Source organism: Arthrobacter sp. WCS2018Hpa-7 (assembly GCF_031843805.1).
GTDB lineage: Bacteria > Actinomycetota > Actinomycetes > Actinomycetales > Micrococcaceae > Arthrobacter.
On record NZ_JAVTJB010000005.1, the window covers coordinates 115,344 to 173,014 of the forward strand.

47 protein-coding genes and 2 tRNA genes (2 of these 49 cut by a window edge) are annotated in these 57,671 nt (G+C 62.6%); 17 read left to right on the forward strand and 32 right to left on the reverse strand.

Features of this window, described 5'->3' with window-relative positions; all coding sequences use genetic code 11:
- Together RQH14_RS07790 and RQH14_RS07795 are read left to right on the forward strand one after the other, a co-directional pair.
- Positions 1 to 739, forward strand: the 3' portion of a protein-coding gene (locus RQH14_RS07790) for a hypothetical protein (protein ID WP_311212733.1). 29 nt of this gene lie to the left of the window's left edge; only the last 739 of its 768 coding nucleotides appear in the window; its start codon lies off the left edge, out of view; its stop codon occupies positions 737 to 739.
- Positions 740 to 885: 146 nt separating this feature from the next.
- Entirely contained in the window at positions 886 to 1,308 is a 423-nt protein-coding gene (locus tag RQH14_RS07795; RefSeq protein WP_311212734.1) for an Rv3235 family protein, read from the forward strand.
- A 135-nt stretch (positions 1,309 to 1,443) separates the two neighbouring features.
- Here RQH14_RS07795 and secA read toward each other — a convergent pair whose 3' ends face one another.
- The 7 genes from secA to mtrA all read right to left on the reverse strand — a co-directional run bounded on the left by secA (position 1,444) and on the right by mtrA (position 11,970).
- Positions 1,444 to 4,185 (reverse strand): preprotein translocase subunit SecA, encoded by a 2,742-nt coding sequence (gene secA / locus RQH14_RS07800; RefSeq protein ID WP_311212735.1) that lies wholly within the window; start codon positions 4,183 to 4,185, stop codon positions 1,444 to 1,446.
- A 42-nt stretch (positions 4,186 to 4,227) separates the two neighbouring features.
- A complete protein-coding gene (locus RQH14_RS07805) occupies positions 4,228 to 5,517 on the reverse strand; it encodes a DNA glycosylase AlkZ-like family protein (RefSeq protein WP_311212736.1) in 1,290 nt (429 codons plus the stop codon).
- Positions 5,518 to 5,546: 29 nt separating this feature from the next.
- Positions 5,547 to 6,275, reverse strand: coding sequence for a ribosome hibernation-promoting factor, HPF/YfiA family (hpf, locus tag RQH14_RS07810; protein WP_311212737.1), 729 nt, complete (start codon positions 6,273 to 6,275; stop codon positions 5,547 to 5,549).
- A 188-nt stretch (positions 6,276 to 6,463) separates the two neighbouring features.
- Positions 6,464 to 7,516: a phosphoribosyltransferase family protein gene (locus RQH14_RS07815; RefSeq protein ID WP_311212738.1), complete on the reverse strand. Its 1,053-nt coding sequence runs from the start codon at positions 7,514 to 7,516 to the stop codon at positions 6,464 to 6,466.
- Between the two features lie 83 nt (positions 7,517 to 7,599).
- The gene (locus RQH14_RS07820) at positions 7,600 to 9,312 is read right to left on the reverse strand and encodes an LpqB family beta-propeller domain-containing protein (RefSeq protein ID WP_311212739.1); all 1,713 of its coding nucleotides are present in this window, start codon (positions 9,310 to 9,312) and stop codon (positions 7,600 to 7,602) included.
- Positions 9,313 to 9,314: 2 nt separating this feature from the next.
- The gene (gene mtrB, locus RQH14_RS07825; RefSeq protein WP_396136296.1) at positions 9,315 to 11,156 is read right to left on the reverse strand and encodes an MtrAB system histidine kinase MtrB; all 1,842 of its coding nucleotides are present in this window, start codon (positions 11,154 to 11,156) and stop codon (positions 9,315 to 9,317) included.
- A gap of 139 nt (positions 11,157 to 11,295) precedes the next feature.
- Positions 11,296 to 11,970, reverse strand: coding sequence for an MtrAB system response regulator MtrA (gene mtrA / locus RQH14_RS07830; RefSeq protein ID WP_014922244.1), 675 nt, complete (start codon positions 11,968 to 11,970; stop codon positions 11,296 to 11,298).
- A gap of 224 nt (positions 11,971 to 12,194) precedes the next feature.
- On the opposite strand from mtrA, the gene RQH14_RS07835 reads away from it, so the two are divergent.
- From RQH14_RS07835 to RQH14_RS07860, 6 genes are all read left to right on the forward strand, one after another.
- Entirely contained in the window at positions 12,195 to 13,457 is a 1,263-nt protein-coding gene (locus tag RQH14_RS07835) for a glycerophosphoryl diester phosphodiesterase membrane domain-containing protein (protein WP_311212741.1), read from the forward strand.
- A gap of 11 nt (positions 13,458 to 13,468) precedes the next feature.
- Positions 13,469 to 14,146 carry a DUF4129 domain-containing protein gene (locus RQH14_RS07840; protein ID WP_311212742.1) on the forward strand — a complete coding sequence of 226 codons (678 nt, stop codon included), beginning with the start codon at positions 13,469 to 13,471 and terminating at the stop codon, positions 14,144 to 14,146.
- Positions 14,143 to 15,345, forward strand: a complete 1,203-nt coding sequence (locus RQH14_RS07845) for a DUF4350 domain-containing protein (RefSeq protein ID WP_311212743.1) — start codon at positions 14,143 to 14,145, stop codon at positions 15,343 to 15,345. Before RQH14_RS07840 ends, RQH14_RS07845 begins: the two co-directional genes overlap by 4 nt.
- Positions 15,342 to 16,457 (forward strand): MoxR family ATPase, encoded by a 1,116-nt coding sequence (locus tag RQH14_RS07850; protein WP_311212744.1) that lies wholly within the window; start codon positions 15,342 to 15,344, stop codon positions 16,455 to 16,457. The genes RQH14_RS07845 and RQH14_RS07850 overlap by 4 nt, the downstream gene beginning before the upstream one ends.
- 68 nt (positions 16,458 to 16,525) lie before the next feature.
- On the forward strand, positions 16,526 to 17,818 hold the full coding sequence (locus RQH14_RS07855) for a DUF58 domain-containing protein (RefSeq protein ID WP_311212745.1): 1,293 nt from the start codon (positions 16,526 to 16,528) through the stop codon (positions 17,816 to 17,818).
- Between the two features lie 24 nt (positions 17,819 to 17,842).
- Entirely contained in the window at positions 17,843 to 18,568 is a 726-nt protein-coding gene (locus RQH14_RS07860) for a DUF4166 domain-containing protein (RefSeq protein ID WP_311212746.1), read from the forward strand.
- 45 nt (positions 18,569 to 18,613) lie between these two features.
- Here RQH14_RS07860 and RQH14_RS07865 read toward each other — a convergent pair whose 3' ends face one another.
- The 6 genes from RQH14_RS07865 to RQH14_RS07890 form a co-directional block, all read right to left on the reverse strand.
- Complete coding sequence (locus RQH14_RS07865; protein WP_311212747.1) at positions 18,614 to 19,648, reverse strand: hypothetical protein; 1,035 nt, start codon at positions 19,646 to 19,648, stop codon at positions 18,614 to 18,616.
- A 3-nt stretch (positions 19,649 to 19,651) separates the two neighbouring features.
- The gene (locus RQH14_RS07870) at positions 19,652 to 20,041 is read right to left on the reverse strand and encodes a chorismate mutase (RefSeq protein WP_311212748.1); all 390 of its coding nucleotides are present in this window, start codon (positions 20,039 to 20,041) and stop codon (positions 19,652 to 19,654) included.
- A gap of 123 nt (positions 20,042 to 20,164) precedes the next feature.
- Entirely contained in the window at positions 20,165 to 21,871 is a 1,707-nt protein-coding gene (locus RQH14_RS07875) for an ABC transporter ATP-binding protein (RefSeq protein ID WP_311212749.1), read from the reverse strand.
- A complete protein-coding gene (locus RQH14_RS07880) occupies positions 21,868 to 22,890 on the reverse strand; it encodes an ABC transporter permease (protein ID WP_311212750.1) in 1,023 nt (340 codons plus the stop codon). The genes RQH14_RS07875 and RQH14_RS07880 overlap by 4 nt, the downstream gene beginning before the upstream one ends.
- Positions 22,891 to 22,892: 2 nt before the next feature.
- Positions 22,893 to 23,984 carry an ABC transporter permease gene (locus RQH14_RS07885; protein WP_311212751.1) on the reverse strand — a complete coding sequence of 364 codons (1,092 nt, stop codon included), beginning with the start codon at positions 23,982 to 23,984 and terminating at the stop codon, positions 22,893 to 22,895.
- A gap of 128 nt (positions 23,985 to 24,112) precedes the next feature.
- The gene (locus tag RQH14_RS07890) at positions 24,113 to 25,741 is read right to left on the reverse strand and encodes an ABC transporter substrate-binding protein (protein WP_311212752.1); all 1,629 of its coding nucleotides are present in this window, start codon (positions 25,739 to 25,741) and stop codon (positions 24,113 to 24,115) included.
- 247 nt (positions 25,742 to 25,988) lie between these two features.
- On the opposite strand from RQH14_RS07890, the gene RQH14_RS07895 reads away from it, so the two are divergent.
- Complete coding sequence (locus RQH14_RS07895; RefSeq protein ID WP_311212753.1) at positions 25,989 to 26,816, forward strand: caspase family protein; 828 nt, start codon at positions 25,989 to 25,991, stop codon at positions 26,814 to 26,816.
- A 65-nt stretch (positions 26,817 to 26,881) separates the two neighbouring features.
- Here the strand turns inward: RQH14_RS07895 and RQH14_RS07900 are convergent, their stop codons facing one another.
- The 5 genes from RQH14_RS07900 to RQH14_RS07920 all read right to left on the reverse strand — a co-directional run bounded on the left by RQH14_RS07900 (position 26,882) and on the right by RQH14_RS07920 (position 32,852).
- Positions 26,882 to 28,507, reverse strand: a complete 1,626-nt coding sequence (locus RQH14_RS07900; protein WP_311212754.1) for a hypothetical protein — start codon at positions 28,505 to 28,507, stop codon at positions 26,882 to 26,884.
- A 109-nt stretch (positions 28,508 to 28,616) separates the two neighbouring features.
- Positions 28,617 to 29,756 (reverse strand): tRNA 2-thiouridine(34) synthase MnmA, encoded by a 1,140-nt coding sequence (gene mnmA, locus RQH14_RS07905; protein ID WP_311212755.1) that lies wholly within the window; start codon positions 29,754 to 29,756, stop codon positions 28,617 to 28,619.
- A 124-nt stretch (positions 29,757 to 29,880) separates the two neighbouring features.
- A complete protein-coding gene (locus RQH14_RS07910; RefSeq protein WP_311212756.1) occupies positions 29,881 to 31,113 on the reverse strand; it encodes a cysteine desulfurase family protein in 1,233 nt (410 codons plus the stop codon).
- 61 nt (positions 31,114 to 31,174) lie between these two features.
- On the reverse strand, positions 31,175 to 31,852 hold the full coding sequence (locus RQH14_RS07915; RefSeq protein WP_311212757.1) for a hypothetical protein: 678 nt from the start codon (positions 31,850 to 31,852) through the stop codon (positions 31,175 to 31,177).
- A 70-nt stretch (positions 31,853 to 31,922) separates the two neighbouring features.
- On the reverse strand, positions 31,923 to 32,852 hold the full coding sequence (locus RQH14_RS07920) for a YegS/Rv2252/BmrU family lipid kinase (RefSeq protein WP_311212758.1): 930 nt from the start codon (positions 32,850 to 32,852) through the stop codon (positions 31,923 to 31,925).
- 121 nt (positions 32,853 to 32,973) lie between these two features.
- Between RQH14_RS07920 and RQH14_RS07925 the strand changes: the two genes are divergently transcribed.
- The 4 genes from RQH14_RS07925 to RQH14_RS07940 all read left to right on the forward strand — a co-directional run bounded on the left by RQH14_RS07925 (position 32,974) and on the right by RQH14_RS07940 (position 36,063).
- Positions 32,974 to 33,918 carry a J domain-containing protein gene (locus RQH14_RS07925; protein ID WP_311212759.1) on the forward strand — a complete coding sequence of 315 codons (945 nt, stop codon included), beginning with the start codon at positions 32,974 to 32,976 and terminating at the stop codon, positions 33,916 to 33,918.
- Between the two features lie 46 nt (positions 33,919 to 33,964).
- Positions 33,965 to 34,432 carry a tRNA (cytidine(34)-2'-O)-methyltransferase gene (locus RQH14_RS07930; protein WP_311212760.1) on the forward strand — a complete coding sequence of 156 codons (468 nt, stop codon included), beginning with the start codon at positions 33,965 to 33,967 and terminating at the stop codon, positions 34,430 to 34,432.
- A gap of 79 nt (positions 34,433 to 34,511) precedes the next feature.
- Positions 34,512 to 35,228, forward strand: coding sequence for an ECF RNA polymerase sigma factor SigK (sigK, locus tag RQH14_RS07935; protein ID WP_311212761.1), 717 nt, complete (start codon positions 34,512 to 34,514; stop codon positions 35,226 to 35,228).
- Between the two features lies 1 nt (position 35,229).
- The gene (locus RQH14_RS07940; RefSeq protein WP_311212762.1) at positions 35,230 to 36,063 is read left to right on the forward strand and encodes an anti-sigma factor; all 834 of its coding nucleotides are present in this window, start codon (positions 35,230 to 35,232) and stop codon (positions 36,061 to 36,063) included.
- 83 nt (positions 36,064 to 36,146) lie between these two features.
- Here the strand turns inward: RQH14_RS07940 and RQH14_RS07945 are convergent, their stop codons facing one another.
- The 6 genes from RQH14_RS07945 to RQH14_RS07970 form a co-directional block, all read right to left on the reverse strand.
- Positions 36,147 to 37,550 carry a gluconate:H+ symporter gene (locus RQH14_RS07945; RefSeq protein ID WP_311212763.1) on the reverse strand — a complete coding sequence of 468 codons (1,404 nt, stop codon included), beginning with the start codon at positions 37,548 to 37,550 and terminating at the stop codon, positions 36,147 to 36,149.
- The gene (locus RQH14_RS07950) at positions 37,547 to 38,092 is read right to left on the reverse strand and encodes a gluconokinase (RefSeq protein ID WP_311212764.1); all 546 of its coding nucleotides are present in this window, start codon (positions 38,090 to 38,092) and stop codon (positions 37,547 to 37,549) included. The genes RQH14_RS07945 and RQH14_RS07950 overlap by 4 nt, the downstream gene beginning before the upstream one ends.
- 74 nt (positions 38,093 to 38,166) lie before the next feature.
- Positions 38,167 to 38,946, reverse strand: a complete 780-nt coding sequence (locus RQH14_RS07955; protein ID WP_311212765.1) for a PIG-L deacetylase family protein — start codon at positions 38,944 to 38,946, stop codon at positions 38,167 to 38,169.
- 5 nt (positions 38,947 to 38,951) lie between these two features.
- Positions 38,952 to 39,905 (reverse strand): electron transfer flavoprotein subunit alpha/FixB family protein, encoded by a 954-nt coding sequence (locus RQH14_RS07960; protein ID WP_311212766.1) that lies wholly within the window; start codon positions 39,903 to 39,905, stop codon positions 38,952 to 38,954.
- A gap of 14 nt (positions 39,906 to 39,919) precedes the next feature.
- The gene (locus tag RQH14_RS07965) at positions 39,920 to 40,723 is read right to left on the reverse strand and encodes an electron transfer flavoprotein subunit beta/FixA family protein (protein ID WP_311212767.1); all 804 of its coding nucleotides are present in this window, start codon (positions 40,721 to 40,723) and stop codon (positions 39,920 to 39,922) included.
- Positions 40,724 to 40,969: 246 nt separating this feature from the next.
- A complete protein-coding gene (locus tag RQH14_RS07970) occupies positions 40,970 to 42,721 on the reverse strand; it encodes a trypsin-like peptidase domain-containing protein (RefSeq protein WP_311212768.1) in 1,752 nt (583 codons plus the stop codon).
- A 321-nt stretch (positions 42,722 to 43,042) separates the two neighbouring features.
- On the opposite strand from RQH14_RS07970, the gene RQH14_RS07975 reads away from it, so the two are divergent.
- Positions 43,043 to 45,103, forward strand: a complete 2,061-nt coding sequence (locus RQH14_RS07975; RefSeq protein WP_311212769.1) for a TPM domain-containing protein — start codon at positions 43,043 to 43,045, stop codon at positions 45,101 to 45,103.
- A gap of 98 nt (positions 45,104 to 45,201) precedes the next feature.
- Positions 45,202 to 45,990, forward strand: coding sequence for a PspA/IM30 family protein (locus RQH14_RS07980; protein ID WP_311212770.1), 789 nt, complete (start codon positions 45,202 to 45,204; stop codon positions 45,988 to 45,990).
- Positions 45,991 to 46,086: 96 nt separating this feature from the next.
- Here the strand turns inward: RQH14_RS07980 and RQH14_RS07985 are convergent, their stop codons facing one another.
- The 5 genes from RQH14_RS07985 to RQH14_RS08005 form a co-directional block, all read right to left on the reverse strand.
- Positions 46,087 to 46,887 (reverse strand): GntR family transcriptional regulator, encoded by an 801-nt coding sequence (locus tag RQH14_RS07985; protein ID WP_311212771.1) that lies wholly within the window; start codon positions 46,885 to 46,887, stop codon positions 46,087 to 46,089.
- A gap of 123 nt (positions 46,888 to 47,010) precedes the next feature.
- Positions 47,011 to 47,084, reverse strand: a tRNA-Met gene (locus RQH14_RS07990).
- Positions 47,085 to 47,297: 213 nt separating this feature from the next.
- Positions 47,298 to 47,371, reverse strand: a tRNA-Met gene (locus RQH14_RS07995).
- A 148-nt stretch (positions 47,372 to 47,519) separates the two neighbouring features.
- Complete coding sequence (locus RQH14_RS08000; RefSeq protein WP_311212772.1) at positions 47,520 to 50,516, reverse strand: UPF0182 family protein; 2,997 nt, start codon at positions 50,514 to 50,516, stop codon at positions 47,520 to 47,522.
- Positions 50,517 to 50,642: 126 nt separating this feature from the next.
- On the reverse strand, positions 50,643 to 51,779 hold the full coding sequence (locus RQH14_RS08005; protein ID WP_311212773.1) for a S16 family serine protease: 1,137 nt from the start codon (positions 51,777 to 51,779) through the stop codon (positions 50,643 to 50,645).
- 209 nt (positions 51,780 to 51,988) lie between these two features.
- Between RQH14_RS08005 and RQH14_RS08010 the strand changes: the two genes are divergently transcribed.
- Positions 51,989 to 53,452: a zinc-dependent metalloprotease gene (locus RQH14_RS08010; RefSeq protein ID WP_311212774.1), complete on the forward strand. Its 1,464-nt coding sequence runs from the start codon at positions 51,989 to 51,991 to the stop codon at positions 53,450 to 53,452.
- Between the two features lie 67 nt (positions 53,453 to 53,519).
- Here RQH14_RS08010 and RQH14_RS08015 read toward each other — a convergent pair whose 3' ends face one another.
- Genes RQH14_RS08015 through nudC form a run of 3 tightly spaced genes read right to left on the reverse strand, consistent with a single transcriptional unit; the run spans position 53,520 to position 57,246 of the window.
- Positions 53,520 to 54,128: a M48 family metallopeptidase gene (locus tag RQH14_RS08015; protein ID WP_311212775.1), complete on the reverse strand. Its 609-nt coding sequence runs from the start codon at positions 54,126 to 54,128 to the stop codon at positions 53,520 to 53,522.
- Entirely contained in the window at positions 54,128 to 56,260 is a 2,133-nt protein-coding gene (locus RQH14_RS08020; protein ID WP_311212776.1) for an ATP-dependent DNA helicase UvrD2, read from the reverse strand. Before RQH14_RS08020 ends, RQH14_RS08015 begins: the two co-directional genes overlap by 1 nt.
- Positions 56,257 to 57,246 (reverse strand): NAD(+) diphosphatase, encoded by a 990-nt coding sequence (gene nudC / locus RQH14_RS08025; protein ID WP_311212777.1) that lies wholly within the window; start codon positions 57,244 to 57,246, stop codon positions 56,257 to 56,259. Before nudC ends, RQH14_RS08020 begins: the two co-directional genes overlap by 4 nt.
- A 172-nt stretch (positions 57,247 to 57,418) precedes the next feature.
- Here nudC and RQH14_RS08030 point away from each other — a divergent pair, with 172 nt between their 5' ends.
- Positions 57,419 to 57,671, forward strand: the 5' portion of a protein-coding gene (locus RQH14_RS08030) for a macrolide 2'-phosphotransferase (protein WP_311212778.1). 1,031 nt of this gene lie beyond the right edge of the window; 253 of the gene's 1,284 nt are visible here — the first part of the coding sequence; the start codon lies at positions 57,419 to 57,421; its stop codon lies off the right edge, out of view.

Below are 57,671 nucleotides of genomic sequence, written 5' to 3' on the forward strand. Positions count from 1 at the left end.
CCTCGCTGCGACAATCCTGGGGCTTGGGCTGCTGCTCGTCTATGTGGGCGGCACGCTCTTGGACCAATGGCGGTCAGCAGATCATCGCCATCAGAACTTCTCTTTTGAGGACCTCCTCGGATTTGCAGCGAACGGTGCCGGCGTAGCGCTGGTAGCCTGGTGGGCCCTTTCCTTGCTGCTCGCCGTTTTCGCATCGCTGTTGCATGCGAGTGGACGGAAGAGGGGGGCGAACGCCCTTGCCAAGTTCAGCCCTGCTTTCATGCTGCGGATTGCTGCAGCGGTGGTGAGCCTTAATCTCCTGGGTATCACCATGGCGCAAGCATCGCCTTCACCCGATCCTGGTTGGGGACCGGCACCCGCGGGTGTGGGAACCTCTCCCCACCCGGCGTGGACGCCGGAACCCGTTGCGGGACCGGCACTTTCATCACAGAGGTCCGTGGCCGGAAGCCCGGCAGTCGCGGGTGATCCACGCTGGAAGCCCAAAACCCCTGCAACCGATCCCGGGCTTCTAAGCCGCCCTTCGTCCAGGCAACAGATCTCTCCTGACGAAGCCGGCGTCGTCGTGAAGGCAGGAGACTCCTTATGGTCGCTGGCAGCGTCCCGGCTGGGTCCCTATGCAACGGACGTGGAGGTCGCCCTCATGTGGCCTAAGTGGTATGCCGCAAACCTCACCATCATCGGCGGCGACCCTTCAGTGTTGACTCCGGGTCAGATCCTGCGGCCGCCCGTACCTGGCTGACAGCCCGGGTCGTCCGACCCACCCCATGGCCCGCTCAGGGGCCGTATTCGGTGTATCAAACCAAGTTCAGCGTCATCCCAGAAGAAGCCACCAGAACAGAGCGTCCCCACACTCTTGTTCATGTAGTGAATACCTGAGGTATGACCATGACCGTTGCGACCGCAAGCCGGCCCGCGGGCCGACAAAGCACCCAACGAACATTTTCCGGCTACGGGTCGAGCGGTTCGGATATCGACGTTCGGCTGGTTGCGCGCAGTATCGCGCAGGCAGCTTTGGAAGTCCTGGCCGGGACACGCGCCCTAAGCCAGCTTTCCCGTTCCTTGGACCCTGACTGCTATACCTCCCTCCAGCACAGGGCGGCCCTCACCCGCAAGCACGCCGCCAGGCAACGGGGAAATCTGCAGCCCCACCGCAGCCCCATGGTCCGCTCCGTTCGGACCTGCTCCATCTCCGAAGATATTTGCGAGGCGAGCATTGTAGTTGCCGAGGAACTCAGGTGCCGCGCTGTAGCCATGAGGTTGGAACGCTTGGACGGCGTGTGGCGCGTCACGGCCCTGGAGATCGGCTAGAACTGGCGAATCCATCTGCGGGCAACAAAACAGGGTGGGCTCCGGACATTGAGTCCGGAGCCCACCCTTTGGAGTGAGCGTTATCCGTCATCGGAACAGCCATCGAAACGCTGCTGGCCGCCGTACGGTATCGGGTCAGCGACGCTTCTTTTTAGCCGGTTTCCGCTGATCCTGGCCAGCTGCCTTGGCTGGATTGCCGGACCGACCGGATGCCCGGCCCTCGATGCGTGTTTGGGTGGCGCCATCTTCGCCTGGGGCCGTGTACTGCAACTGGGCCGGCTTCTCCGGGGCCTCCAACCCCGCTGCCCGGATCTGGGGCTCATGATGTTCGGTGTGCGCCCCAGCTGCAGTATCGTCGGCCACGACAACGTCTTCGGCAGGTGTTACCTCCACCTCCAGGTTGTAGAGGAACCCGATGCTCTCTTCACGGATGGCTTCCATCATGCTCTGGAACATCACGAAACCTTCGCGCTGGTATTCCACCAGGGGATCGCGCTGGGCCATCGCCCGGAGACCAATACCCTCCTTGAGGTAATCCATCTCGTAAAGATGTTCCTGCCACTTGCGACCCAGGACCGAAAGCACAACACGGCGCTCAAGCTCGCGCATGCTCTCAGAGCCAATGGCCTCTTCTCGGGCCTGGTACACCAGCCGGGCATCCGAGAGAATCTCCTCTTTCAGGAACTCCGCAGTGACACGGGCCCTTCCGCCCGCTTCCTCAATGATTTCGTCGGCAGTAACGGTTGCCGGGTACAACGTCTTCAGGTTGGCCCAGAGCTGGTTGAAGTCCCAATCGTCACCCGTTCCCTCAGCAGTGGCGGCCTCGATGAGGGCGTTGATGGTGTCTTCAAGGAAGAACTGGACCTTCTCGTGGAGGTCGTCGCCTTCAAGGATTCGACGGCGGTCGCCATAGATCGCTTCGCGCTGCCGGTTGAGGACGTCGTCGTACTTAAGAACGTTTTTACGCTGTTCGGCGTTACGTCCTTCCACCTGGCCCTGGGCCGATGCGATGGCGCGGGAGACGAGCTTGGATTCAAGGGCAACATCATCGGGGACCGAGCTGTTCATGAGGCGTTCGGCCGCACCTGAGTTGAACAGCCTCATGAGGTCGTCCGTCAGCGACAGATAGAAGCGCGACTCACCGGGGTCACCCTGTCGGCCTGAACGGCCACGCAGCTGGTTGTCGATCCGGCGGGACTCGTGGCGCTCGGTTCCCAGGACGTAGAGTCCGCCGAGGTCCAGGACCTCTTCGTGTTCATCCTTGACCGCCTGCTTGGATGCAGAAAGCGCTTCGGGCCAAGCGGCCTCGTACTCTTCCGAGTTCTCCTCGGGATCGAGCCCACGCTTTGCCAGCTCTGCAATAGCGGTAAATTCCGCGTTGCCGCCAAGCATGATGTCAGTACCGCGACCGGCCATGTTGGTGGCAACAGTGACGGCACCTTTTCGTCCGGCCTGCGCGACGATGGACGCTTCACGCGCGTGGTTCTTGGCGTTCAGTACTTCGTGTCGGATACCTTCCTTTGCCAGCAGCTTGGAGAGGTACTCGCTCTTCTCGACGCTGGTGGTGCCGACCAGCACAGGCTGGCCGTTCTCGTGCCTTTCGGCGATGTCCTGTACGACGGCGTCGAATTTCACGACTTCGTTCTTATAGACAAGGTCCGACTGGTCAATGCGCTGCATGTCGCGGTTGGTGGGGATGGGAACGACACCGAGCTTGTAGGTGCTCATGAATTCCGCGGCCTCAGTCTCAGCCGTGCCGGTCATGCCGGCAAGCTTCGAGTACATGCGGAAGTAGTTCTGCAGGGTCACGGTGGCGAGAGTCTGGTTCTCCGCCTTGATTTCGACATTTTCCTTGGCTTCGATGGCCTGGTGCATGCCTTCGTTGTAGCGGCGTCCGGCCAGGATACGGCCAGTGTGCTCGTCAACAATCAGGACCTCGCCGTCGAGGATGACGTAATCCTTATCCCGCTTGAACAGTTCCTTGGCCTTGATGGCGTTGTTGAGGAAGCCGATCAAGGGCGTGTTGGCTGATTCGTAGAGGTTTTGGATTCCGAGGTAGTCCTCCACCTTTTCGATACCGGCTTCGAGTACGCCTACGGTGCGTTTCTTTTCATCGACCTCGTAGTCGACTTCGGGCTGCAAGCGGAGTACGACTTTCGCGAATTCGCTGTACCAGCGGTTGGTGTCGCCCTGGGCAGGTCCGGAAATAATGAGCGGAGTACGGGCCTCATCGATCAGGATGGAGTCGACCTCATCCACGATCGCGAAATTGTGGCCGCGCTGAACCAGCTCGCTGGAATCCCAGGCCATGTTGTCACGCAGGTAGTCGAAGCCAAACTCGTTGTTGGTTCCGTAGGTGATGTCCGCGGCGTACTGCTGCCGGCGGACGGCAGGGTCCTGGTTGGACAGGATGCAGCCGCTGGTAAGTCCCAGGAACCTGTAAACGCGGCCCATGAGTTCGGACTGGTATTCGGCGAGGTAGTCGTTGACCGTGACGACGTGGACGCCCTTGCCCGCCAGCGCGTTCAGATACGCGGGGGCGGTAGCTACGAGGGTCTTGCCTTCACCGGTTTTCATTTCTGCGATGTTGCCCAGGTGAAGTGCGGCACCGCCCATCAGCTGGACATCGAAGTGGCGCATGCCCAAGGTGCGGGAAGAGGCCTCACGCACAGCGGCGAATGCTTCCGGCAGGAGGGCTTCCAGGGTCTCGCCGTCCTGGTGACGGGACCGGAGGTGGTCCGTCTCCTCGCGGAGTTCGGCGTCCGTGAAGGACTTGAAGGAGTCTTCCAGGGCATTGATGGAATCGGCATAGTTCCGCAATTGCTTGAGTGTCTTTTTGTCACCCGTGCGGAGAAGTTTTTCGATTAGTGATGCCACGTGAAATTGCTCCCAGTCTCATGCTGCCGAATTCTGGCTGTTTCAGTCTACGGGAGAGACCAGCGCCACGTTGCCGCGTTCCCCTCTGAGCGGACTGTCCGATTGCAGCAGTCCGCCCCGGCCATCAGCGCGGTCCGCCACAGCGTCGGCGAGAGCTGCGGCGAGGTCACCCACGGGCCACACCACTATGTCCTGCAGCCTGAGCCAGGCGGCCATGAGTTCCAGCTCGGCAGCAAGTTCGACGGCGGTATCCGCCGGAGCGCCCACCTCGGCAAACGCTGAGCGCACCAGGAGCTGGCCGGTCGCGCGGTCGGCTTTCAGGTCAACTCTTGCGACGACCCCGTCCCTGAGGAGGAACGGCAGAACGTAGTAGCCGAACTGGCGCTTCGCCGCGGGGGTGTAGATCTCAATTCGATAGTGAAAGCCGAACAGTTCCTCAAGACGCCGTCGCTCAAAGACCAGCGAGTCGAAGGGGCTCAACAGTGCACGGCCGGCCGCGCTGCGTGGAATCCTGGCACTGGAATGCTTGTAGGTTTCCCTGTCCCAACCACGCACTGAGACTGGGTGAAGGCGCCCTGCGCGCACCAATCGTTGGACCGAGTCAGCTCCAGCCTTCAGGGGCGTACGGAAGTAGTCGGAAAAGCAGCGGACAGTGCCGATGCCATGGGCCTGGGCGGCCGCATCCATCAGGCGGTCGAGCGATTCTTCGGAAGTGCCCCCGGACTGTGGCATGTCGGGAACAACCCTCGAGGTCAAGGTGTACTTGCGTTCGAATTGCTGTGTCCGTGAGGCGGCAGAAATCCGGCCCTGCTCAAACAGGTGTTCCAAGACCCGCTTGACGATATTCCAATTCCAGCCCCAGTTCCCACGGTCAGCTTCTTCGTTGTGTCCGAGTTCGGCCGTCAGTTCCGAGGCCGTCATGGGGCGTCCGGCAGTGAGAGCAGCGAGAATGCGGCCTTCCATATCCTGACGGACAAGGGGTTCAAGGTTATGGGCGCCCACCCAGGCCCGCTTTTGCCAGACCAAGAGGTCGTGAAAGTGCTCAGGGCGGATAAAGCTTGCTTCGTGTGCCCAATACTCCATCATCCTGCGGGGTTTCCGCCCGGCCATGACGTGGAGGATACGGGGGTCGTAGTCACCCAGCCGGGAGAAAAACGGAAGGTAGTGGCTTCGTGCCACGACGTTCACGGAATCGATCTGGACAAGCTGGATTTGGGCAAAGGTCCGGCCCACCGCCCGTGCTGTCACGGGGCCGGCGGGCCGGACCTTCGCCAATCCTTGAGCTGCCAACGCGATCCGCCGTGCCTGTGCCAGGCTCAGCGAAACGGTCACGGAAGTCCCTTCATTCAGGAAAAGTGGCCCTACTTGGCCGTGGACGCCTGATCATCGGAACGGTAGGCGTGGATCTTCTCTTCCACGGCTTCCTCGCCGGGTTCGCAGGTGGAGTCGAGGGTGATCACACCGTAAGTCCACCCACTGCGCCGGTAGACAACCGACGGTGCGTTGGTTTCCTTGTCCAGGAAGAGGTAGAAGTTGTGGCCAACGAGTTCCATATTGTCCACAGCGTCATCCAGTGTCAGGGAGGCTGCGGGGAAGACTTTCCGGCGGATCAGGACGGGTGAATCGCCTGCCGGAATGTCGTTCTCAATCTCGTAAGGCGAACGCTCGTCGGCCGTCGGAACGGGTTCTTGGTGGTTGCTCGCCTCGACGTAGAGCGGTTCGCTCGCGCTGGCTGGCTCAAGTGTTGCTGTGGCCTCCCGCACGGCTTTCGGCGTGTGGCGTCCGTGGTGCACCTTTTTCCGGTCCTTCGCACGGCGAAGCCTCTCAAGAAGCTTGTTGTACGCGAGATCGAAGGCAGCGAATTTGTCAGCGGCTGTGGCCTCGGCACGGATGACGGGGCCGCGGCCCAGGACTGTCACTTCTACGGTGAGCTGGCCCGGCGTCTGCCGCGGGTTGGTTTCCTTGGAAACTTTGGCGTCGACTCGCTGGACCTTGTCCCCCAGCGATTCAATCTTTGAGATTTTCTCGCCGGCGTATTCGCGAAAGCGGTCAGAAACTGTGAGATTTCGTCCGCTGATCATGAACTCCATGGTGCCCTCCAAATAACTCAGGTGACACGACAACGACGCTGTTAGGGGCTTGTCTGACGGACAGTCGAGCCCCTTTCCGAGCCGCTATCGACAGGTACATCTGTTCTTGGTACCCACAACCGACGTTAGTTCATCGCCACGCGTTATTCATCCTTTAGTCACTTATTTTTTGATTGAGTCTTAAGGACTTAACAGGGATCGCCCCTTGCTGTGTCGAGAGCATAGGCTGGTGGCCTCGTGGCCGCGAGGACAACAGCGCCGCAGACCACCCCACCCGCGGCTTCCACCGCCCGCATCGCTTCCGCAAGCGTGGCGCCGGTAGTGAGGACATCGTCCACGAGAATGCATTTCCTGCCCCTTATCTCCTTGTGGCATCGGCTTCGTACCCGCATGGATCCGCGGACCCTGCTGGCCCGCGCACCACGCCCCAGTCCTTTTTGGCCGGAACCGGAACCCCACGTCCCCTTGCCGGCCAACGAATCGGCGGCCCGGGCAAACAGAGTCCTGATCAAATCCCTGTTGATGTACGTTGCCGGCGGGTCGCTTCTCTTCACAAGCGCGTCAATGCTTGGGCATCCCGGCAGTATGCCTCGCATCCGCAAGCAGAACAACAAGAGGTGCAGCGGACTGAATCCCCGTTTGCGGTATGCCCGGCCTCTTGTAGGAATTGGTACAAGACAGAATCCGGATTCGCCTCCGACAGCTTGTTCCACCGCCTTGCCCAGACATGGCGCCAAGACCCCGGCCAAGCGCCACTGACCGAAGCGTTTAAAGGACAAGATGCACTGCGCCAGTTCATCCCGGTAGGGGCCTGCGGCCACCACCCCAAGCTTCACTGTGCCATCCATCTCAACCAACGCGGGCGATTCCTGTTCTGCGCGGAATGGTTGGCTGCAGAGTTGGCGGACGCGCTTTGCGCAGCCTCCACATAAGACTGTGTCCTCCACTGAACAGCAGACACAATCCACCGGGACCAGCAGTCCAAGCAGATCGACGGCGGTCCCCTGGAGTGCAGCCAGGAAGCGGCCCATGCCATGTTGGTCCGGACCACGACGACGAGCCCTGACGGGATCCACCGGGTGGAGGTCCGGGTCGCGTGCCCTCACGGGCTGCCGCACACGCTTACGGATACCAGGGCCGGAAGCAGCGCCTTGGACAGAGCCTGTCCCAACCACGGAGCCAGTCTCAATGACAGAGCCGGTCCCCATGCCTGCCGCGGTCCCCGTTTTTGGTGTGATCATGGTGCCAGCCTGCGCGGACGCAGGCCCGGCCGGAAGACGCGTGCCGCCCTATGTGGACATCCGGCATGACATTTTACGGCGGCCTAGCCGGGAAATGCGGGCTCCGTGGGTCCTTTAAGTTGGAGCTCCCACCCGTTGCCGACCCGTTGGAACACTCCGTCCTCGGATTGCCCATAAATCTGCTCGGAGCCGTTGCCGGCGCTGAGGCTGGTCAAGGCATCCCAAGGGGCCAATTGCTGCGGCTCACCCGATTCAAGCGAAAGCAGCTCAGGTACCACCGTTGCCGTGGCCGAGCCTGACATCACCGCCACCGTTGAACTGTTAACCCAGACTCCCTGATCAGCAGAGCCTGTACTGACCAACGTGATGGGCGCAGTGAGATCTTTGGGAACGCCGTCGGCATTCCGGACTATTCCCGTAATCTGCACCGTTGATTTACCGTTTGCTTCAGAAATGACCAGCGCTCTGGTCCCTTCCCGGGAAACCCTGAAGTCCCGAACGGTTCGTCCTGACAGCCAAGCAGGAGTGATGGTGACATTGGGAATGGCCATGCCCGGTGCAATGCCCGTGGGTTTGAAGGCCACCACTTCGGCGGCCCCGTTGGCACCCGGCCCTGCTGTCCATACCCAGTCGTGGGGGCTGAACGAGGGCCCCGTGAGCGTGCTCCTGGTAGTCAACTGGCGCGCGGGCTGACCTGGTTCGATGGCATACAGGGTCGTCTTGTCACCGTTGAGGAACGCGGCTGTTTGGGACACCGGGGACTCGGCCGGCGAGTGGGGTCCCAGCCCGGACACGGGTTGCATGTCAGGAAGTGGAGTCATTCTGTTGTTCTCATAGCGGACCAAATCCCCGTTGCTCACAGCAATCTGGCGGGCCGGTACGCTCTTGTCCACCACGGGAGGCAACACCGTACCGTTGTCCTCGACCCTTACCAGGTCCTGATCCGCCCGCAGTTGGACGTTGATGACATCGGGCTGGTCACGAAAGGTCAAGGCCAATTGGTTCTGCATCCTCTGGCGGTCCTCCGCCGAGGCATCAAAAAGTTCCTTGGCAGACAGGTCCACCTGAGCGGAGCCAGACACCACCGGCACGGATTCCCGTGCGAGTTTCATGCCGGAAGGGAAGGCACTGACAACTGCCCCGCGAAGGTAGGGAGCAGGGCCTGCCAGCACTGCAGACGTCATGGACTTGACCGTGTTCTTCTTGATGAACCACCGGTAGTCGGGCACGGCATAGGTAAACGTGGGGTCATAAAAATAGATGGGGAAGGCCCCGTAAATGACCTTGAACGTCTCTTCCGGTATGGCCGTCCCGTCGGGCACCTTGGAAATCCGCCATTGGCCTTCCACCTGCTCGAGAGTCAGCGGAATGGTCTCCTTGGTACCCGGCGGGAATTGCGTTGCCACGCCATCGGCATCCACTGAATAGGCGAGGTCCAATTCGTAGAGGTACTCGTTCTCCCCCGCGGCCTTGACTACCTGCGCCTCACGGAAAACGATGGCCCGCTTGTCTGGTTTCCAGGTAACGGACTGTGCCTGCGTCAGGTACTGGCGTGCAACAGGGTAATCGTCCTCATAACCGCTGCCCGCCATGTAGAAGTCCTCGATCACGGTCTCCGGACTCGACCCTGCACGCGGGGCAGCCGGAAAGAAGACCGGCGCATTGGGATTGCCAGCGCCCTCGTCCTTGCTCTTGCCAACAGGACCGGACCGGGGAATCTGCGCACAGGAAGCCAATAAAACCATCAGCACCGCCAGGACGACTACAACCGCACGTGAACGCCGGAGACGCACCATGTTCAGTCCCTCTCCCCTGCTGAGCCCTCATCAAATGCAGGCTTTCCGGCGCCGGAGTGGGCCGATTTCGGGACACTTCCGGATTCTGCGCCCAGGATGAGCATGTGCCGCTCGCTTGCGGTGCCAGGGAATTCAATGTCCGCAGGTTCGAGCTGAAGCGGTGATTTCACGATGGTGCCGCCCTGCCGAAGGGGGAGGGTCAACCGGAAATTGGAACCGGATCCTTTGCGGCCCCAAGCCTGAAGCCAGCCGTTGTGCAGTTTGGTGTCCTCGGCTGCGATGGAGAGACCCAGGCCGCTGCCGCCGGTGGTCCGGGCGCGTGCAGGATCTGCGCGCCAGAATCGGTCGAATACCCTCGCTGCCTCTGTTTGCGTCATTCCAATGCCGTGGTCCCTCACGGAAACGGCCACAGCATCGTGGTTGGCTGCCACGGAAATCTGAATCGGATTGCCTTCTCCATGTTCCAGGGCATTGAGCAGCAAATTGCGGAGAATCCGCTCAATCCGCCGGGAGTCCATCTCCACGACGATGCTCTTTTGCCGGGCATTCAGCCTGACCTCTGAGCCGTATTCCGCGGCGACAGGTGCGGCGCCTTCCATCACGTGGGAGATGACTTGGAAAATGTCCTGGGGTTCTGCATCCAAAACAGCTGCCCCGGCGTCGAAGCGGGAGATCTCCAGCAAGTCGGAAAGCAACGACTGAAACCGCTCAACTTGGTGGTAAAGCAGTTCGGCCGACCTTTTATTCATGGGGTCGAAGTCGTCACGGGCGTCGAAGAGGACCTCGGCAGCCATTCGGACCGTAGTGAGCGGTGTCCGCAGCTCGTGCGAGACATCGGAGACGAACCGCTGCTGCATTTGCGACAAAGTGGCCAGTTGCGTGATCTGCTCCTGCAGGCTGGCTGCCATGTGGTTGAACGAAGCGCCCAATCTCGCGACCTCGTCCTCGCCTTTGACCACCATGCGCTCCTGGAGCTGGCCTGCCGCGAGCTTTTCGGAGACCACAGCGGCGTGGCTGACAGGACTGACCACATTGCGTGTGACATACCAGGCGATGGCGCCGATCATGAGTACCAGCGCTGCCCCGCCCGCCCAGAGGACGTTCTGGATTTCGTCCAACGTCTGCTGGGCGGTGTTGAGGTCGTAGATCAGGTAGAGCTCATAGGACGTGCCGTTGAACGTCACCATGTTTCCGACCGCTATGCCTGGGCGGTCCTCATTGCCGACGGGGAATTGGGTGGAGGCCCAGAACTGCTGCTTGCCACCTTCCTGGACTGCCTTTCGCAACTCCGGCGGTATGACCCGGACCGTCAGTTGATCGGACGCGCGTGACTCGACCCAGCGATTGCGGGGCTTGGTCTGTTCAGGTTTCGCTTCAAAGACGTAGCGGCGTTGGATCACCGAACCGCGACCTTCGACGGCAGTCAGAGTGTCGTAGACCAGGGTGATGACGCTGGACTGATCGGTGACTTGGGCGCCGTCGAACGTGTCTTGAACCTGCTTGACGTTGTAGCGCGACTCGGATTCCGCTTGGGCCAGACGTTCCTGGAAAAGGTTGTTGGCGATCTGGTTGGACAGGTAGGCGCCCACGATGGCGAAGGATGTCACTGCCAGCAGCAAGGTGGTCAGGACTGTCCTGAACTCCAGCGACCGCCGCCAGCGCCGGAGCACTGAGCGCCAGAGGTAGCGAAGCCCTGGTCTGATCTGCCGGATGCCGAGGGACACCAGCCGCGAAACCCGCAGAACCAGGATGAGTCCGCGTCGCGTCCAGATCCGCGCCCGGGTAAGAATCCACGGCAGGGTCCGCACGCTCCGTTCCGGTTCACCTGAGGCAGCTGGTTGCATCGCCGACGACGGGTCAGACGGGTCAGGCGACAGATTGGGGGTCGTTGACGCAGCCGGTGTCACTTGGTGGACACCGGCCCCCTCCCGACCCTGGGTATCAGGGCCCTGTCCTGCCGCGCCGGTCTTGCCGACCGGGGACTCAGGAACCTGCTTTATATCCGACACCACGCACCGTCAAAACGACCTCGGGCGCCTCCGGGTCGCGTTCGATCTTGGACCGCAGCCGCTGGACGTGGACGTTGACCAAACGCGTGTCCGCAGCATGGCGGTAGCCCCAAACCTGCTCAAGGAGGAGTTCGCGGGTAAAGACCTGCCACGGCTTCCGCGCCAGTGCCACCAGGAGATCGAACTCCAGGGGGGTCAGCGAAATCCGTTCGCCGCCGCGGGTGACCAAGTGGCCGGCGACGTCGATGGTCACGTCAGCAATACGCAGGGTTTCGGGAGCCTTCTGATCGCCCGGGCGGAGGCGCGCACGAACACGCGCCACAAGCTCGGCGGGCTTAAAAGGCTTGGGTACGTAATCGTCGGCACCGGATTCAAGGCCCCGGACCACATCGGAGGTATCGGACTTTGCCGTGAGCATGACAATGGGGACGTCGGACTCACCGCGGATTTGCCGGCACACCTCGATGCCGTCGGATCCAGGCAGCATGAGGTCCAGCAGCACCAAGTCCGGCTTGGAGGAACGGAAGACCTCCAGGGCCTGGCCACCATCTGCGCAGAACACCGGCTCGAAGCCATCATTGCGCAAGACGATGCCAATCATCTCTGCGAGCGCTTCGTCGTCGTCAACTACCAGAATGCGTGCCTTCATAGTTATATATTCCCTTATCACCAAGTCTTTGTCCCGTTGGGCACGGCGCACGGCATGGCGCCCCAAGGGCAACTTCCACCGTACTGCACAACAACGGTGGCCCGCCTGTCATGGCTGGCCGGCCATCAGGCTATGAGGGACGACGGCGGGACTATAGGCTGGGTGCCAAGGTCCGAATGGGGGACGTCGGATGCCGGCGCGCCGGGTCTTATGGGGAGGATATCGTGTCACAGCCAGAGCATGGCCACCAGCCATCGCCGGGTAATCAGCCCGGGTGGGGCAACCAGCCGCAGTGGGGCGGTCCCCCGGCGTGGGCGGCTCCCCAGAGCGGTGGACAATACGGCCAGGGCGAACCGGCACCCGGTTGGCCGCCGGGCCCTCCTTACGGACAACCCCTCTACGTCGCTCCTCCCAAGCCGGGCATTATTCCCTTGCGTCCGCTGCAGTTCGGCGAGATCCTGGATGGCTCGTTCCAGACGATCCGTCGCAACGCTGCTTCCATGTTTGGATCAGCGCTGATCGTACAAGCACTTGGCGCGGTGTTCATCGGGATCGTCACAGTGGGGATGTTCCAGCTCTCGATGTCCTTTGAATCCGTCAGCACTGAGGCGGAATTCACCGAAGCCATGGGTCCTTTCCTGGCCATCATGGCCGGCACTTTGGGTGTCTCGGTGCTGATCGGTTTTCTAGGGTCGGTCCTTCAGGGGGTCCTGGTGGTGCCGGTGGCGCGATCGGTCCTCAACCGGCGTACAGGCTTCAAGCAGATGTGGAAACTTGCCGGCCGAAAGATCTGGCCACTGCTGGGCGTTGCTGCCCTGCTGACACTCGGCGGGCTCGTGGCAGCAACTGCGGTGGTGGGGATTACGGTGCTGTTGTTCACTGCCATGGGACCCGCGGCCTTGCTCATTGTCCTGCCACTGGGCCTTGGGTCGGCGGTGGCCTTCGTTTGGATCGGGCTGAAGTTGATGCTGGCGCCCGCGGCGATCGTGGTTGAGCGGACAGGCGTCTTTGGCGGACTTCGCAGGTCCTGGCAGCTGACCAGGAACAACTGGTGGCGGATCTTTGGTATTACCCTTGTGGTCGCCATCATGGTGGGCGTCATCGCCCAGATAGTCCAGATCCCGGCCTCCTTGGCAGCGGCGGCCATTGGTGAGGTGGTTACTCCCCACCCGGACGCTGAGTCGGTTGCCTCCACTCTGGTGATCACCACTGTGATTTCTTCAGCGATCGGCGCCTTGGTGGGGTCCGTGACGTTCGCTTTCCAAGCCTCGGTGTTCGCCTTGATCTATATGGATCTGCGGATGCGCCGGGATGGTTTGGACGTTGAGCTGATGCGGTTGACGGAAACCGGCGCCGATCCTGATGGCGTGCCGGGCGGACCGTCGACCCAACCCGGAAACCCGACCCAGCCCCAAGCCCCCCTGTGGCCACCGAACGGCGGGCAGTACCCGTCTCCTCCTCCGTCCGGGCCACGGCCACCGGCATGATGCTGAGCCTGTTGAATGCATCCACCACCTTGGCGGCCATGGAACCGCCCGTGACCCCGGACCGCGAAGAGGGGCGGCGCTGGGCGGCTGAAGAACTTTCCAAACCTCAATACCCGGACGCCCAACCTGCTTGGCTGGAGCAGTTGTGGCGTGATTTTCTCGACTGGTTGTCGTCGTTGGATGGCGACGGGATGGGCCAGGGACCTGACCTTGCTGTTCCTCTGATGATCGCTGTGGCCCTTGCGATCATCATTGCTGCGGTTGTTGTGGTCCGGCCCAGGCTGAATGCCCGCCGAAAAGCCGCTGCAGTCGACATTTACGGGGATGACGACAGTGTGGATTCGGAAGGTTTCAGGAAACGTGCGGCAACCGCGGCCGACGACGGCAACTGGCCGTCCGCCGTCGTCGACCAGTTCCGGGCATTGGTCCGCTCCGCGGAGGAGCGTGACATCATTGACCCGCGCGCAGGGCGGACAGCCGATGAAGCGGCCGGGCAACTGGGGCAGGTGTTTGGCGCCGCACAATCCCGGCTGGACGCAGCCGCCCGCCTTTTTGATGCTGTGCGCTACGGTGAGCTGGGTGCAACAGCATCGGACTACGAGTCGGTCCGCGGACTCGATGCAGATCTCCTGGAAATGAAGCCCGACTTCGCTGGACAGGCCCACGCCGGATTTGCGGTGCCCCGATGACCACATCCTTGGCGAAGGACAGAACGGTTCATGGCGACGTTACTGCCCTCCAACAGCCCACGGGCAGGGGTTTCCGTGTCTGGTTCCGGAAGCATCTGACATGGATCCTCATTGGCTCACTCTTGGCCGGCTTGGTGACCTACCTGGCTGTCTCGAGTGTCGCGGGCGCCAAGGATCCGAGGCCACTGTCCTCCCGGAATCCGGCCCCGGATGGCGCCATGGCGTTGGCTGAAATCCTGGGGCGCCACGGCGTAGCAGTCACAGCCACGGATACCCTGGCGGAGACCATGGACGCCTTGGCCGACCGGGATGACGCCACGGTCCTCCTCTTCGACCCCCGCGGCTTCCTCGACCGGACACAGCTGGAAGGCATCACGGACGCCGCGGACCATGTGGTGCTGGTCAATCCGCGCCTCAGGACACTCAATGCGCTGGAGCAGGACTTCCGGCCAGGCGGCGTTGTTCCTGAAGCAACAACAATTCTTGAACCCCGATGCGACCAGGACGATGCCGCAGCGGCAGGCAGGGTCTCTGCGCAAGGCTTCATCTATTCGGGACCCGTAGTGTGCTACCCGGTCGCGGGCATCGGTTCGGGTCTCTATGCAGCATCGGACGACGGCCAGGTGGTGGTCCTTGGCAGTACAGACTTGGTTGACAACCAGCACCTCGCCATGGAAGGCAACGCAGCCCTCGCGCTCCGCACCTTGGGCAAGGACCAGAACCTTGTCTGGTACTTGCCCGGAGTCGGTGACCTCGCCACGACTGATTCAACACCTACCCTGAACGAGTTGGCGCCCCGATGGCTGGCGTTTGTGGGACCTTGGCTGGGAATCGTGGCGCTTTTGGTCATCGCCTGGCGGGGCCGGCGCCTGGGCCCGCTGGTTTTCGAGCCGCTTCCAGTTGTGGTGAAAGCTGCCGAGACCGCAGAAGGCAGGGCACGCCTTTATCAGGACTCGCGGGCAGTGGCGCGTGCGGCCGAGAACCTTCGGGCGGGCACCTTGGCCCGCTTGGCGCGGCACTTCAACCTGGGGGTGGATGCCACCCCGGAGGCAATTGTGGACGCCTCAGCCAGACAGGTGGAGCGGCCGGCATCGGAAGTCAGTTCAGTGCTGCTCGACGTCCGGCCGGACAACGAAGGACAACTGGTGCAATGGGCACAACAGATCGAACGAATCGAACAGGAGGCGACCGCCCGATGAGCAGCCAGCCGAACAGCTACACCGACAGCAACAGCCAACACACAGGTGGGGTCCCGCCCCAGCAGGATGTGCCCCAGCAGGATGTCCCCCAACAGGGCTTGCCGCAGCAGAGTGTGTCGCAAGGGGGCGATCCGTCAGGAAACGGGCATCGCTCCGCGCAGGAGGACCCCGCGCGGCAGTCGCTGCTGAACGTCCGCGCCGAAGTGGGCAAAGCCGTAGTAGGCCAGGATCCCACCGTCACCGGCATGCTCATCGCGTTGCTCTGCGGGGGCCACGTTCTCTTGGAGGGCGTCCCGGGCGTGGCCAAGACCCTGTTGGTGAGGGCGCTTTCCACTGCTTTGAGCCTGGATACCAAGCGTGTCCAGTTCACCCCCGACCTCATGCCCGGTGACGTCACGGGATCGTTGGTCTACGATTCCCACTCGTCGGAGTTCACTTTCCGTGAGGGCCCCGTCTTCACCAACATCATGCTCGCGGATGAAATCAACCGCACCCCTCCGAAGACCCAGGCCTCCCTCCTCGAAGCCATGGAAGAGCGCCAGGTTTCCGTGGATGGCGTATCCCGCCCACTGCCGAGCCCGTTCATCGTGGCGGCAACGCAGAACCCGGTGGAATATGAAGGGACCTATCCCCTCCCCGAGGCGCAACTTGACCGCTTCCTCCTGAAACTGACCATGCCTCTGCCCGGAAGGGCCGAGGAAATCGAGGTCATCCGGCGCCATGCAAGCGGTTTCGATCCGAGGAACCTGGCCGCTGCCGGTGTGCGGCCGGTGGCGGGCGCCGCAGAGCTTTCCGCCGCCCAGGCCGCCGTAGCCCACGTAGCGGTAGCCCCGGAAATTCTGGCGTACATCGTTGACGTTGTCCGTGCCACCCGGTCCGCTCCGTCCTTCCAACTGGGGGTTTCCCCTCGTGGTGCCACGGCGCTGCTCAATACGTCCAAGGCCTGGGCTTGGTTGTCCGGACGGACTTTTGTCACCCCGGACGACGTCAAGGCTTTGTCTTTGCCGTGTCTGCGGCACCGTGTTGGCCTTCGACCCGAAGCCCAGATGGACGGCATCCAGGTGGATGATGTCCTGGGCAGCATCCTGGCATCCGTTCCGGTGCCGCGGTGACTTCGGGCACGCAGGTGAAGTCGGGCTCGCACGTGAGTTCCGGTGCGGGAACCACCGAGGTGGCCTGAATGGCCATTACGGGTCGATTCGTGGTGCTCGCCTTGGCCGGCCTCATTCCTTTAGTGCTGTTTCCGGCCTGGATCACAGTCCTGTTCGTCACTGTGGGTTTGTTGCTGTTGCTGGTCCTTGACCTGCTCCTGGCTGCATCGCCGGCACGTCTCGGCCTGGACCGCCAGCATCCGGGAAATGTGACGCTGGAGGGCCAGGTGGAGACTGTCGTGACGGTTGCCAACCCCACCCGGCGGACGTTGAGGGCGAAGGTCAGGGATGCGTGGCAGCCCTCTGCCGGCGCCATCGATAATGCGCAGTCCCTGGTTGTCCCCCCAGGCGAGCGGCGACGCATGAGGGTAACCTTGGTTCCCCGACGCCGCGGTGACCTGCAAAGCCCCCACGTCACCATCAGGTCCCAAGGACCACTCGGGCTGGCAGCCAGACAGCGCACGCGTCTGCTTCCTGGGCATCTGAGGGTGCTGCCACCCTTCCACTCCAAACGCCATCTGCCGTCCAAGCTCCGGAAGCTCCGGGAACTTGACGGCAGGGCCGCCGTTCAGATCCGCGGAGCCGGAACGGAATTCGATTCCCTTCGCGATTACGTGCGCGGTGATGACGTCCGGTCCATCGACTGGCGGGCTACGGCGCGCCGCACCTCCGTGGTGGTGCGCACCTGGCGCCCCGAACGCGACAGGCGCGTTGTCATTGTCCTGGATACGTCCCGCACCGCTGCCGCCAGAATCGAGGACGAACCCCGCCTCGATACCGGAATCGAAGCGGCATTGCTGCTCTCCGTGCTGGCCGAACGCGGCGGGGACCGGGTTGATTTCCTCGCGTACGACCGCAGGCTACGTGCCCGGGTGGAGTCGGCGTCCAAAAGCAACATGCTGGGCCAACTGGTCCAGGCCATGGCCCCTTTGGAGGCAGAACTGATTGAGCTGGACTGGCAGCAAATTCCTGGACAGGTGAGGGCGGTCTCGGCGCACCGATCGCTGGTGGTGCTGTTGACAGCGCTCGACGGCGGTGCCCCCGAGGAGGGCCTCCTCCCCACAGTGGCGCAATTGTCCCGCCAACATGTGGTGGTGGTGGCATCCGTCAGGGATCCCCTGCTCGCGGCCATGAAGGAGAGAAGGACCACGGCAAGCCAAGTATTCCGGGCCGCAGCAGCCGAACGCGCCTTGTTGGAACGCGCCGCGGTCACGGCCCAGCTGCGGCAATTGGGCGCCGAAGTGGTGGATGCTGAACCACTTGACGTCCCACCCCTGCTTGCGGACACCTATATCCGGCTCAAAGCGGCCGGAAGACTCTAGATTCCACGTCCAGAAAGGACTGCCATGACGGCCCCCATCTACCAGTTGGCACTCGGCGATGACTTCACCAAGCTGACGCCGGAGCTTCAGGAGTACTTTTCGCTGACAGCGGGTTCAGGCTCCTATGGGATAGGCGAAGGTGTTTTTGACGTAGTCGGCTGCCGGCAGAAATGGTTGCGGCCCCTGCTTGCCCTCACCGGCAGTGAGGAAGCGTTCTTTCCTGAATACGGCGAGGGCATCCGGTTCAGGATCGAGAACCACGCGCATGTGGATCCCTTCGGACGACCAGCCCTGACAGCACGCCGGGAGATCTACTTCCCCTCGAAGACCAGGCTGTTCCACGATACGACGAGTGCCGTAGTGCCCGGTCCCGGGCAGGGCAACGGCAAGCAGCGTGCCCGCCTGGTGGACCACGTGGGACGGTATCGGCGGCTGGTGACGGATCTGGATGTCGGCGTCACGTCCGAGGGCAGGCTTCGTGGTGTCTCCAATGCGAGCCGACTGCTTCTGGGGCCTTTGCGCATTCCGTTGCCGGCTGCCTTGGACGCACGCGCCTATGCAGAGCAATGGTGGGACAAAGCGGAGGGTAAACACCGCATCCAGGTCAAGGTTATCCAGCCCCAGATTGGCTTGGTCCTGGTCTATGCCGGACGCTTCGATTACCGGTTGGTTCCGTATCTGCCCGGCGCCGCCCCTGGTACGACGCTCCCACGATACGCAGAACCGGAGCGCTGGGAACGGCGAATCTGAACGTGCCGCCCCAGCGCTGGGGCGGCAAGTTCAGCACTGTGCACGTCAGCCTTGGGCCAGCTGGTCCAGTCCGTCGGCCACTTGGGTGAGCTTTGTCAGTACGTCCATGGCCGCTGCAGGCTTATGGCCGGCGAGTCCCGTGGAGGGAGTGACACGCAGTCCGGCCAAGCCCGCCGCAGGCAGGCCAAGCTGGCGCCATGGCTTCCAGATACTCTCCACGATGTCCGAAGTCCGTGGCAGTTGTGCCCGCGGATCGTGGGTGGGCAGCGCGCCGGCCCACACACGCTTGCCGCTCTCCACGGCGGCGGCCAACTGCTCCCACTGACGCATGGTCAACGCCCTCAGCGGGACGGCCAGGCCGTCTGCTCCAGCAGCAAGGATCCGTTCGATCGGTGCTTCGATCTCTGGTACAGACACCACGGTCTCGACGACGCCGGCCGTCTTGAGTGCCTCGATCACCAGCCGCCAGGCCCCGGTGACCTCTTCGCCGGACACGGACCGCAGCGTTCTATAGCCGCTTGCTGTAGGGATGGTCCCGGCCATGACCGAGGCGATGTCCGGCTCGTCTAGCTGGACCACGATGTCAGCGCCCGGAAGCGCCCCGGAGACCCGGCGGATGTGCTCTCCAACGCCGGCGGCCAGGGATTCAGCAATGTCACGGCGGGCTCCATAGTCAAGAAGCGCGCGTTCGCCATTGTGCAGGTAAAGATTGGCAGCAAGGCTCAGGGGACCCACCACCCTGATCTTGAACCCAGCTGCAGAAACGTCCTCGGCCCCGGCTACGTCGGCCAGGATATTGATGTCCGTGGACAGTGCAGATCGGGCACGCTGGGCGTCCTTCCCCGGCCGGTCTACAAGCCGCCACCCATGCGGCTGGACGTCGAGTGCCAGGTCCATCAGCAAGGACCCTGACCGGCCCACCGCGTCCGAGCCCACTCCGCGGTCCGGAAGTTCGGGAAGGAACGGAAGGTGGGGGTCGCCGAGTTCGCCGCGGATGATCCGGGTTGCCTCGGCGGGATCGATGCCTGGCCACGGCCCCAGAGCGGTTGCGCTGGCGCGCAGGTCTTTCACCGATGCCATGGATCAAGCCTGCCGGCGTGATATCTGGTGATCCTCGGCGATTGCCTCGTGGTGGCGGATCACTTCGCTGATGATGAAATTCAGGAATTTCTCGGCGAACCCCGGATCCAGGTGCGCATCTTCGGCGAGCCGACGCAGGCGGGCAATCTGGGCTGATTCGCGGCCTGGGTCTCCGGCGGGAAGCTTGTGCGTGGCTTTGAGGATGCCTACCTTTTGGGTGGCCTTGAAACGCTCAGCGAGCAGGAAGACAAGGGTGGCATCGATGTTGTCGATGCTGGACCGGATGGACAGCAACTCATCCATGACGGCGCGGTCCACTTGGCCGGCCAGGGAACTCGCTGCCGGGTTGAAGGAATCGGCGTCATCGGGAAGGGCGTTGTTCTGCTCGGTCATGCACCCCAGTCTATGGTGCTCGATGATTCGGACGCGGGTGTTACCTCGGCGCACCGGATGGCGGGAAAGGCACGCCCCTGGCCAAGGGGCGTGCCTTTCACCAACTTTTATGGGTTCTTCGGCCTAGCCGCCCAGCAGCGCTCGGTGGGCCTCCCGCCGTCGTGCTTGCTCATCGGGGTCCGGCACCGGCAGGGACGCGATGAGCCTCTTGGTGTAGTCGTGCTGGGGCGAACCCATCACGTGGTTGCCGATCCCCTGCTCCACCAGTTGCCCTTTGTAGAGCACGCCCACCCAGTGGGACAACATGTCCACCACGGCGAGGTCGTGGCTGATGAAGAGGGCTGCAAAGCCGAACTGTTCCTGGATGTCCTTGAACAAGTCCAGGACTTTCGCCTGCACCGAAACGTCCAAGGCGGACGTCGGTTCGTCGGCGATCAGGAGGCGCGGGTTCAGCGCCAGCGACCTGGCCAGGGAAGCGCGCTGCCGTTGTCCGCCGGACAGCTCGTGCGGATAGCGTTGCGCGTACGACGCCGGCAGCTGGACTGACTCGAGCAGCTCGCCTATCTTTTTCCTCGCCTCAGCCGCGCTCGGTTTGGTGTGGATCATCAGGGGCTCGGCGACGCACTCACCTATGGTGAGATGTGGGTTGAACGAGGCAGCCGGGTCCTGGAAGACGAAACCGATCTCTTTTCGGAGCGGGCGGAAGGAGCGTTCCTTGAAGTCCAGCATCTCGTAGCCAAGGACCTTCAAGCTGCCGCCCGTAACGCGGTTCAGTCCCGCGATGGCACGGCCGATGGTGGACTTGCCGGAACCGGACTCGCCCACCAGTCCGAAGACCTCGTTCTCCGAGACGGTAAAGCTGACGTTGTCCACGGCCTTGAAGCCGTGGCGCCCGAACCGGCCGGGATATTCGATGGTGAGGTTCTTCGCTTCCACCAGGACCTTGCCGTCCTGATGAAGCCGGGCCCGGGCACCTTCGGAGGCTGAATGGCGCCCCAGGTGCGGAACGGCGGCCAGCAGCTTCTTGGTGTAGTCCTCCCGTGGTTCCGCGAAGAGGACCCGGGACGGGGCCTCCTCCACTACGTCCCCCTGGTACATGACCACAACCCGGTCCGCGAGGTCGGCCACCACGCCCATGTTGTGGGTGATGAGGACAATCGAGGTGCCGTAGTTGTCCCGCAGATCCCGGAGAAGTTGCAGGATTTCCGCCTGGACGGTGACGTCCAGGGCAGTGGTCGGTTCGTCGGCCACTATCAGGCCCGGGTTCAGGGCAAGCGCGGCCGCGATGACCACACGCTGTTTCTGGCCGCCGGAGAACTGATGCGGGTAATAGTTGACCCGCGTTTCGGGGTCCGGGATGCCCACCTTGCGCAGTGCCTCGGTGGCCCGTTCCTTGGCCTCTTTGGCCGAGACGCGTTTGCCGTCCGTTGCGTGTGCCCGGATGCCTTCGGCGATCTGCCAGCCGACAGTAAAAACCGGATTCAACGCGGTGGACGGCTCCTGGAACACCATGGCAACGTCGCGGCCACGGATCTTGCGCAGCGTGGATTTGCTGACACTGATCACGTTGTTGCCGTTGATCAGCACGGCCCCGGAACTGATGGCCGTCTCAGGAAGCAGGCCCAGGATGGTCTTGGCGGTCACTGTCTTTCCGGATCCCGATTCCCCCACGATCGCCACGACCTCGCCGGCTTTCACGTCCAGGCTGACATCCTTGACGGCGTGGACATCCCCGCCGTCAGTGGCGAAGGTGACTTGGAGCCGGTCGATGGTGAGGACTGGCAGGCCGCTGCCGGCCTGGTCCGAAACATGTCCAAGGTTGGTAGTCATGGCTTACCTGTTTCTGCCGTCGTAGACGCCGCTGTTGGTGCTGCGGGGGTTGCCGGGGTTGGTGTTGCCGGCGTCCTGCCTGCCCGCTTGCGTCCACGGATCCGGGGGTCGTTGAGGTCGTTGATGCTTTCACCAACCAAGGTCAGGCCCAAGACCGTGAGCACAATGGCGATGCCGGGGAAGACACCGGTCCACCAAATTCCGGACGAGGTATCAGCCAGCGCCTTATTGAGGTCAAACCCCCATTCAGCAGCAGAGGTAGGTTCAATGCCGAAGCCCAGGAAGCCCAGGCCCGCGAGGGTGAGGATCGCCTCGGACGCGTTGAGGGTGAACATGAGTGGCAGGGTCCGCGTGGCGTTCTTGAAGATGTGCCGCCCGATAATGCGCATGCTGGAAGCACCCAGTACTTGGGCCGACTCGACGAACGGTTCAGCCTTGAGCCGGATGGTCTCGGCTCGGATCACCCTGAAGTACTGCGGCACGAAAACCACGGTGATGGAGAAAGCGCAGGAGAAGATGCCACCCCAGAAGCTGGACTGACCCCGGCTGATCACGATCGAGATGACAATGGCCAGGAGCAAGGTGGGGAATGCATAGATGGCATCTGCCACCACCACCAGGATCCGGTCCAGCCAGCCGCCGAAGTAGCCACTGAGCAAGCCCAGGGCAACGCCCAGGAAAATCGACATGGCCACTGACACAACAATGACGGTGACAGCGGTCTGGGATCCCCAGATAACACGGGATAGGACGTCATAGCCGCTGACGGTGGTTCCGAGCAGGTGCTTGGCGCCCGGAGCTTCCTGGGTGGGGAAGGAACCGGAAGCATCACTGAGTTGTGAGTAGCCGTAGGGTGCAAGCAACGGCGCGAAGATACTGTTGAGGATCAGTAGGCCGGTCAGGACGAGGCCCACTATCAACATGCCGCGTTGGAGGCCAACACTCTTCTTGAAATGAGAGACGACGGGCAGCCGGGAGAAGAACGGCTGCTTGGGTGCGGTCAGTGCAGGAGTGCTCATGGTCAGTACCTCACTCGGGGGTCGATGAGCGCGGCAATGATGTCCACGACGAAGTTGGTGACGGCCACAATGATGGCCAGCAGCACGACTATTCCCTGGACAGCCACAAAGTCGCGGGCATTGAGGTACTGCACCAACTGGTACCCCAGCCCCTTCCATTCAAAGGTGGTTTCCGTCAGGATGGCGCCGCCCAACATCAGGGCAATCTGCAGGCCCATCACGGTGATGATGGGGATCAACGCCGGCTTGTAAGCGTGCTTGGTCACCAGCCGGAACTCACTGACACCCCTGGAACGCCCGGCCTCGACGTAGTCCTTACCCAGCGTGCCTATGACGTTGGTGCGCACCAGGCGCAGGAAGACGCCGGCAGTGAGCAGTCCGAGGGCAAGGGCAGGGAGGACCGCATGGGAAGCGATGTCCCCCAAGGCCGTGAAGTTGCCGCTGCGGAGCGCGTCCAGCCAGTAGATACCTGACGGTGCGGCCAGCCCGCTCATGGTCAGTTCCGTGCGGGTGGAGGCACGGCCGGCTACCGGGAACCATCCGAGCCACACTGAGAACGTCAGCTTGAGGAGCAGGCCGGCGAAGAAGACAGGCGTGGCATAGCAAAGGATGGCAAAGAACCTCAGCAGCGCATCCGGAGTCTTATCCCGGTGTTGGGCCGCGATCAGACCGAAGGGGATACCCACCAGGAGCGCGACGATCAATGCGTTGATGGAAAGTTCAAGGGTGGCCGCCCCGAAGGTGGTCAATACTTCCACCACTGGACGCCGGTCCGTGATGGTGGTGCCGAAATTGCCCGTGAGAAGTTGACCGATGTATTCGAAATACTGGATCAGAATGGGTCGGTCGTAGCCTGCGTCGTGAATGCGCTGGGCCAGGACATCCGGAGGAAGCCGGCCACCTTGTGATGCCGTGATGGGATCTCCAATGACCCTCATCAGGAAGAACACCAGTGTCACCAGGATGAAGACTGTGGGGATGATCAGGAAGAACCGGATCACAATGTACCTGCCCAGACCTCCCCCGGCTTTGGACTTGCTCTTGGGAGCAACGATCCCGGGCTCGGCCTCGGGTACCTCAATAAGTGTTGTCATTATTACCTGTATTTCCTGCCCGTGGATTGCGCGGGGTTGGCTCATGCGTGCCGGCCAAGGTGGTGGTCAGCAAAGGAGGCGGGACACCGGATCAGTGTCCCGCCTGCCTTCTGGTCACAATGGTGCGGTTACTTGGAAATGACTCCCAGACGGAACTTGAAGGACGGGTCCAGCGTCTTATCGACGCCGTTGACGCCACTTCCGACCACAGCCACCTGCGCACCCTGGAGCAGGGGCAGCGTGGAAATGTCCTTGGCGAGCGCGTTCTGAACGTCCTTGATGGCCGACTCGCGGCTGGTCTTGTCCGCATCAGTGAGCTGCTTGCTGATCAGTTCGTTCACCGTGGCGTTGTTGTAGTGGTTCTTCAGGAAGCCACCCTCGGGGAAGAACGGGGTCAGGTAGTTATCGGCATCGCTGAAGTCCGGGAACCAGCCAAACTGGAACAACGGGTATTCATCGGCGCGGCTGGCCTTGCTGTAGGTAACCCACTCGGTGGACTGCAGGTTCACTGTGAAGAGGCCCGACTTCTCCAACTGCTCCTTGACCATGGCGTACTCGTCACCTGAGGATCCGCCGTAGTGGTCCGGGTTGTACTGGAGGTTCAGGGCCACGGGTTCGGTGATCCCGGCGTCGGTCAGGACTTTCTTGGCCTTATCCAGGCTCGGCTTGCCGGCGTCACCATAGGCGTCCTTGAACGACTCGTTGGCACCAAGGAATCCACTCGGAACGTTGGAGTACAACGGCAGGTAGGTGCCCTTGTAAACCTGGTCGGCGATTGCCTGGCGGTCAACAAGGTTGGCCACGGCCTGGCGTACGGCCAGTGCCTTGGCCGGGTCCGCGCCCGCAGCCTTGGTTCCGTACGGCATGGTGTCGAAGTTGAACGTGATGTAGCGGATCTCGCCACCCGGACCGGTGAGTACCTTGACCTTGGAGTCCTTGCGGAGATCGTCAATGTCCGTCGCGCTCAGGCTGCGGAAGGCGACGTCAATGGCTCCCTGCTGGATTTCCAGCTTCAGGTTGGTGGGGCTGGCGTAGTACTTGATGGTGGCTGCATCGTTTGCGGGCTTCCCCAGAACGCCCTGGTAGTCCGCGAACGCCTTGAAGCTGACAAGTTCATTCTTCTTGTAGCTGTCAATGGTGTACTGGCCGTGGAACGCATTGGCCTTGATGATCTCGTCGTCCGAAAGCACCTTGTCCGCCGGGAAGACTTCGTCGTCAACGATCGGCGCAGCAGGGCTGCTGAGGATCTGGCTGAACGTTTGGTCGTTGGCGTTCTTGAGCTTGAACACCACGGTGGTGGCGTCGGGTGCGGTGACGCTCTCGATGTTGGTCAGCAACGATGCCGGACCTGCCGGGTCATTGATCGCCACCTGGCGGTCAAACGAGAACTTGACGTCCTTGGAATCCAATGTGTGGCCATTGGCCCACTTCAGTCCGGATTTGAGCTTGACCGTGTACTCGGACGGCGACGTGAACGACGACGATTCCGCGAGGTCGGGCACGGGTTCCGCGCCACCGGGCTTGGAGTTCAAGAGGAAGGAATAGATCTGGTTCATCACCATGAACGAACCGTTGTCATAGGATCCAGCTGGGTCCAGTGACGTGACCTTGTCTGTGGTGCCGTAGGCGATGGGGCCCGCAGCGGCCGGGGCGGACGAGGAGCCGCCGCCGGAGGGTCCCGTGCATGCCGTCAGGGCGAGCGCGGAGATGCCCGCCAGCGCGATAGCGCCGTGCAGGGCCTTCTTGTTCAGTGCCATCTGGTGAACCTTCTGTTCGATGGATTCGGCGCGCCGCCGTGGGATATTTGTGACGGCGCACACTCTTAGTGCCTCGATTCAACCAGACTTCGCAGTCGGCGAACCCTCATTTTAGTGATTTGAGACACAAAATTTACTTTCCAGTAGCTTTGTTCCCATGCCTTCGGGCCATTGCTCCGGGTGAAGGGCCGGAATATCGTAGATTCCGAGTCGCCACTCACTGAAAGACCGCCCAAAGGACAAGCCCATGAGCAAGGCAGCACTCTGTGTAGGGATCAACAAGTTCAAGTTTCTACCCCAAGCCAGCTGGCTCAACGGCTGCGTCAACGATGCCGAAGACCTCGCAGCGATGCTTGAAAAACACTATGGCTTCGAAGCTTCCAGCATCACCGTGCTACGGGACGCCAAAGCGGTGAAAAAGACAGTCATGGCTGCGCTCAATGCCCTGGTGGACGCTGCCGTGGCGGGCACGGCCACTCACATCGTGTTCACCTTTTCGAGCCATGGAACCCAAGTGCCGGACACCAGCGGAGATGAAAGCGACCGCATGGACGAGGCCTTTGCGTGCTACGACATCAACAACTCCGGTGATGACTGGGACGCCACCACAGTGATCACCGACGACGAATTGGCAGCTTTGTTTGCCCGACTGCCCCAGGGTGTCCTGATGGATGTTGTGCTGGACACCTGCCACAGTGGAACGGGCCTGAAGTCATTGGACCTCCTTCCCGGACGCCGTCCACGTTTCCTGCCGGCGCCCACGCCCCGGGCAGTGATAGCCAACGAATCCAAGGACACCCGCAGCTTGCGGGACATGGTCAAGACTGCCAAGCTCTCCGCGCCGGTTCTGATGGCGGCCTGCCGCTCGGACCAGACTGCTGCCGATGCGTTCATCGAGGGCCGGTACAACGGCGCCTTTACCTACAACTTCGTGCGGGCCCTCACGGGTGACGGTACCGTGGCGCGCGCCGACATCCTGAAGCAGGTCAGCAAGGGCCTCAAGTCCGGCGGCTTCGATCAGATCGCCCAACTGGAAGGCTCGACGGCGGCACGCAAGGCCGCGTGGGGCGCCTGAACCTGACGTGTCTGGGACCGGCGCCCGAATCGGGCGCCTGAAACCCTTTCATGGCGGCCGGAAGCTCAGTCCCCGGTGCCGTGGAACTTGTCCCGGACTCCCGAGGAGGCGGCCTCTTCCGCGTCGTGATGCGGGTCCGAACCAAACATCTGCCCTTGCCGTTCCCGGTCCATCACCGGCTTGAGGGCCGCATATACCAGCCGGCCACCTGCGTCGAAGCGCAGCAGCCCTCCCCCGCGGATGTCCACGAAATCCCTCCGGGTTTTCAGGCCAAGGCGGACATACGCTTCCCGCCGGCTCATCCGTACCGTCTGGATGAACGAGGCCCCTATCTCGGAAATGATGAATCCGTCCGGGGATACACGCTCCGAAGTACGTACGCGCGTGGAGCTCAGGGGTGTTCGCCGCTCAAGCCGCGCCGCCTCCAGGAGCCGGGGATTTTCCCAGACAAAGCGTTGCACCTCCTGGGGATCGGAGCCGAGGGCCGAAAGCCTGATGGGGTAGCGGAGTCCCTGGTAGTTATCCACGCCGCTGATGTTGTTCATTGACACCCGACGAATCCCGATCATGGAGAACTCAGTTTGGATCGCCTCGCGGTATCCGTAATTATCTTCGGGAACCATGTCCAGGTCAGCCGCGATGATGCCACGGAGGAGATCCCGCCAGGAGACGTCCACAGGTGGCATATAGGAGAGTCCGCGGATCACCATCCGCAGGACCCTGGTGGCCACGATCGAGCCTGATTCGGCCTTCTGTTGCAGACTTTGGCCGTCCCCGAACCGCGCGTTCCGCTCCGACCACAGCCGTTGGACGGCCCGGAGCACCGCCCCTACCACCACGGCACCCCGCGCATGCGGCTCCGGCAGTGACTGCCAACCTTCCGGCACAGCGCCAACGAAGGGCTCGCGCAGTGGTCCGCGGGCGAAAAGATCACGGGCAAAATCGAAAAGGGACCTCATCAGGACCGCATCATCGACCACCTGCCCGGCCTCGAAGCCGTTGCCCGCCGCTTCGAGCTGCCGCGACACCACTTCGCGGGAAGAAAAGACCGAAAGGATGGCCACGATGTCGGCCAAGGCCTCGTGCATGGCCAACTGCTCCATGGTGGCCATCTGGTCGGCCCACGCCGGCCGGAAGCCGTCCAGGATGGCATGTGTCACTTCGTGGGCGACGATGTCCCGGTAGAGGGCTGTGGGGACTTTATAGCCCATCCGGTCCACTGAACCGAAGCGGATGATGTTGGTTCCCCGCTCGTAGCCGGTGTCAGTGGCGGTGATCAGGTCCCGGGCCTTGAGAACCACACGCCCTTCCGGATTCCATGGCATGCGCCTGCCGAGGGTGGTCTCGAAGATGTCCAACGTACTCATTGCCACGCCATAGACATGCTGTGCCAGGAAACGCGTGTCATCCAGGAGTTCACGTAAACCCGCCGGCGGTGGTTCCGAGATCAACTGCCAGGGATCGCCCTGCTGCGTCAGCGTCACAGGGGACACAGTGGTTCCCCGCCACTTCCTGATGTGGATGGCGTAGCGGTGGCCGGTGGGACCACGCCTGAGGCGTTCAACCGGGATACGGACCTGTGCTGTCAGAGGAGGTGCATCTGGGGCACCGATAGGCCCCTCGGCCAGAACGGTCACCGAGACCATCTGCCCGGCTTTGATGTCTCCCGGGCTCTTTTTTGGAAATGCCACAGTCATCGCCGTCCCGAATGCGGACCCCAAACACCGCAGCGGAAGCGCTGCTTAGCCCAGTATGGAGGCGCCCCATTCCGGAGGCAATGGCTCTTGAGGGGAAGGGCTCCTAGAGAGCCACGCGCTGCAGGGAACGGGCGGCGTCGATGGTTGCCTGCCCCAAGACCCGGCTGCCCTGATAAAGGACCACTGTTTGTCCCGGAGCCACACCGCGGAGCGGGTCGGTCAGGGTGACAACGAGTTCGGCCCGCTGAACGCCTGAGTCGTCGTCAACGGTTTCCACGTGTGCCCGCGCCGGGACCGGATCCCCGTGGGCCCGTACTTGGGCATGGCAATCGAACTCCGCGCCCCTCGCAACCTCGGAGATGGGCAAACCTGCCCACGACACCTTGATGCCCCGGATCTCGTCGATGGCAAGCAAGGCTTCGGGTCCCACAACCACTTTGTTTTCCTTGGGACGGATCTCCAGGACAAAGCGCGGCTTGCCATCAGCGGCCGGAGTTCCCAGCTTCAATCCGCGGCGCTGTCCCACTGTGAAAGCGTTGGCACCGGGATGTTCGCCTACCTTGGCCCCGGTCTCGTCAACGATGTCGCCGGTGGTCATATCAATCTTTTCGGCCAGCCATCCACGGGTGTCGCCGTCGGAGATGAAGCAGATGTCGTGGCTGTCGGGCTTGTTGGCCACTGACAGGCCCCGCCGCTCAGCTTCCGCACGCACTTCTGCCTTGGACGGCGTGTCCGCCAGGGGGAACATGGAGTGCTTGAGCTGCTCATGGGTCAGGACGCCCAGGACGTAGCTCTGGTCCTTGGCCCAATCCGCAGCGCGGTGGAGTTCCCGGTTACCGGCGGAGTCTTCGATCACCTTGGCGTAGTGCCCGGTGCACACGGCGTCGAAGCCCAGCGCAATGGCCTTCTCCAGCAGGGCAGCAAACTTGATGCGTTCGTTGCAGCGCATGCAGGGGTTCGGCGTTCGGCCCGCAGCATATTCGTCGATGAAGTCCTGGACGACGTCTTCCTTGAAGCGCTCCGAGAAGTCCCACACGTAGTAAGGAATTCCCAGGACGTCGCAGGCCCGCCAGGCATCACGGGAGTCCTCGATGGTGCAGCATCCCCGGCTTCCGGTGCGAAGGGTGCCGGGCATGCGCGACAACGCGAGGTGGACGCCGACGACGTCGTGTCCGGCCTCGACGGCGCGGGCGGCGGCCACGGCGGAGTCCACTCCGCCGCTCATTGCTGCAAGTACTCGCATGCTGGCTTTCCGTGTTGGGGGCTGTAGCAACTGTTCCGGCTCAGACCAGCCGGCGTGCCCATCCATTCTAGCCTGCAATACCATGCCTGCGCTAAATCCCTTGACCCGCCGCACCAAGCCACTGCTACAAGGACGTCGGCGATCCCTGCCGCGCCACTGTTGCCGCCGTCTGGATGCTGGACTCGTGACCGGCCATTCCTGCCTGCCGCGCCCTTGTGCATGCCTCGGGAAGAGCCTTCAGCAGCGCGTCCACATCCGCATCCGTGGAGCTGTGGCCCAGAGTGAAGCGCTGGGCGCCGCGGGCAGTATCCTCGTCCAGGCCCATGGCCAACAGCACATGCGATGGGCGCGGGACTCCTGCCGTACAGGCAGAGCCAGTGGATGATTCGACGCCTGCCAGGTCCAGGAGGAAGAGGAGCGAATCGCCTTCGCACCCCGGGAAGGTGAAGTGGGCATTTCCCGGCAGCCGACGCTCTCCCGCAGCACCCCGCAGCACTGCGTCGGGCACGGCAGCGCAGACGCCATCGATCAGACGGTCGCGCAACGCGCTGAGCCGTTCCTGCTCTTCGGCCAGGTTCCCGGTGACTGCCTCAGCCGCGGCGGCGAATGCGGCAATGGCCGGGGTGTCCAGGGTTCCCGAGCGGACATCACGTTCCTGGCCGCCGCCGTGCTGTACCGGCGTCAATTTCACGGACCTCCCCAGGAAGAGCGCGCCTACGCCCACTGGACCGCCAAGCTTGTGCCCGGATACCGACATGGCTGCGAGTCCGCTCCCCCGGAAATCCACAGGGATCGAACCGAAGGCCTGCACAGCGTCGGAGTGGACCGGGATTCCATGGGGCTTTGCGAGCTCAACGATCTCCGTGACTGGTTGGATAGTGCCCACTTCATTGTTGGCCCACATGACGGTGACGAGTGCAATTGATCCGGGATCCCGCTCGATTTCTTGTTGGAGGACTTCGAGCCGCACGGTGCCGGACTCATCGACGGGTAGCCATACCACGTCTGCACCTTCGTGCCGCTCCAGCCACTCCACAGTGTCAAGGACCGCATGATGTTCGACGGCGGAGCACAAGACCCGCGTACAGCGGGGGTCCTCGTCCCGGCGGGCCCAGAACAAGCCCTTGACGGCCAAATTGTCCGCTTCGGTTCCACCCGAGGTGAAGATGACCTCCGAAGGGTGGGCGCCGGCTGCTGCGGCCAGCATTTCACGGGCATCCTCCACGGCGCGCCGGGCGCGACGACCCGCTCCGTGCAGCGAGGACGGATTGCCGGTTCGCGCCAACTCCCGCGTCATGACGGCGAGTGCTTCTGCCGACAGGGGCGTGGTGGCAGCGTGATCGAGGTATACAGGCACCTTGCCATTCTACCGATGGGACCCAGAACGCAGTTGTCTCTTTCGCAGCCACGATCCTTGCTTAACCTGGCGGGACCACCACAAGCTGGGCCGCCGCTTCGGCACGGGCCTTGTCCAAGGAACCGTCATCCGGGCAAGCCACCGAGAGGTAGACCGACGACGCCGGAACACTGAACAACCGGGCCATCACCACAGCGGCGTTACCGCCCGATGCGGCTGACGATTCCAACGCGAGGAACTCCACGTTGTGCTGTGGCTTATCCGAGTCCTGGCCCCACCGCAGGAACACCGGCTTCAGGCTTTCCAAGGAAATACCGGGATCAAGATAGCGGAAGAGCTCCTTGGTGGAGGCTGCGTCATCCTCCACGACGACCAAGGGACCCTGGTTGACACTGACGCGGGCTGCCACGGTGCAGCCATCATTCTTCCGATACCGGACTTCGCCTTGGAGGCCTGAATGCACCACAGTCCACCCAGGAACCTCTTCCAACCGCGTGGAGACCGTCACCGGGTCCCCCGGAGCCAGGGTGTTCCCGGCTGCCAAAGGCAAGTCCTTCGCCGCAACAGCGGCTGCATCATGCCCGGGCGTGATGCTGGGCGTCGCCAGCGTGGACTCCGATGGCGACGGTTTCGGCGCCGCTGGATCAGGAACGTTAACGGTGCAGCCGGCCATAACGGCAGCAGCGGCTCCCAAGGCAGCAATCCCAGCCACCCGTCGTCGAACGTTTCGCGCCACCATCGCTCCTTATCCCCATGCCACCTCGGATGGCATGCCATCTGCCGCGATCGAGTCTAGCCGTCAGGCCCACCTACGCCAGGACGCGCAGAGCACCCGGAACAATATCGACCTCCACAGGCAACGCGCCGATGCGTTCGCCATCCGCATATGCCACCACGCCCTCCGCCTCCAACCGCACCTTCCGGACACGCCGGATCTCCACAGCGGGGTGGCTGGTGTGCCTGCCGGCAAACACTTTCGGAAATACTGCGAGGAATCGGAACCGGGACAATGGTTTGACCACAAAGAGATCCAATAAGCCGTCGTCGGGCGACGCGTCCGGGGTGATTCGCATGCCGCCGCCGATGTACTGCCCGTTCGCCACCGAAATCAGCAACGCCGGCTGGCGCCAGGTCACGTCATCGGCAGTCACCGCATAGTCGATCCGTCTGAAGGAACCCAACTCCATGAGCATCGCCAGGTTGTAGCGGCTCTTTCCGCGAGGCCACCGCCAAGAGTTGGCGCGTTCGTTGACTGCGGCATCGAACCCGGCCGAGAGGACACCGGCAAAATACGTGGTCCGCCCCTCCGCAGCAACCCGTCCGGCGTCGATTGTCCGTCCACCCGAAATCATCGAGGCCAGGATCAGGCGGCAGGCGGCGGCGGTGTCATGAAGCGGCAAACCCAGGAGTCGGGCTACATCATTACCCGTTCCGCTGGGGACGATACCCAGGGCTACATCGTGTCCGGCGAGCGCATTGACCCCCAGATGGACCATACCGTCGCCTCCCACCACTACCAGGGCGTCAACTGCAGTGCCGGAAAGGGTTTGGGCTACAAGCCGCTGCAGGGCGTCGTAACTTTCTGCTTCGAGCACGACGACGTCCCGTCCGGCGGCGCGGAACTGTGCTGCGGCGTGGTCCCCGGCATTGCGGTTCCGGCCAAAGGAAGCCGCAGGGTTTATCGCCACTGCGACCGTCCCCGCCTTGCTGGACTGGTTTGCGGCTGCCGGTGGGGTCACAGCGTGAATTATGCCAGCCGGGAACCACCCGCCCCGATACCAACGTTCACATAGTGGCTGGATAAACTGGCCACTACCGCGTCTGTGCTGATGCGCATCGACTTTAGAGAAGGGCCCGTGCTTGGCCGACGGCAGCAGTTCGCATTATCAGGTTCTCCGCGTTTCCGTCACAGCTACGGACAAGGAGATCAAGGTCGCCTACCGCAAGGCTGCCCGGAAGGCGCACCCCGACCACGGCGGAGAAGCAGAGATGTTCAGGCGCGTGACGCTCGCCTACGAAACCCTGATCGACCCGCAGCGGAGGGCTGAGTACGATCGCAGGTACGCCAGCGGCTCCTCTGGCCGCGGCCAGCCGATGCCCGGAGACTACTCGGGCACCGCGGCGCCGGGCCCTTTCGCAACGGGCAGCGTCAGACGACCCCAGACCCAACGCAACACCGCCGGTGATCCCCCGGTCTACGTCCCGGCCTTTGACGATCCCCAGGAAGTGCCGCTCATTTCTGCCGCGGAAGCAGCGCAGCAGGTCCATGGGCTACCGCGCAAGCGCGGCATCTTTGGTGCCGAAGCACGGATCCAGCGGGAAATGCGCACCGTTCAGCTCATCAGCAGGCAGGTCCTGCCTGCCATTCCTGCTGCCCGGCTCATCAACGGTCTTCGCTCGCCGTCGGACAACAACCACATCGACCACGCGGTCTTGTCCGGCTACCGGCTGGCCTTGGTGGGTTCCATGCTCCTCCCCAAGGGTGCCTACGCCTGGGATGGCCATTCACTGCGGCACGGCGGCCGATCCGTCGCGCCCCCGCAGCTTGCCCACATTGTCCGGCATATGCAGGACATCTTCCCTGAACTCAATGTCACCGGATGGGTTGTCCTGCACAGTCCCGATGGCAACCTCCACGAACCGGTCATCGACCAGTACGGCAAAGGACAGTCCAGCCACAACGCCGTGGAAGTAGTCAACGCCGCCGGCCTGGTCAGGGGGCTCAAGCAATTCTTGAGCTCGGGGCCGGCGCCGAACACTGTAGTGGTTCCGGTTCTGGCGCGGCTGCTGCGCGGGATGCACTAAGAGTCCGTGCCACCGGACGCTGGTCGGGGCTGGCTAAGATGGAACAGTGTTCCGCATCCTCTTCCACACCCCTGAAATCCCGGGCAACACGGGCAACGCCATACGTTTGGCCGCCATCACCGGGGCCGAGCTCCATTTGGTGGAGCCCCTCGGCTTCGACTTTTCCGATGCCAAGCTTCGTCGCGCCGGCCTGGATTACCACGACCTTGCGGTGGTCACTGTTCACAAGGACATCGACGCCGCGTGGGAGGCCCTGCAGCCGGAACGCGTCTTCGCCTACACGTCCGACGGCGAAACGTCCTATACGGATATCAGCTACCGTGAGGGCGACGTCCTGATGTTCGGGCCCGAGTCTGTTGGCCTGCCGGACTGGCTGAAGCAGGACCCGCACGTCACCGCTCGAGTCCGCCTTCCCATGAAGCCGTCACTGCGTTCGCTCAATTTGGCCAACGCCGCCTCGATCGCCGTGTTCGAGGCCTGGCGCCAGAACGGGTTCGCAGGCGCCAAGGTGTAGCCCATCCAAGGGCGCCACGGCACCGAATACCTTATGCAGGGACAGGTCCTGCATCAGGACATTCGTTGAGGGAGCATTCGTGAGCGCGCTGCAGACCAGGGTGACAACGGCAGACCGCTGCTCCGCCACGCCCTCACCACCATATGGCCGTGCTGCCGGTTTCAAACGGGACGACATATGCTGGACAGTGATGGACATCCCCAGCAACCCCGGACCCCCGGTCTTCGAGGCCACAGGCACCGCGACAGACTTGAACACGCAGTTGACTGCCTTGCTCGAGCTCGTGGCTGCCGGCGACCAGCCGGCTTTTGCCGAGTTCTACCGCCTAACGTCGAGGCGGGTGTTCGGCATGGCCAAGCGCGTCCTGATAGACCCGGACCTGAGCGAGGACGCCACGCAGGAAGTTTTCCTCCAGGTGTGGCAGGGGGCAAGCAAATTCGATCGCGCTGCCGGAACCCCGCTGGCGTGGCTCATGACCATCGCCCACCGCCGCGCCATTGACCGCGTCCGCGCCGTGCAGGCCGCCACCGACCGCGAGGCCAAATACGGCGCAGCAAGCCAGGACCCCGATCGAGACCTGGTGGCAGAAGAAGCCGACACCAATCTGGAAGCCGAAGCAGTCAGCCGGTGCCTCGGCACACTGACCGACACCCAGCGTGAATCCGTCCGCCTTGCCTACTACGGCGGCCTGACGTACCGGGAAGTCGCCGAGCACCTGGGCGCCGCCGTCCCCACCATCAAGTCCCGCATCCGCGACGGACTGCTGCGCCTGAAGACCTGCCTGGGGGTGGCTTGATATGAGCGAGAACACCAGTGGAGGCTTTATCCGCAGAATGTTTGCCAACGACATCGCTACCGACCTCGCCGAGGGCCGCGTCCTCGAACTGGCTGAGATCTATGCCCTGGACGCAGTCAGTGACGACGAACGGGCCATGATCGATGACTACATCAACGGTGCTCCCGAGGGTCCTGAATTCCGGGAGCGGGTCCGCGAAGCCCGCGAGACCCTCGCGGTCAGCTTCGCCCCCGAGGAAGCGCCACCGGCCAGGCTCTTCGACAACATCATGGAACGCATCACCACCGATGCCGCCGCCCAAGCCCCTGCCGGACCGGCGGCCCCGCCGGCCGCAGGTCCCGCCGTCGACGACCTCGCGGCCGCCAGGGCCAAGCGCGAGGAACGCCTGCGCACCGGTGGCGCACGCAAATGGATTATCGGTGCAGCCGCCGCGGCCGTGATCGCGCTCGGAGGTATCGGTGTAGGCACCTACGTCTCGGTCCAGAACGACCCCGTCAACCAGGTACTGCAGGCACAGGACGTCCAGCAGAAATCCGCCCCGGTTCCCGGCGGTGGTACAGCTACCATCTCCGCGTCGTCGGCCAAGGACTCCTTCGTGGTTCTGATGGATGGCGTTGCTCCCGCCCCGGAGGGTAAGGTCTACCAGCTGTGGACCCTGCCCAAGGATGGCTCTGCCCCTGTGCCGCAGGGCACCATGGACGCCCAGACGCTCTCAAAGCCGGCCGTTGTCAAGGGCCTGTCCTCGGCATCGTCCGTTGCCATCACGGTTGAACCCACGGGCGGATCAAGCGCCCCCACCACAGACCCTGTCCTGGTGGTCGCGCTGAGCGCCTGACGCTGAACTCACATTAATGCACGACGGCGGCCGTCCCACCTTGGGGACGGCCGCCGTCGCGCTTTGGTCAGTTGCTTTCGCAGCTATAACACGAGCGACAGAAGCATCACGAAGCCAAAGCCGATCACGGAAATCAGCGTCTCCATGACGGACCAGGTCTTGAACGTCTGGCCAACGGTGAGCCCAAAAAGTTCTTTGACCAACCAGAAACCGGCGTCGTTGACGTGGGACAGGAACAGGGAGCCTGCCCCGATGGCCAAGGCCAGCAACGCCGCGTGCGTCGGGCTCAGGCTGCTGGCAAGGGGTGCGACGATTCCGGCGGCCGTTACCGTGGCCACCGTCGCAGAGCCCGTGGCGAGGCGGAGCGCCACAGCAACGATGAAGCCGAGGACCAGGACCGACATATTGGCGCCCTCGGCCCATTTTTTGACGGAGTCCCCTACTCCGGCTCCGATCAGGGTCTGCTTGAAACCGCCGCCGGCACCCACAATGAGGAGGATCGCTGCGATCGGCCCCAGGCTCTCGCCCAGCTTGGCCGTGATCCTGCTGCCTGTGAAGCCCACTGCGTAGCCGAAGGTGACTATGGCCAGCAGCACGGCCAGTGTCATGGCCACCAAAGGCTGGCCCACAAAGTCGAAGAAGATCCGGATGGCAGGTGCTGTCTCGGGGTTCGGCCAGATGATGCCGCCCAAAGCCTTCAGCAGCATCAGCACCACCGGGAAGATGATGGTCAGCAGCGTCACCAGGAACGATGGCTGCCTCTTGACCTCGCTCATGTCGGCCGCATGCTGGGTGTCGATGCCGCCGGCTACTGCCGGCGCGTCAACAGGCACCCACCGCGCGGCGAGCCGGGAGAAGAGCGGGCCACAGATGATGACGGTGGGAATCGCCACGAGGATACCCAGGCCAAGTGTTGTTCCCAGCTCGGCCTTGACAGCGCTGATGGCAATCAGCGGTCCCGGGTGCGGCGGTACCAGTCCGTGCAGCACGGACAGGCCGGCCAGCGCCGGGATTGCGATGCGCATCAGCTTCATCTTGGACCGCTGGGTTACCAGGACGATCACCGGAAGCAGCAGCACGAGCCCGATTTCGAAGAACATGGGCAAGCCAATGATCACTGCCACCAGGGTGATCATCCAGACCAGCTTGTTGCCGCTGGCCTTGGCCAACAAGGTATCCACCACGCGGTTGGCGCCACCGGAATCGGCCAGCAGCTTGCCGAGCATGGCGCCGAGCGCGATCAGCAGCCCGACTTCCTTGAGGACACTGCCAACCCCGTCTTCGAAGTTGGTGATGACCTTTCCCAGCTCCACCCCGGAGGCCAAGCCCACGAAGGCAGATCCCAGGACCAGCGCCAGGAACGGGTGCAGCTTCAGTTTCGCGATCAGTACGACGATCAGGGCAATGCCCAGTGCAGCCACCACAAGGAGTTGGGTGTCGTGCCCGGTCCATTCCTGCACTTGCGTCGCCGTATCCAGGACCTTCACGAGATGGTCGCTTCGGTACCGGCACCCGCAGGCCGGAGACCCAGCCTGTCAATGACTTCGTCGGCCTCTTCGGCCGGCGATGCGGAGACGCACAGCGAGATGTGGTTCTCCTCGGCCGTGGGCTCCTCCAGGGCGTCGAACTGGGATTCAAGGAGCGACGGCGGCATGAAGTGGCCGTGCCTGGATGCCAGGCGATCGGAGATCTTGTCTTTGCTCCCCTGCAGGAAGACGAACACGACGCCTTCGCCGCGGAGAACATCGCGATACTTCTTTTTCAGTGCAGAGCACGTAATAATGGCCGGCATTCCGGCCTCCACGTGCTCCTGGATCCAGTCCGAAATGATTCCCAGCCAGGGCCAGCGGTCCTCATCACTGAGGGCCTGACCGGCCTGCATTTTGGCCACGTTCGCTTCGGGATGAAGGTCATCGCCCTCGGCCAGATCCCAGCCCAATTTGCCGGCCAGAACGCCGGCTACGGTCGATTTCCCGGAACCGGAGACTCCCATAATCACCAGTACGGGTTGTTGCGCAGTCTTCGCCATCAAAGTCTGCCTTCCTCGAATAAATATGATTTAACCGAGATCAAGCATATGACACGGGTTACACCACAGCAACGTCAGAAGCCGGCGATGGTGCTCGATCCATTCACCGACACCACGTGGAAGCCCTCTGCACTGGTCCCTGCGGGCAGCCCGGCACGCTCCCCGTTGGCCAGCATCAAGCCCCTGACAACACGCTCCATGCCGTCAATATCGGGATGCTGGCTCGCATGGATCCGGATGGCATCCAGCTTGGCATCGACCTGGCCGGAGACATCCACAAAGTGGTTCTCCCTGGCCTCCGGGCTGGAAATAAACCACAACCACGGCAACTTGTAGGCGCCCAGGCCAGCCTCGGCCAGTTCCGGGTAGGCAAAGGGATTCTCCACCGCAGGGTAGACGGCCCGGGTGACGGCCTCGCCGGCCGCGAGGTGGTCCGGGTGGCTCTTCTGGAGGCGATCCCAGTTGCGTTCCGGGTGCATGGTCAGCACAATGTCCGGACGGATTTCCCGGATCAGTTTCACAATCTGCTTGATGACGCCATGCGTCGGTTCAAGATATCCATCACGCTCGTGCAGATAGTGGATATCGCTGACGCCTACCAGGGCAGCTGCCTGCTTTTGCTCCTCCGCGCGGAGCTCAATGATCCGTTCCCTGTCCGCCGGATCAAAGCCTCCGGCATCGCCGTCAGTCATGATGCAATAACTGACTTCGACGCCGGCAGCCGTCCATGCCGCAATAGCGCCGGCGGCGCCGAAGTCGATGTCGTCAGGATGGGCAGTAAAACAAAGTACCCGCTCGACGCGCTCCAAGGAGGCGTCGAACGGGCTCTTTGCTGACGAAACGCCAGGAGACAAAGGGATCAGCCTTTCCGCTTCTTGATCTCGGCAGCAGCCTGCGGGAGAACCTTGAAGAGGTCACCGATGATGCCGTAGTCGGCAATCTCGAAGACCGGCGATTCCGCGTCCTTGTTGATGGCCACAATGACCTTGGAGGTCTGCATGCCGGCCTTCTGCTGGATGGCTCCGGAGATGCCGGCCGAGATGTAGAGCTGGGGCGAAACCGTGACACCGGTCTGGCCCACTTGGGCATCGTGTCCGATCCAGCCGGCGTCAGTAGCAGCGCGGGATGCACCCACTGCCGCACCCAGTGCATCTGCAAGCTCTTCCACCGGCCCGAAGTCGCCGTCCACGCCGCGACCGCCGGCCACGACGATCCGCGCCTCGCTGAGGTCCGGCCGGCCGCTGACCGGCTTCTCGGACCGCGACGCGATGCGTGCAGAGTTCGCCAAGGCGGCCGCCGGGACGTCAACCGTGACAGTAGCGGGAGTTCCCGCTGCGCCGGCCGGTGCAGGCTCAACGTTGTTGGCCTTGACCGAAAGAACGGTGACCGGAGTGGTGGCCTTCGCGGTGGTGTTGTAAGAGCCCGCGAGAACCGACTTGTGCGCGGTGCCGTCAGACTCCACCCCCACTACGTCGGTGATAACGCCGGCGTTGAGCTTGATACCAAGCCTGCCCGCAATTTCCTTGCCCTCGGGCGAGTTGTCCAGGAGAACGGCTGTTGCTCCCGAAGCGTTCACGGCAGCGGCGAGGTAAGCGGCCTTCGGCCCCACCAGGAAGTTGTCGAGGTCCTCAGTGGACGGCTGGTAAACAGTGGCGACGCCGTAGGCACCCAAGGTGGCGGCGACGTCGTCGTGCAGGTCACCGGAGAACGCGACGGCGGTCTCGCCCAGCGAACGGGCGATGGTCAGGAGCTCCAGGCTGCTCTTTTTGAGAGCTGCTCCCGGGTTATCAATGAAAACAAGTGCATTTGCCATGGTTGCGATCCCCTTTAGAGCAGCTTCTGTGCGGCGAGGAAGTCGACCAGCTTGATGCCGGCGTCGCCGTCGTCGGTGATGATGGTGCCGGCTGTCCGCGGCGGGCGGGCCTCAGCGGCCTCCACCACGGTCCAGGAGCCAGCCAAGCCCACCTGCGAGGCGTCCACACCGATGTCGGCCAGCGACAGGGAGGCAATCTTCTTCTTCTTGGCCGCAAGGATGCCCTTGAAGTTGGGATAGCGCGGCTCGTTGATCTGGTCGGTCACCGAAACAACGGCAGGAAGCTGCGCTTCAACGGTTTCAGAGAAGGCGCCGGCATCACGGCGGGCCGTGACCTGGCTGCCTGCAACGTCCAGGCTGGAGGCAAAGGTGACCTGTGGGAACTGCAAGCGTTCGGCCAACTGGGCCGGGATCAGCGACGTCTCACCGTCAGTGGACGCCATGCCGGTCAGGACCAGGTCCACCGGGCGGCCGTCGGCCGAAAGGTAGCGGATGGCGGCAGCGAGAGCCAGTGAGGTGGCTGCGGCATCCGAACCGGCCAAAGCGTCATCGCTCAGATGCACGCCCGAGTACGCACCGATCTGGAGCGACTTCTTCACCGCGTTAACGGCGCCGGACGGTCCCATGCTCAAGGCGATGACCTCGTTGCCTGCCTTCGGTCCGCCACGTTCCTCGGCCAGCTGCAGGGCTGCCTCAAGTGCGTACTCATCCAGCTCGGACAAGATGCTCTCGTCACGGTCGGTTGTGTTGCCGGGTCCGGTGATGTGCCGGTCGAACTGCGCGTCCGGGACATGCTTGACCAGAACGACAATCTTCAATGTCTCTTCCACTGTCTTCGAAGCAGCCTTCCATGCTTGTGGACGGCCAACCGCAACAGCGTGGCCGTGAATTGCCCAGCGCGTGGGCTCGTCCTAGCTAAGCATATTGCCCGCAGAAAACCACTCCCAGCGTTAACCCCTGTTTCAGATTCCTCTGGCCGACGTTGTCGATTGAGTGCCGGGAACGGCACGACGACGGGCGCCACCGGTGAGGTGACGCCCGTCGTCGTACGCTGTTCCTGCCGCCTACTGCTGGGCAGCGTCGAGGGTGACTTCGACTTCTTGACTCTGGCCGCCGCGCTGAATGGTGACCTTGACCTTGGCACCGGCCGGCTGCTCGCGCACAGCGGCCGTCAGCTGGTTCGGGTCACTGACCGTGTAATCGCCGAACTTGGTCACGACATCGCCCACCTTGAGGCCGGCCTTCGCTGCGGCCGAACCGGTGGTCACCGCGGCAACTTCGGCACCCACGGAGAATCCCGAATCGCTGCCTGTAGACGACTTGGAGCGGACCGACACGCCGAACTGTCCGTGGCTGGCCTTGCCGGAGTCAATGATTTCCTGGGCCACGCGCTTGGCGTGGTTGATCGGGACGCTGAAGCCAACGCCGATGTTACCGGTGGAGGATTCGGAGGTTCCGCTGCCGGCAGATGCGATCGCAACGTTGACACCGATGACTTCGCCCTTGTTGTTCACCAGCGCACCGCCGGAGTTGCCTGGGTTGATGGCTGCATCAGTCTGGATGACGTTGATGGCAATGGAGCCTTCATTAGCTGTGGACTGGCTCTGGCCGCCATTGGGAGGCGCGAATTGGAAGCCCTCGTCGCCGCCCTGGCTCTCGTCGGGCGTTCCCTCCGGCACTGCCGACGAAGCAACGCTGATGGTCCGGTTGAGCGTAGAGACAATGCCATCCGTCACCGTACCGGTGAGGCCCAGCGGCGAACCGATGGCGACGGCGGTGTCCCCGACGTTGATCTTGGAGGAGTCGCCGAGCGTTGCCGGTACAAGTCCGGAAGCGTCGCTGACCTTGATCACGGCGAGGTCTGACAACGGGTCAGTGCCCACCACGGTGGCCTTGAGAACCTTGCCGTCGTTGGTCCGTACCTCAATGGCTGCGTTGGCTGTTGCGCCGTCGAGCGTCACAACGTGCGTGTTCGTCAGGATGTGGCCCTGGTCATCGAGGATGATGCCGGAACCGGTTCCGCCCTCATTGCCACTGGTTGCCTTGATGGTTACCACGCTGGGCGATGCCTTGGCGGCCGCCGCGGTGATCACGTTCACGTCATCCTTGTTATTGACGATGACTGTGCTGGACTGTCCACTCGTCGACGCTGCCGGAGCCGGTTGGTCCCAGAGCACATTGCTTCCGGCCACCACACCGCCACCGATCAGTCCGGCCGCCAGCATGCTGGCTACAAGGGTTCCCACCCCGAATGCAGGCTTGCGCTTGGTGGCAACAGGTGAGTTTGCGGGAGCGTGCTGCTGCATGCCAGGTCCGTGCTGGCCCTGGGGGGTCGGGCCCCCGCCGTAGAAGGGCTGGTGCTGGGGGTAGCTGGGGCGGTGGGCCGGGTCCTGCTGTGGCACGCCGTAGTACTGCGGCTGCTGCGTAGTGGCGTTGTGCTGGGCGGAGGGCTGGGCCGGAGCCGCGTGCTGGCTGGCGTGCTGCCCTCCGTGCTGTGCAGTGTACTGCTGAGGTGTTTGCTGGGTTGGGGCCGCGTGCTGGCTGGCGTGCTGCGTCGGGGCGTTCTCCTGGCCGGAGTGCGGCTCGGATCCAGGCTGGCGCTGTTGTTCGGGCTGGTGCTCCGGGATGGCATTCGACTGGAACGCCGGCAGGGGCGTAGTGGGCTGTGCAACGTCCTGCGCACCTGCCCCTTGCCCTGACGTCCAGGCAGGCTGCTGCTGGGTGGCGGTGGCATCACTGTGGTCGCCGGTCGTGTCCCGCGGCTTTGATGGCTCGCGATCCTCCGGTGCGGCGCCCTGCGCTGGGTTCTCCGTCATGGGTCTTCCTTTCGTCCTTGTCTCCAACAACTATGGACCCAGTAACTGGAACAAAAGCGGACGTTCGCTGGGAGCTTCCTGAAAGACTCTGGCTGTCTCTCCGGACTCCTTCTGAATTACTCTCAACGGCTGGACAATCCTGCTCTCTCCTATATTTCGCTGGTGGCATATTCACTCCTGTGGACGGGCCATGGGGTGCACCATAGAATCAAGAGGAATTGCCACAGCGACCTGCGGCTTTACACCATGCGTGGGGGCGCTGAGCATTCTGTGACGATTGGTACGCCTTGTTCCAGTCGCAGACGTGCTGAAGGGTTGCACATGCGGTCAATAGTTAAACGCGCACTCGCCGTGATCGGCCTGGCTGGAATGTTGGCCTTCCCGGCCACTGCTGCTTGGGCCGAAAGTCCCGTGACGCTCGATCCCACTACCAAGATTGTGGACTCGGCAGGCGTACTCGGCGCAGACAAAGCCAAGGTCCAAGAGGCCATCCAGAAGCTCGGTACAGACCACGCCATGACGCTGCACGCTGTGTTCGTCAAGCGCTTCGAGAATCCGACAGACCGGGTTGCCTGGGCGGCCGAGGTCGCAGAAAAGGCGCAGCTCGGTCCCAACGCCCTTGTTCTCGCCGTAGCAACCGAGACACGTCAGTACCAGCTGAGCAAACCCAACAACAGCAAGATCACCAACGCCCAACGGGACACGATTACCAGTAAGGCAATCGACCCTCAGTTGCGTTCAGGCAATTATGCCCAGGCTGCCATCGACGCAGCTGCCGCTATCGGAGATGCCGCCGGCGGCGGCAGCGGAACAGTGCCCAACGGTAACGCGGGAGTTGGCGTTCTCGTAGGGGTCGGCGTTGTAGCGGCCGGCGGCGCTGGCACATATCTGTACCTGCGGAACCGACGCAAGAAAGGCGGCACCAAGGCCGTCAGCGCCAGCTATGGACCGCAAGGCGAACAGCTTGATCCGCTCGCCGGTTTGAGCATCCCGGAACTGCGCCAGAAGAGCGGCTCGCTGTTGATCGAGGCGGATGACGCCATCAAGTCAAGCGAGCAGGAACTCGGATTTGCCCAGGCCCAGTACGGTGACTCCGCCATCGGCAACTTCACCAAGGCTTTGGAAGAAGCCAAGGGCCACATGACAGAGTCCTTCAAGCTCCAGCAACAGCTCGATGACCACATCCCTGATACTGAAGAACAGCAGCGGAGCTGGCTCGGGGAGATCATCCGCCGCTCAGAAGCCGCTTTGGCGTCCCTGCGTGACCAGAAGGCCGATTTCGATTCTCTGAGGGAACTCGAAAAGAACGCCCCCCAGGCCCTTGCGGCCGTGTCCGCGGGAGCCAAGGACGCGGACTCGAAGATCGCCAACGCTGAACAATCGTTGGAGGGCCTTCGGGTCAAGTACGCAGAATCTGCCCTGACGCAGGTTTCGGACAACATCCTGCAGGCGAAAGAGCGCCTTGCATTCGTCCAGAATGCGGTCACAGCAGCACAGGAGAAGTTGTCCGCCGGTGAGAGCAGCCTTGCGGCCGTGGCAGTTCGTGCTGCCGAGGAAAGCCTGCACCAGACCACCGTGTTGATCGACGCCATCTCCAAGACGGCCGGCAGCCTTGATGAGGCCCGCGCTTCGCTGGAAGGCGCAGTGGCTGAAACCAGCCAGGACCTTGCCCAAGCACGTGCCATGATCCAGTCCGGCGAACATCCGGAACTTGCCGGCCCTGTGGCTGGTGTGGAAGCTGCACTTGCGCAGGTCAAAACGGAGATTCAGGGCGGAAAAATCGACCCCATTGCTACCCTTGGCCGCGTGGAGTCCGCCCATCAGGCACTGGACCAGTCCCTCTCCGGGATTCGCAACCAGCAAGAGCAGGCCCGCCGCGCCCAAGCATCGCTGCAGCAAACCATCATGGCTGCCCAGGCCCAGATCAGCGCCACGTCTGACTACATCACCGCCCGGCGCGGTGGCGTTGGCACCGAGGCACGGACCAGGTTGGCCGAAGCTCAGCGCAACCTCGATTACGCCCTGTCCATTTCACGGAATGACCCCGTGACGGCTCTGACCTACGCGCAGCAGGCCCATTCACTTGCTGCCCAGGCGGCCCAGCTTGCTCAGTCCGACGTGGACCAGTTCGGCTATGCAGACCAAGGGCAAGGCTATGGTCGCGGCGGGATGTTCGGCGGCGGTGGCGGCGGAGGCGGCCTCGGGGGTGCCATCCTCGGCGGAATCCTCATCAACTCCATTCTGAACGGCGGCGGGGGCGGCTGGGGCGGTGGGAATGACGGCGGAGGCGACGGCGGTATCTTCGGTGGCGGCGGTGATTCCGGCGGCGGATTCGACGGCGGCGGCTGGGGTGGCGACGGCGGCGGTGGAGGCGACTTCTAGCCAGACAGACTAGGTGGGGTCCATGCCCCGCATAGAAGCGGTACAACAACTGATCACTGATTTCAGTGGCACCACTGAGCAGGACGAAAGGCAACACCATGGTTAAGCAGTCCATTTTCGGTCGGATCTCGCAGCTCGCCAAGGCAAACATCAACGCCTTGCTGGACCAGGCTGAGGACCCGCAGAAGATGCTGGACCAGATGGTCCGCGACTACACGAACAACATTGCCGAGGCCGAATCAGCCGTGGCCCAGACCATCGGCAATCTCCGGATGCTGCAGGCGGACTACAACGAGGACATCAAGAACGCCCAGGACTGGGGCAACAAGGCCCTTGCAGCATCCCGGAAGGCTGACGAGTACCGCTCCGCCGGCGACCCCGTCGATGCCCAGAAGTTCGACAACCTTGCCAAGGTGGCCATCCAGCGCCAGATGACCGCGGAGTCCGAGGCCAAGGCGGCTGAGCCGAGCATCGCGTCCCAGACTGAGGTTGTGGACAAGCTCAAGACCGGGCTTGACCAGATGAAGGGCAAGCTGAACCAGCTCACCGCCAAGCGCAACGAGCTCGTGGCACGATCCAAGACCGCAGCGGCACAGTCCCAGGTACACGATGCCCTCAAGAGCATCGACATCATGGATCCCACCAGCGAGGTAGGCCGCTTCGAAGAGAAGATCCGCCGCGAAGAGGCCAAGGTCCTGGGCCAGCAGGAGCTCGCCAGCTCCAGCCTCGATGCCCAGTTCAACCAGCTGGAGGACCTTGGAGAGCAGACGGAGATCGAGGCTCGCCTTGCAGCATTGAAGTCCGGTGGTTCAAAGCCGGCCATCGGTGCTGGTGCAGCCGCTGCAACCGGCTCAACCGTCGACGAAGCCGACTTCGACAAGCTCTAGCACGTATCGGGCAGAGTGCCCGTGATGTACCGCTGAACCAAGCCAATGGGCCGGATCCTCGAAAGGATCCGGCCCATTTTCTTTGACAGCATGTGCCTAACCCGCCGTGGACTGCGCCACGGAATCCTGCCCTGGGCTTACGTCGGTAGCCACTTCAGCACGGATCTCGAATCCTTTCGGATGGAAGTAGGTCACCGTGCATTCCAGCACCTCGCCGTGGGGGCCCAACGTGGTCCGCTCCAGTCGGGGCACCATGGCGAAGCCACGGACGTTGAGAGCGTCTGCAAGGTGCTCCGGGGGCTCATGCATGGTCACGGTGATTTCCGCCCGCTGGAGCGGCTTCAGGGTCCTGTCCTGGATGACCTGGTAGATGGAGTTCCTTTCGGCGTCCGCAAGGCTGATGTGGCGCCCGATGTGCGAAGGGATGAAGATTTCCGCGATCGCGTACGGCCAGCCGGCGCTTGAATACGATCGGCGGATTACCAGGACAAGGTTGTCATCAGAGACCAGCTTCGCCGGCACCGACTTGTCCTTTTCCATCCATTTGTATTCGATGAGCCCTTTGACTGTCTTCATCCCCGCCGCGGTGAACGTCTCCATGAAAGGAGCCAGGCGGTTCAGCATTTTGACCGGACGTTGGGCCATCACGAACGTCCCTTTGCCCTGCCTGCGAACCAACAGGCCCTTGACCACGAGCGTTTCGATCGCTTTCCGGACTGTAGTGCGGCTGATGCCGTACTCGTCCATCAGGGACTCTTCCGTGGGTATACGGGATCCTGGCTCCAGCCGGCTGACCTGGTCCACCAGAACGTCAGCTACCTGCTGGTAGACAGCTATGGGGCTGTCCCGCTGGAGGACTTCACGATTGAGGCCTGGCTTGACGTCTTCATTGACCATTGGGCCGTCCCATCCACTTTCCTGCCTCAGCAAATCCGGATCCGATGCTAGCACCCGTCATCCCGAAGGCCGATTAAACAAAAGATCCGGATCAGTAGTTACTGATCCGGATCTTTTCTCCAGTTGCGGGGACAGGATTTGAACCTGTGACCTCTGGGTTATGAGCCCAGCGAGCTACCGAACTGCTCCACCCCGCGTCGCAAGATCAACTCTACCGCACCCATCAGGGTGCTTCTGACCATATGGGAGCAATGGTGCCGCAGATCACTTCCACAGCAAAAGGCTCCGCCCAATCTGCGGCGACCGCCGCGATCCATCTACATCGACACCTCGGCACCGTGAATTTCTTAGGACTCCGGGCAAAACAAAAGATCCGGATCAGTATTTACTGATCCGGATCTTTTCTCCAGTTGCGGGGACAGGATTTGAACCTGTGACCTCTGGGTTATGAGCCCAGCGAGCTACCGAACTGCTCCACCCCGCGTCGCAAGAACAACACTACCGTCAGGTGAATGGGAGACCAAATCCTGGCTACGTGATGTGCGTCTCCCTCAAATCTGAAAGGGCCGGTGCCCGCTCCCCAAGGGAGCAGGCACCGGCCCTTATCAGTCGCTAGTCATTCGCTATGCGGCCTAACTGCTCGGAGAAGGCGACGGTGTGGCACTGGGGCTGGCTTCCGGAGTTGCCGAAGGAGTCGCCGTGGCGCCCATACGCGTTTCCGCATCCAGGGCCTTCTTCAGAGCCTCGGACAACTTGGTCTGCTGGGCCCCGTAAGCGGCAAAGTCGCCCTTCGCCAATGCGGCCTGGCCGTCCGTGATCGCCTTGTTGGCCTCGTCCAGTGCTGCCTTGAGGTCAGCCTTGGCATCGGTGGGACCAGTGGGCGGTGCCGTGGTGCCAGGAGGCGCTGTGGGCGTTTGGCCGTTGTTGTCTGCATCTCCTGCCGTAGCACCGGAGTTGCCACCGAACAGTTGGTCCAGTGCCTCGTCCAAAGTCGGCGCAAAGCCGATCTTGTCGCCGAAAGCCACCAGCACGCGCTGCAACGTCGGGTAGGACGTCTCACCGGTGGACTTCAGGTAGACGGGCTGCACGTACAGCAGGCCGCCACCCACGGGCAGCGTCAACAGGTTGCCGTTCAAAACGTCCGAGGCTCCCTGCCGCAGGAGGTTCAGCGCCTGGGACACGGTGGGATCGGAGTTGAACTTATTCTGGGCTTGGCCGGGACCAGGGACCTGGGTATCGGTGGGGAGCTCCAGAAGCCGAAGCTTTCCGTAGCTATCCCCCTTGACGCCCTTCACATTGCCGGCATCAGAGTCCGCAGCAAGGAAGCCGTACAAGATGTTCCTCGCGCTGCCGTTGACCGTCTGTGGAATGAAGGACGATGTCAGCTGGAAGGCCGGCTTCTCCTGGTCAGGCATCTGCAGCGACATGTAGAACGGCGGCTGCTTGACGGCTTCCGAAACAGTGGGGTCGTTCGGAACGCTCCAAGCGTCGTTGTTCTGGTAGAAGCTGTCCGGATCCGTCACGTGGTAACGGCCCAGAAGCTCGCGCTGGACCTTGAAGAGATCCTCCGGGTACCGGACGTGGCTCATGAGGTCGCCGGACATCTCCGAGTAAGGCTTGATGACGGTCGGGAAGACCTTCTGCCACGCCTTCAAGATGGGGTCCTGATCGTCCCATGCATAGAGGTTGACCGAACCGTCGTAGGCATCCACGGTGGCCTTGACCGAGTTTCGGATGTAGTTGACCGAGCTGTTCGGCAAGGCAACCGTGCGGCCTGCGCTGGTCTGCGAGTCGGCAGTCGCGTTCTGCAACTGCTGCGGCTGCGAATACGGGAAGTACTGGCTGGTGGTGTAGCCGTCAACAATCCATTTCACTCGACCATCGACAACGGCCGGGTACGCGTTGCCGTCAACAGTCAGGTACGGAGCCAGCTTCTCGACGCGTTCGCGGGGATTGCGTTCGTACAGGATCTGGGACTCAGCGTTGACGCCATCGGACAGCAGCAGGTCTGAAGACTGGAACTTGATGGAGTAAAGGATCCGGTTGAGCCAGTTGCCAACATTGGGACCGCCATTGCCGTTGAAGGTGTACTGGGTCTCTCCCCCACCTTCCCTGCCTGCCGGCCGGTCCTGTTCGCGGTTCGGCGCACCATCAGGCGCACCCACGATCGAGTACTCGGGCGAGTTCTCGCCAAAGTAGATGCGGGGCTCATAGGTGGTGTCATTGCCGAGGACACCATTGGAGGGAATGCCGGACTGCAGGAACTCCGGCTTTCCGTCAGCGGTGAACTTGTTGCCCTTGGCAGCCACAACACCGTAACCGTGGGTGTAGACAATGTGCCTGTTGACCCACGTCTGCTGGTTGGCGCTCAGGCCATCCGGGTTCAACTCGCGAACTGCGATCACTGTGTCCTGAACCTTGCCGTCAACCATGTAGCGGTCAACGTTCAGGGTCTGGGGGAACTGGTAGTAGGGGCGGTACTGTTCCAGCTGCGCGAACGCTGAAGAAATGAGGTTCGGGTCAAGAAGGCGGATGTTCGCCGTGGTTTGCGCATCTGCAGCCAGCGCACCGGTCGTGGCGGTGGTGGTTGCGTTGTAGGCCGAGACATCAATCTGGTCCAGGCCATACGCGGCCCTGGTCATCTTGATGTTTCGGTCAATGAATTCCTTCTCCAACGTGTTTTCCGAGGGACGCACTTGGAACTGCTGGATGACCCAGGGGTAGACACCGCCGGCAAGGATGGCTGTGATGACCAACATTGCGGTACCGATGACCGGCAGTCGCCAGCGTCCGATGATCGCGGCAATGATGAACAGAATGGCTACAAGCCCAGCGGCAACCGCGAGGATGGCTTTGGTGGGAACCACGGCATTGACATCCGTGTAGAGGGCACCGGCCCAGCGGCCGGAGTTGCTCTGCACCGTGGTGTAGCGGTCCAGCCAGAAATTGACACCCAGCAGGACCAGGAAAAGTGCACCGGTCACAGCGATGTGGATCTGGGCGGCGCGGCTGGTGAAAATGCCGCGCTCCATCAGGCGGATGCTGCCGTAAAGGTAGTGGGTCAGGATTCCGGCGACGCCGGCCACGACGGCGATGCTGATCAGGAAGCCCGTGACGAATCCCAGGAAGGGAAGCGACATCAGGTAGAAGCTGATGTCGAGGTTGAACAGTGGGTCCGTCTGGCCGAATGGTTCTTGGTTGAAGAACAGCAGGGCCTTCTGCCACTGGCTTGCCGCCGCGCTGCCGGCGAAAAGCCCAAACAGGATGGGGAGGCCGATCATGACAACCCTGCGAACCGGCTCAAGCTGGGCCTGATAACGGTTGAGGTTGTCACGCGACTCGGCATCCGGCGCGTAGACGGGGCGGGAGCGATAGGCGATCCTGATGGCGAAGAACACAGCAGCGAACATCATGGCGAAACCGATCAGGAACGTGATGATCCTGGCCAGGTTTTCGCGTATATACACTTCGAAGAAACCAAGCTGCTGGTACCAGAGGACGTCGGTCCACACATTGGCGAAGAAAATGAACCCGACGACGGCCACTGCCACGACAATGAGCGTCGGCGTCAGGGCACCTCGTCTCAGCGGTGATCTTCCGGGCGGGTTGGAGCTGGCGGGACGGGACAAACTCTGTACCTCATTGGTGTCAGTGAACAGTCGGTATGCGAGTGGTTGACATTCTCTGCCGCTGGGATATGGCGGAGGCCGTCATATATGCCACGAGTGGCGGTGGAGCTAAGTTCCACCGCCAGTCTAGTTGTTTGTGCAGGTGGGAAGGCCCGTCGTGTCTTCTCCCGACCCGAGCCGTTCCACAGCGGATGTGGCATCGGCCAGTGTTTCGACCTTGACCACCTGCAAACCATCGGGAACATGGCCCACGACGTCAGCACAATTGGCGGCAGGGGCCAGGAACATGGTGGCCCCTTGCTGGCGTGCTCCGACCATCTTCTGGGCTATTCCACCGATGGGACCCACTGCGCCATCGGCGGTGATGGTTCCGGTGCCGGCCACGTGTTTGCCGCCCGTCAGGTCGCCCGGGGTGAGGTTGTCTACGATTCCGAGGGCGAACATCATTCCGGCGCTGGGTCCACCCACGTTCTCCAGTGAAATGCTGACATCGAACGGGAACGTGAAGTCACTGGCCAGGAGCACACCCAGGACATAGCGGTCGGCCGAATTCCTGGTGGGCGTGATGGTTTCCGTCACCGGAGCCCCCTTCCGCTCGACCACGACGACGGCCGGCGCCCCTGCACCGGCAGCCAACTCGGACTGGATGACGCTCATGGACGTAATGGCTTTGCCGTTGATCGACTTCAGGAGGTCGCCCTCCTGGATTTTCCCGGCCGAGGGTGAAGCTTCCGAGAGTCCAGCGACATTCAGCCGTTGCTCAAACGGTATATCGAGCTCCCGCAATGCGGCGGCGAACGCATTCTCCTGGGACGTCTCCATGGCAATCTCGCCCTCTTTGACCGTTTGCTCAGCGGTGGTGCCCTTGGGGTAGATCAGCTCCTCGGGATAAATGGCTTTGGAACTGTCCAACCAGGCCCGGAACACATCAAAGATGGTGGCCGGGCTCTTCGGACCGCCGGTCATGACCACGGTGGTGAGATCCAGGTTGCCGTTGGCGGGGAAGGACTCGCGTCCTGAGATCTTGATAACGGGTTTATCGCCGTCTTTGCCCAACGTATTGAACGTAGGCCCCGCTGACTCAATAACGTAGGGAACCGGCAGGGCGGCAGCGCCAATGCCGAGTCCCAATGCCAGCAGGCCTGAGATCACCATGATCATGTACCTGGTGTCGCGGGGAGGTGCCGGAGGCACCGGGGAGGGATCGGCGTCGGGCGCTTGACGCGGATCCAATGAGCCCTCGGGGCTGGGCGAAGTAAGCATGGAGGCCTCTCTATGCCGGCATGACGTGACCGGTTCCATGGCTGTTGCCACCAAGACGGATGCGGCACATACCAAACATCAACACTACGCGGTCCGACGTTGACGGGATGCTTTGCCTACAGCGAACGACGCCGCATCCGGGCAGACAGCGTTACGGCTGCGGGGTACGGTGAAAGAGATCACCAGCCAGTTCGACGATCGGCGGCACCATGACATCCAACCCCAACAACCCGTCCAACGACGACGACACTCCCAAGGATCCGCTGGCAGAAATGCTGCAGAACCTGATGGGCGGCCAGGGTATGGGCAACATCGATCCCGCCGAACTGGCCAAGGCCGCCGGCCTGCCCAACGATCCCCAACTGCTCCAGCAGATGTTCGCGCAAGTCCAGGCCATGATGAGCTCCACCTCCGAGGGGCCCGTGAACTGGCAGCTTGCCCATGAGAATGCGCGGCGGGTCGCAGCGGCAGGCAGCGATCCCTCAGTGAACGCCGTCCAGGCCCGGGAGATCGATGAAGCCCTCAGGCTTGCTGAACTTTGGCTGGACCCCGTGACTGATCTTTCAGCAACCGGCCTGATCGGCCGCGCGTGGTCCCGGGCAGAATGGGTGGAAGCGACTCTCGGTACGTGGAAGCGCTTGACTGAACCCGTGGCCAACAGCGTCGCCAACGCCCTGTCCAACGCGCTCACCCAGCAAATGCCCGAGGAAATGAAGTCCATGATGGGCGGTGCTTCGTCCATGCTGCAAAACATGGGCGGCGCAATCTTCGGCATGCAGCTGGGGCAGGCCATCGGCGCGCTTTCGGCCGAGGTCGTCAGCTCCACCGACATCGGCGTTCCCTTGGCTGACCTGGAAATGGCGCTGCTGCCCGCCAATGTCGCCAAATTCGGTGAAGGCCTCAGCCTCCCCGAAAACGATGTCCGCCTGTTCCTTGCCGTCCGTGAAGCGGCGCACGCCAGACTGTTCGTCCAGGTTCCGTGGTTGCGTGGCCACCTCCTGGGTGCCATCGAGGCTTACGCCCGCGGCATCCACATTGATATGTCCCGCATTGAAGACCTGGCCCGGGACCTTGATCCCAGCAACCCTGAGGGAATCCAGGAAGCTCTCTCGCAGGGTGTCTTCACGCCGGAACGGACTCCTGTACAGACGGCCGCTCTGGAGAAGCTCGAAACCGCCCTCGCTTTGGTTGAAGGCTGGGTGGACGAGCTCACCGCGGAGGCCACGGACAAAGTCCTACCTTCTGCCACCGCGCTCCGCGAGACGGTACGTCGTCGCCGCGCCACCGGTGGCCCGGCCGAACACGCGTTCTCGTCCCTTGTTGGCTTGGAGCTGCGTCCCCGCAGGCTCAGGGAGGCCGCCACACTGTGGGCAACGCTGAAGGAAGAGCGCGGCATTGCCGGCCGTGACGCGATCTGGCACCACCCGGATCTGCTGCCCACCGGTGAAGACCTGGACGATCCCAAGGGCTTCTCCGAACGCCGCCGGTTGGCCGAAGCCAGCGACAGCGAAGTTGACGACGCCCTGCAGAAGCTGCTCAGCGGCGGCTATGACACCACCGAGCCCGGGGACTCTGACGCCGCTGATGCATCGGACAAGGGCGATTCTGCGGAAAACACCTCTGGCAACGAAACCGAACAAGATGACACGGACACCGAGGGCCAGGCCAAGTAGGCGAGCCCCCGGAATTCTTGGAACTAACGCAGCAAGGGCCGCCATCTACATGGCGGCCCTTGCTGCGTTAAGGTCCTGTATCAGGCGCCACGTCTGAATCCGGCGGAAGGCCCCTGGACGTGGCAAAAGCAACGCCTTCCAGGAAGGCCTTCGCGCGCTGCGTCTCGGGATACGCCTCCACGAGCTTCCAGAAGTCGGCGTTGTGCCCCGCCACCAGCAAGTGCGCGAGCTCGTGCACCAGAACGTAGTCGATAACCCATTGCGGCATGGACTGAAGTTTGTTGGACAGCCTGATGGTGCCGTCCGCCGGAGTGGCAGAACCCCATCGCGAATTCTGGTTGCTGACCCAGCGGACGGACGTTGGGATGGCCCGCCCGCCTAAGTAGGTCCGAGAAAGATGCGCGGCGTGTTCCGCGAGAACTTCGTCCGTCGCGGGTCGTCGCCGGCCTTGGCCTGACCGCTGCTCGCCCTGCTTCTTCAGCTTGGCCAGCATGCGGTGGACCCACTCCCGTTCCTGGGATTTGGTGAAACTGGCCGGGATGGCCACAACGGCTTTGCCATCCTCCCAGAAAGCAGCGACAGTCCTTCGCCGTCTGGCTGATCGGCGCACGACCACGGGAGCGCCGTCGTCGGTGACCAAGGGAACGTCAGCGTCCGCAGCAGATCGGCGCGCCATCAGAGCTCGGTGCTCTCAGCAAGGACCGCCAGGACCGCTTCGCCGTAGCGTTCCAGTTTGGACGGTCCGATTCCCGCCAAACCGGCCAGTTCCTCCAGAGACGATGGCTTGGCTTCGGCGATGGCAGTGAGCGTTGCATCAGTGAAAACAACGTAGGCAGGGACGTCGGCGGACTTCGCTTCATCCTTGCGCCATTGCCTTAGCGCATCAAAGGTTTGTTCCTCATAGGACGGTGGGCACTGGTTGCAACGTCCCACCTTGCGTTCGGCACCGCTGGCGAGCATGCTTCCGCACACCCTGCACGACGCCGGTACGGCAGCTTTCCGGCGCGTAGGACCTGTCTTGCTGCGGGCGTTTGCGGACGCCACGGAGTTGGGGCGGAGCCCGTCAAGGAATCGCGATGGCTTGCGGTTGGCACGGCCACCCGGCGTGCGGGCTGTGGACCAGGACAAATTCAGGTGTTCCCGTGCCCGGGTGATTCCGACGTAGAGCAGCCGTCGCTCCTCATCGACGTCTTCGGGGGTGTCCGCGAAAGAAATGGGCATGAGTCCTTCGCTGAGGCCCACCAGGAACACGGCATCCCATTCCAGTCCCTTGGCCGCGTGAAGGGATGCGAGGGTGACCCCTTCGACGGTAGGTGCGTGCTGCGCTACCGAGCGTTCCTGGAGTTCGTTGACGAATTCAGCCAGCGTAAAGGCGTCGCCGCGGCTGACCGCCAGTTCATCAGCCAAAGCGACCAAGGCCGCCAAGGATTCCCATCGTTCACGGAGGGCACCCCCGTTGTGCGGCGCGGCGTCGGTATAACCAAGCGAGGCGACGATGTCCCGGACGATCTGCCCCAACGGTTCCTGCGGACCTTCGGCTACGGCCCGGGTTGCAGCCCGTAGTTGGAGGATGGCATCGCGGACTTCCTTGCGGGCGAAGAACCGCTCGCCGCCACGAAGCTGGTATCCAATGCCGGCTGAAGCGAGTGCCTGTTCGTACGCTTCGGACTGGCCGTTGGTGCGGAACAGAATGGCGATTCCGCTGGCCTTCACTCCGGCATCAAGCAGTTCCTGGATCCGGCCCGCCACCACCGCAGCCTCAGCTTCGTCGTCCGGGCATTCCATGAAGCGCGGTTCGGGTCCAGTTGACCTCTGGGCCACCAGCTTTAGCGGCGGAGCCCAGGCAGCGTCCGCGACCGGTCCACCGCTTCGCCGGGACCCGAGGAGGTCATTGGCCAATTTCACCACTTGCGGGGTGGACCGGTAATCGCGGATCAACTTAACGACGGTGGCATCCGGGAACTGCGCTTTGAATCCCAGCAGGTGCTTGGGTGAGGCGCCCGTGAAGGAGTAGATGGTCTGGCTGGCATCGCCCACCACGCATAGCTCGTTCCGACCACCGAGCCACAGATCCAGGAGCCGCTGTTGCAGCGGGGAAACGTCCTGATACTCGTCCACCACGAAGTGGCGGTACTGTTCCCGGACCGTTGCCGCCACTTTCGGATCTTCTTGGAGGATACCTACGGTGATCAGGAGAACGTCTTCGAAGTCGATGACGTTCCGGTCAGTCTTGATGTCCTCGTATGCCTGGAAAACCCTGGATACCGCGGTGAGGTCAAACCCCCCGGGGGTTCCGCGGTCCTGGGCGTTCTCAAGGTAGTTGGCGGGCGTGAGCATGGAGACTTTTGCCCACTCGATTTCTGCGGCCAGGTCCCTGATGGTTGCGCGGTCGGTGCTGAGCCGGAGCCTGCGGGAAGCTTCTGCGATCATATTGGCCTTGTGGTCCAACAGGTTCGGCAACGTACCGCCAATGGCCTGGGGCCAAAAGAACTGCAACTGCCTCAGGGCAGCCGCATGGAAAGTACGGGCTTGGACATTCGCCACACCCAGGTCCCGAAGCCTGCTGCGCATCTCTGCTGCAGCCCGGGCCGTAAACGTTACCGCCAGCAAGCGCTGCGGACTGTAAACGCCGGAGTGGACTCCGTAGGCGATGCGGTGGGTGATGGCACGCGTCTTTCCCGTGCCCGCTCCCGCAAGAACACACAGGGGTCCAGTCAAGGTACTTGCTACTTCGCGCTGTTCTTCATCCAAGCCGCCGAGGATGCGTTCCTCAAGTGAGCCACCGGCGTCGAAAATGTCTTCCGTCACGGCTGGAGGTCTTCGATAACGCCGCCATACCAATGTTCAATCAGAGAACGCGCAATGGACAGGCGGGTGGAGATGGTGATCTCGCCGCTGGAGACAGCTGCCTGCAACTCTTCACGGCTGAACCACCGCGCCCTGGTGACTTCAACGCCGTCCGGCCGGGCAACCGAGTCTTCAGTGGTGGCGGTGAAGCCCAGCATCAGCGACGCGGGAAACGGCCAGGACTGAGAGCCGAGGTACTGGCATGCCGACACGCGCACGCCTACTTCTTCCCCGATTTCCCGGACAACCGCCTGCTCCAGCGATTCGCCAGGTTCCACGAAGCCCGCGAGAGTGGAGTAATTCCTGGCGTCCGTGGGGCCGCCACCGCCCAGAAGAAGGCGGCCGTCCGGACCTACCACCGTGACGATTATCGCCGGATCCGTCCGGGGGTAGTGCTCTGAATTGTCCTTGGGGCACCGACGCACCCATCCGCCGGCCTCGATGTCCGTGGGATTTCCACATTGCGGGCAGTGCGTGTGCGTCGCGTGCCAGTTGGAGATTGCGCTGGCCTCGATGAACAGCGCAGTATCGCTGGCGTCCAATCGCCCGGCGACTTCGCGGAAGCCCGCCCATTGGGCATCGGCGGGCACCGTGGCGGTGCCCGCCGCGGGGGGTTCAGCTACCGTAAACAACAGAACAGGTGTGCCTTCAAGCAAAGAAGACGATTCCAAAGTGATGCCCAGGTAAACAGCCGCGGTGGCGCCGTGATCTGCTCCATTGAGGGCATTCCACAGGGACGTGGCGTCCCCGAACCACAGTCCATCAGCGGTCACGAGTGCCTTGCGCTGGGAAACGACCATGGCCTTGGCCGTGCCGGAAGCCACAAGGTCCTCCACCATGCCGGGCTTCATCCGGATCCCGGAGCCACGATCCACCATGGCAGGGCGCACTGGAAGAACAGTATCCATCAGGTGGTTGGCCAAGGCCGGTGACTCCGTATAGCTCATGCATCTACCGTACTGATTCGTACCGACAAAAAACATTTGGGAGGGTCCCCCCTTGTGGATGCATCCGGCCCGGGCGTTAATTGCCTGCAGAAATGCCCTGTTTTACGGCGGATCTGAAGACTCGCCGCACTGCATCATGGCCACAGGCCCTGATCAATCTACCGTTGTGAAGGTGAGAAGAACACCGCTCGAACTGGCCGCTGTAGCAACCGCGGCGGTGCCTGGCCTGGCGCCGACGGCTACAGCCTTTTCCCCCGACGACGACGCCGACTTCGACTCGGCGTTGCTGCTCGACGCGGATGGTAAACGCTGGCGTGTCCGTTCGCCGCGTCATCCGGAGGCCAGCACCCGGCTGGAAACTGAATTCATGGTGCTGCGCGCCTTCGCTCCGTCCATTCGCGCAGAGCTGCCCTTCCACGTGCCGA

Bases quoted from the DNA above. Each gene is read 5' to 3' on its own strand.
- RQH14_RS07795 (WP_311212734.1), top strand. From the start codon at position 886: ATGACCGTTGCGACCGCAAGCCGGCCCGCGGGCCGACAAAGCACCCAA.
- hpf (WP_311212737.1), bottom strand. From the start codon at position 6,275: ATGGAGTTCATGATCAGCGGACGAAATCTCACAGTTTCTGACCGCTTT.
- RQH14_RS07815 (WP_311212738.1), bottom strand. From the start codon at position 7,516: ATGATCACACCAAAAACGGGGACCGCGGCAGGCATGGGGACCGGCTCT.
- RQH14_RS07820 (WP_311212739.1), bottom strand. From the start codon at position 9,312: ATGGTGCGTCTCCGGCGTTCACGTGCGGTTGTAGTCGTCCTGGCGGTG.
- mtrB (WP_396136296.1), bottom strand. From the start codon at position 11,156: ATGCAACCAGCTGCCTCAGGTGAACCGGAACGGAGCGTGCGGACCCTG.
- mtrA (WP_014922244.1), bottom strand. From the start codon at position 11,970: ATGAAGGCACGCATTCTGGTAGTTGACGACGACGAAGCGCTCGCAGAG.
- RQH14_RS07845 (WP_311212743.1), top strand. From the start codon at position 14,143: ATGACCACATCCTTGGCGAAGGACAGAACGGTTCATGGCGACGTTACT.
- RQH14_RS07850 (WP_311212744.1), top strand. From the start codon at position 15,342: ATGAGCAGCCAGCCGAACAGCTACACCGACAGCAACAGCCAACACACA.
- RQH14_RS07855 (WP_311212745.1), top strand. From the start codon at position 16,526: ATGGCCATTACGGGTCGATTCGTGGTGCTCGCCTTGGCCGGCCTCATT.
- RQH14_RS07860 (WP_311212746.1), top strand. From the start codon at position 17,843: ATGACGGCCCCCATCTACCAGTTGGCACTCGGCGATGACTTCACCAAG.
- RQH14_RS07865 (WP_311212747.1), bottom strand. From the start codon at position 19,648: ATGGCATCGGTGAAAGACCTGCGCGCCAGCGCAACCGCTCTGGGGCCG.
- RQH14_RS07870 (WP_311212748.1), bottom strand. From the start codon at position 20,041: ATGACCGAGCAGAACAACGCCCTTCCCGATGACGCCGATTCCTTCAAC.
- RQH14_RS07875 (WP_311212749.1), bottom strand. From the start codon at position 21,871: ATGACTACCAACCTTGGACATGTTTCGGACCAGGCCGGCAGCGGCCTG.
- RQH14_RS07880 (WP_311212750.1), bottom strand. From the start codon at position 22,890: ATGAGCACTCCTGCACTGACCGCACCCAAGCAGCCGTTCTTCTCCCGG.
- RQH14_RS07885 (WP_311212751.1), bottom strand. From the start codon at position 23,984: ATGACAACACTTATTGAGGTACCCGAGGCCGAGCCCGGGATCGTTGCT.
- RQH14_RS07890 (WP_311212752.1), bottom strand. From the start codon at position 25,741: ATGGCACTGAACAAGAAGGCCCTGCACGGCGCTATCGCGCTGGCGGGC.
- RQH14_RS07895 (WP_311212753.1), top strand. From the start codon at position 25,989: ATGAGCAAGGCAGCACTCTGTGTAGGGATCAACAAGTTCAAGTTTCTA.
- mnmA (WP_311212755.1), bottom strand. From the start codon at position 29,756: ATGCGAGTACTTGCAGCAATGAGCGGCGGAGTGGACTCCGCCGTGGCC.
- RQH14_RS07915 (WP_311212757.1), bottom strand. From the start codon at position 31,852: ATGGTGGCGCGAAACGTTCGACGACGGGTGGCTGGGATTGCTGCCTTG.
- RQH14_RS07940 (WP_311212762.1), top strand. From the start codon at position 35,230: ATGAGCGAGAACACCAGTGGAGGCTTTATCCGCAGAATGTTTGCCAAC.
- RQH14_RS07950 (WP_311212764.1), bottom strand. From the start codon at position 38,092: ATGGCGAAGACTGCGCAACAACCCGTACTGGTGATTATGGGAGTCTCC.
- RQH14_RS07960 (WP_311212766.1), bottom strand. From the start codon at position 39,905: ATGGCAAATGCACTTGTTTTCATTGATAACCCGGGAGCAGCTCTCAAA.
- RQH14_RS07970 (WP_311212768.1), bottom strand. From the start codon at position 42,721: ATGACGGAGAACCCAGCGCAGGGCGCCGCACCGGAGGATCGCGAGCCA.
- RQH14_RS07975 (WP_311212769.1), top strand. From the start codon at position 43,043: ATGCGGTCAATAGTTAAACGCGCACTCGCCGTGATCGGCCTGGCTGGA.
- RQH14_RS07980 (WP_311212770.1), top strand. From the start codon at position 45,202: ATGGTTAAGCAGTCCATTTTCGGTCGGATCTCGCAGCTCGCCAAGGCA.
- RQH14_RS07985 (WP_311212771.1), bottom strand. From the start codon at position 46,887: ATGGTCAATGAAGACGTCAAGCCAGGCCTCAATCGTGAAGTCCTCCAG.
- RQH14_RS08005 (WP_311212773.1), bottom strand. From the start codon at position 51,779: ATGCTTACTTCGCCCAGCCCCGAGGGCTCATTGGATCCGCGTCAAGCG.
- RQH14_RS08010 (WP_311212774.1), top strand. From the start codon at position 51,989: ATGACATCCAACCCCAACAACCCGTCCAACGACGACGACACTCCCAAG.
- RQH14_RS08015 (WP_311212775.1), bottom strand. From the start codon at position 54,128: ATGGCGCGCCGATCTGCTGCGGACGCTGACGTTCCCTTGGTCACCGAC.
- nudC (WP_311212777.1), bottom strand. From the start codon at position 57,246: ATGAGCTATACGGAGTCACCGGCCTTGGCCAACCACCTGATGGATACT.